Genomic DNA, 57,352 nt, shown 5'->3' on the forward strand with positions numbered 1-57,352 from the left:
CGGTCCACGCGGCGTCTCCCGCCCCCGCCCACATGTCGGCTTCGTCGGCCGTCAACCGGCCGGCCGCGCGCGGGTCGCCGTGACTCGGAATCGCGAACATCCCACTGTCCGCTATGAGAGCGACGTTGCTCGGCTCGGTGAGTTCGACATAGGTGTTCAGGCCCATCGCGCGATCTGCCGCCACATCCGCAGCGGTCTGCGTGTTCGTGAACCAGACCCCGATCGGAAAGAAGTCCTCCCCCGTGGGGAGCGAGTTCCTGAACGCACCGTAATACCCTGTGCCGCCGTCAATTGGACGCAGCGTGGGTCCGGTCGGCCTGAACAGCACGTCGACGAAGTAGTTCACCCCGGCGCTCGGACGATTCGGAAACCCGCTTCCGCGGGCGTAGGCACCTCCTCGAGCGGTCAACCAACCGCTGGTCACGGTGCGACCCGAGGCGAACGTATGGCTGTCGGTGGGATAACCGCCGTGCGGGGCGTTGTACGAGATCACATAGTCCTCGTTGGCCTTCACCTGCACGGGCTTGTCGAACGGAACCTCCCGCCATCCGGCCGGGCCCTCGGGAACCGACACCGTCGCCAGCGCGGTCCCCTGCGACGTCCACAGGGTCGCACTGTCGACTTTCATGTCCTCGCTGCCCTGATAGAAACGCGCCGCGGATATTTCACCTCGACTCGCCGGTGAGAACTCTGTCCCCACCGCCGCCGAACCGGTGTCCGGGTCGGCGGGGACGGCGGGAACGACCTCGTCCGACCAGAGTGTGGTGCCCGCGTGGTTGGCGACGTCGCCGGAAGGACTCGTCGACACGCACGACGCGCAGACCATCGCCATTGTCGCGGCCGCCACCGTGATCACGTGTCGGCGTGGGTTCCGGCGTTGCCGGGGGCTAACGACGGCCGGCATCACGACGCCAGGAGGACCACATCAGACCGAACAGCACGAAGTACACGAAAGTCGCCTGCTGGTAGGTGAACAGATCGAAGGTGAAGCTCGAGGCGATGATTCCGACCAGTGCTGCTCCGATCGCGTATGCCTGGTCACGTTCGCGCGACGACCTCGCGGTCCGCAGTCCCGCGGTCAGCCCTGCCACGGTGCCGCCTACGACGACCAGCATGGCCGCGAAACCGACGATCCCTCCCTGCACGATCGACTGCAGCCACTCGTTGTCGAGGAATCCGTACACGGTCGGCGGATTTCCGCCGAGACCGAGTCCGAACCACGGATGGTCGTGGAACGTCCGCGCCACGGTGCTGTAGTCGGCCAGGCGGCTGAGTACACTCCCATCCTCATTCGCTTTGACCACCGTGAGCCACAGAGCGTAGGCGGAGGCGGGGGCGGCTACGACATAAACCAAACCGGCACCGATCCCGACCAGGATCCCGTTGGCGATCTGACGCAGAGTGAACGCGAACATGTACGTGAGGAGGGCCGCAGCGAGGGCAACCACCCCGGCCCGGGAACCCCCCGCAGGCATTGCGAACACGGCGATCAGACAGCCCACGGCCGCACACTGCCGATACAGCGGCTTCGTGGCATACCGCGCAAGATGGAGCGTCAACGGAACCGCCACCGCGGCCAACACCGCGAACTCGATCGCGTGGTGCGATGTGCCGACGACACGGAATGCCCCGTTCCGCTCGGTGAAACCGGTCTCCTCCAGATTGAGCACGAACCCAGGCGGCTGGAACAGAAACCTCAGGTCGATCCCGGTGAAACTCTGCAGCAGTCCGACCACACACTCGAATGTGAGTCCGATGGAGAGCATCCCCAACACGATCGATCGCTGTCGAACCGTCTGCACCGTGTGCAGTACGTACAGCGCCACACCCGCATTCGCGAACAGCCCGATCGCCATCCGCGTCTTCGTCGCCTCGACGACGGACCCGTCCAGGTGCAAGACCCCGACCCCGTAGATCAGGAGCTGGAGAAGGAAGTAGACAACGATGACGACCGCGCCCGGGTTCACCACCCGGTCACCACCTCTGCGCCTCGCCATGACGAACCCCGTCGCGGCGATCACGAAAAACGCGATGGCGATCATTCGCGCAGGCGAGCCGTTGCTTCTCAGCGGGCCTGGGAACACGGAAATCGTCGGGAGCGCGGGAACGAGTAGACAGAAGAACCCCAGCAACCACGGCGTCGACTCGCGAACAGGCGGGCTCGTGGCCGACGCTTCGGTCCTGATCTGCGCGGTCGCCGGAGCCGGAGCAGTCATCAGCCGCCCGAATCCGCGCCGCGAACCGTCATTCCCACTCGGCCGTCCGACCCGGGCGGGTGTGGCCCGGCGCCGTCGGATTCAGCCGCTCTCTCCGCACGCAGGCGCTTCCTCTCCCGACGTCGCACCACCACGAGGTCGACGAGGACCGCGGCAACCACGGCAAATCCCGTACCTGCGATGAAGATGGCACCCGTGGAGCGGACGCGGCTGGGCATCCCCGCGACGGGAACACTGGGCGCCTGCACCGGAAACAGCGCGACCATCCGATCCTCGGGCACCCCGGCATTGCGCTGCAGAGTCCGTAGCGTCACGTCTCCCTGTGCCGCGACCAATTCGAGTGTCTTCGTGACAGCGGCAGGGTCCGGGTTGGTGACCTCGACCATGACGAGGGGCAACTGACCGATCGGGGGTGGGAGTTCCATCACCTTGGAGGTGTACACGGGTAACCCGCCGGCAGCGACGACCTGCTGAACCACCGCGGGATCTCTCAGACCGATGGCCAACAGGTTGGCGATCAGTGGCGCCCCTCCGGCGTCCACCAGGCCGTTGCGCCGCACCTCACCGACGTCGGGGGGCAGCACACTCGGAGGCGCGAAACCGATCGCGACACTCGCATAGTAGGTGGGCTTCACGCCCGAATACACGGTGTAGCTGATCCACCCTACGATCAGCATCAGCGGGACGAAGACGTACCAGCGTCGGGCACAGGATCGTCCGACGTCGAACAGGTCCACGTCAACTCCCACTCGCCGTCGAATCGGCGGAGAGCCTCCGCCGATTCGAATTGAATCCGTTTCTCACTCTTGTTGACCGGCGCGCGAATCGAGTGCGTTCCATGGTACCAACTTCGCCCTTCATTGCACCCCCCAACTCGTTTCCGATGAACCGATGTGTCCGCGTCCGGCGAGCGGCTTCAGCGGCGACGAGGGACGCGGTAGCCTGGAGGCACCGAGGGACCGGAGAGTTCCGACAGCACTGTCAATTCCATTCCCTGCACGGCATTGCACGGACTTTGGCGATGGTCGAGTGGTGCTGGAACGATGTCGGCGAAGCCGGAGGCACCGTGACAGTGACGGGCGAGCGTCGGATCCGCGCCCGACGATGGGCGGCTGCGATCTGCCTGCTGATCGCAGCGACAACGGCCGGCGGCGTCCCCGCCTATGTACGCCCGCAGGTCGATCCGCTGCGACCGGCCGACGTTGTGGTCGTCCTCGGTGGTGCGGACTGGAGCCGATACCCGTACGGCATCGAGCTCGCACAGAACGGGTGGGCACCGCAGGTGGTCTTTTCGAATCCCGCTGGAACAAGGGATGACTGGATGACACAGGTGTGTGCAGCACCGCACCCGGATTTCGAGCTGCACTGCTTCGTTCCCGATCCGCCGACGACCCGAGGCGAGGCGCAGGAACTGAGCCGCTTGGCCAAGCAGTTCCACTGGCACCACCTCATCGTCGTGACGTTCACACCACACATTTCGCGCGCTCGGTACATTCTCGAGCGCTGCTTCGACGGTGAGCTGACAATGGTGGCGAGCTCGGGCGAAGTGTCTGCTCCCCGATGGGTTTACGAGTACGCATACCAAACCGTGGGCTTTGTGAAAGCCGTCCTGCAACCGGGTTGTTGACAGCTGATCGCACATGGCGACGGTGCTATATTCGACCCACCACGGAATTGGACGTTCGCCGCGGTCATGCCCAAGTGTTTGATCGGGGTGCAGTAGGAGTACACCGACGATGTCACATCCGTCCCTCCCACCAACTGCTCTGGGCCTGCGCGTGGGCGACCTGGTACAGGTCCGCAGCGCCGAGGAGATCCTCGCCAGTCTCGACGAACGCGGCGAGTTCGAGAATCTCCCCTTCATGCCTGAGATGCTGGCGTACTGCGGCCGGCGGCTCACGGTCCACAAGGTGGCACACAAACTCTGTGACACCATCGGCGGCAGCGGGATGCACCGAATGGACAACACCGTGCACCTGACCGGCTCGCGCTGTGACGGTGCGTCACACGGAGGCTGCCAGACCGCGTGTTCGCTCTACTGGAAGGAAGCCTGGCTCGAGCGTGTCGAGACCGGGACGGCACCCGCGCCGACCACCGGGAAGGTCGATCTTCCGCTGTTGGAGGTCAACACACGCAAGAAGCCGGGGCCGGACGGCGCGCCGAGATACTCCTGCCAGGCGACCGAGTTGCTGCGGGCCGCACCGACATGCCTGCCATTTCGCGACCTTCGTCAGTTCAAGACGGATGTCAAGAGCGGCAACGTGACGCCGGTCCAGTCGCTCGCGGCGTTCGGCGTCGCCCTGTTCAATCGTCTGCAGGACGTCAGCACGCGAACACTTCCACGCCGGCTGCGGTTCCGGGGTGGCCGGCGCTGGGGATTCGTCTCCGGCAGGCTCGTGGGCAGGACTCCGACCGAACACCTCGATCTGCAGCCGGGCGAGATGGTCCGGATCAAGACCAAGGAACAGATCATGGCCACCCTCAACGAAGACCGACTCAATCGAGGTATGGGCTTCGACGAGGAGATGTCCCGGTACTGCGGCCGGACCGCGCGGGTCCAGTCGCGCGTAACCAGATGCCTGGACGAGAAGACCGGCCGGCTCCTCGTCATGAAGAATCCTTGTATCGTCCTGGAGGGCATCGTCTGCGCCGGCGTGTACAACGCCAGCTGCCCGCGCGAGTTCGTGTCGTTCTGGCGTGAGATCTGGCTCGAGCGCATCTGACCAATTCGGCTGCGCCGCAACGACGCACCCGACCACCCTCAGGGTTCGGAGACGACACATCCGACCGCAAGCGCCGCACGACGGCGCTGTGTAGCATGTGAGCCGTGCAGCCAGGATCGTCGGCCACACCAGGAGCGGACGTCGTCTTCACCTTCGGAATGGAGATGTTCGACGACGCGGTCGGTCGGGAGTTCTGCCGGCCGACGGACCAGACTCTGCTCGCGCTGGCCGGCAACGACCGCGTCGGGCGCTTGTTGATCGCCGACGCGTGGCGCTCCTACATCGCCTCCGCCGTGCGCCGTCGGCCTGTCCGCCTGGACGATCCGATAGTGGTCGCAGGGCGGGACGCGGTCCGGGTCCGGCCACATCGAATCAGGACGGTGGAATCGACCAGGCTCCACACGGTCGAACGCTCCTACCGACGCTACGGCGCTCTGCTCGGTCGGGTGCTGGCCCGGGCCCGCGGCGAACGTACAGCCCAGCCGGGGTCCGCCTCGTTGGTCACCTACCATCCGTTCGTCGCCGCGTTCTGCGATGCACCCTGGATCAGCAACATCGTCTACGTCGGACAGGACGATTGGGCGACGGGCGATGTCCTGGCTCCGTGGTGGGACCTGTTCCACGTGGCCTATCAACGCATCGACGAGCGCGCAGCGGCGATCTTCGCGGTGTCCGAGGAGCTGGCACGGCGAGTGTCCCCGCGCACCACCGTCGTTCCCAACGGCGTCATCGGAGAAGTCTGGCGCAGGCGTCTCCCCGAGCCGGATCGTATTGCGCTCCTGCCCAGGCCGCGCGCCGTGTACACGGGCACCATCGACGACCGCCTCGAGCCGGCGCTCGTGGAAGCGACCGCGGACCGGGTCGGCTCCCTGGTGATGATCGGTTACCCGGGCGACTCCAGCACGATCGAGTGGCTGCGCTCGCTGAACAACGTGCATCTGTTCGGCCCCGTGGGCCAGCGTGAGCTCGCCGCAACGGTGCAGGCGTGCGACATCGGGGTCATCCCGCACCGGGACCACGCCTGTATCCGCGCGATGTCCCCGCTCAAGTTGTACGAGTTCCTCGCGGCCGGGCTCCCTGTGCTGTCCGTCGACCTGCCGCCGATCCACGGCGTCGACGACGAGCGCGTGCACATCAGCCAACGACCGGATTGGGCCGACGGACTGGCCCGGGTCCTCGCCATGGGGCCCGCCCCCGAAGCACGGAGACTGACGTTCGTCGACGAGGTCTCCTGGGAGCGACGCATGCAACCGGTGGTGCTGGCCGCGACCCGTGAACCCAGGTAGCTCAGGCGCGTGTGGTGGGGGCTTCCGAGTGGTACTCGTTGCGCTCGCCCCTCCCCAGGATGCGCTTGATCATGTACGCCAGCTCAACGAGTAGGGCCCGGTGGACCAGTCGCAGGACTGCAATGCCTGCCGCGACCCCCGCCAACCCGCCGAGCAGCAGCACCACCAGCTCGCGCCCCGGGATGACGACCGCGACCACCAGGTAGGCCGCAGCGACCCAGACTGCCACGTGGGCGCCGGGCGCCAGGGACGCGAGCTGGCTGCGCAGCGTCATGCGGAGCAGGCTGCCGCGGATGAACCACTCGACCGGGAGCAACATGCCGGTGGCCACGCTGTAGCCGATCGCAACTCCGAGGGGGCTGAAGGGCAGACCGGACACGATGCCCACCGTGGTGACGATCGTGGTGAGCCAGGCATACCGAAGATTGAGCCTGGCATGCCCCAGCCCCAGTACCAGGGGCATCGTCGACGGTTGATAGATCGCCTGCACGGCACCAGCCATCGCGAGGACCTGAACGATCGGGATGGCCGGCGCCCACTGGTTTCCGAACAGCAGCAGCACCAGCTGCGGCGCCGCCGCAGCAACCAGCGCCATGACGGGCAGCGCCAGCACCGCGAGCGCCCGCGTCGCCCGGGTCATGTCGATGCGCAGAGCCGCGAGATTGTCCGCGAGACGAGAGAACGCCGGAAACAGCACTGTTCCCACCGTCGTGGTGGCCAACTGGACCGGCAGGAGCAGCAGCCGATAGGCCAGGCCGTAGTACGCCAGAGCCTGAGGCCCCTGGAACCGCCCGACCAACAGGTTGTCGATGTTGCGAGACACCGAGTTGATCAGGAGTCCTGCCGCGAAGGCACGCCAGGAGAACGATGCGATCTCTCGCAGCCGCCGCCACCGCAGGTTCGGCCGCCGGCCGGCTCCGACGGCCAGCAAAATGACCAACAGCACCACATCGGTGCAGACGACCTGGACGACCAGCGCCCAGTAGCTCGCACCCGCGAGCGCCACCGCCACCCCGAGCGCACCGCCGGTCATCGCCGCCACGACGTCTGCAATTCCGATCGCGCGAAACTCCATGCGACGCTGCAGCAACGCCCGAGGAGTGATCGATGCGGCCCGGACGAGCAGACTCGGCGAGAGTGCGACGAGGACGAGCGCCAGTTCCGGCGTGGACATGAAGGCCGCCCAGGCCGGCGCGATCGCGATGGTGAAGACCGTCAGGGACGCCCCGACGGCGAGGTTCACCGTGACCACGACGCCGGGCATGTCGGCCTCGACCGTGGGGCGCTGGATGAGCGCGCTCGAAAAGCCCTGGTCGAGCAGAAGAGCAACGATCCCGATGTAGACCGCACCCAGGGCGACGATCCCGAAAGCCTCGGGTCCGACCAGCCTGGCCAGAATGATCGTGAACACGGTTCGGGAGACTTCCCGACCCATCACGGAAAGACCGCTCCATCGCATTCCCGACGACAAACTGCCGTCAGCCATGATGACCCCGCGTGGTCGCTCTCACTGGCCTACCGCCCGTGCACTACTCGGAACTCACCGTCCAGCCGCGCCTTCGCCTGCGACTGGAGCCGGTGACTTCGACGTGCCCGTTGCGAAACGGCTGGCGGCTCTCGTACTCCGCCACCAACAACATTGGTGCGATTCTTCCGTCGCAGCCAACGGCCATTCGATGTTATCAGCGGCGGCGCCGGACACGGGTTCCCTTCTCCTGGGAGCCGAACTCGATGCACGTCGTCGCGATCGAGTTCGGAGCGGCGAAGACCGCGACCTGCAGTCGGAACTACCTCTACCACAACTATTTTCGAGTTGTCTCGCATCACCGGCGGCCGCGGAGCCGGCAGGCGAGACGTCGACCGCACGGAGGGGACGGTGATAGCATCGGTCGTCGACCCGATCTCTGCTACAGCCTCCTGGATGTCGGGCACGTCCTGGCGGGTGCGCTTCGATCACGCTGACTGCCCCCGCGGGGATGAACGTGGCGCACGCCGCGTCCGACAGCGAGGAGCGCTGATGGTGGGCAAGGACGACATACTCGTCTCGGTCGGACTACCGGTACGAAACGGGGCCGGGCGGATGGCCGGCGTGGTCGAATCGGTACTTGCCCAGGACCACGCGAAGCTCGAGCTGGTGATTTCCGACAACGCATCTTCCGACGGCACCGAGGATCTGTGTCGCAGTCTCGCCGCACGCGACAGCCGCGTCGTCTATCACCGCAACCCGGTGAATGTGGGAATGCTCAACAACTTCGTCAACACCCTCATGCTGGCGACAGGCACCTATTTCCGCTGGGTGGGCGACGACGATTGGCTGCACCCGCACTGCCTGTCGCGGGCTCTCGACATCTTCACGGCCGACGACCGCCTGGTCCTGGTGACCAACGAGGTCGAGTATGCGGGCGAGGACGGCGTCCCCAGGATCGCCTCGTACGACGGGGCCGCCCTCGGTTCGAGCGACCCGGTCGAACGGTTCGCCGAGTATCTTCGTCTGCTCACCGACGACACGCTGCAGATCGACCCCCTCTACGGGACGCTCCGGCGCGAGTCCGTTCTGCACATCGGACGTCGCAACATACTGCGCGAGGACGAGGTGTACGCGACGAAGCTCGCGCTCGCCGGGCCGTGGGGTCATGTGCCCGAGGTGCTCGCACGGCGAATCTGGAAGTACGAGAACATGTCCGTGCTGGCCAACCGGCTGGATGTGCCGCGCTGGCAGGCGCCTTTCGCGACACTCTTGCAGTGCAGGGAGATGCTGCACTGGTTGGCCGAGTGCGACCTCACCGGACAGCAGCGCCACAGAGCCAGGCTCGCGGTGGCGCGAATGTTCATGCGTCGTCAGCAGAACTCGGTGACTCGCCGCGGCCGCAAGGTCGCCCGCATCGCGCGGGAAGTGGCGCCGTCCTTGCACCGCGCCGCGGACGCCCACCGGGACCCCAGCGACTCGCACGGGTGAACGGTTGGATCAGCCGGCTCGATGGGCGTTCGGTGCGTGGAGGAGTTTCTTGACCGTCTGCTTCGCCAGTCCCGACGCGCTCTTGAGCGCCATCAGCCGCTGTTTGACGGACTCGTCGGGCCGAGCCTTGAAAACCGTGGAATGCGATTCGCCGTCCCAATTGGCCGGCGGTTCCAGTGTGTAGTAGTAGCCCGCGAACGAGCGACGGACGGCATCCGGGGGGCACGTCACCGCCGCGACACCGTGATAGCTGATCTCACTGGTCTCGAAGACCACGCAGCGATTGAATATCGGATCGAACGAATGGACCCGTTCGGAGACATCGCGGTTCCACAGTTCGAGTTGGCCACCCCACCCCGAAGACCACCCCTCGTTGAAATACACGAGAATGTTCAACCTGCGGTGCAGCTTTCGGTCCTCGATGTAGTTGAAGTCGATATGGACGTCGAGGCGGCCCCGGGGGCCGGTTTGATGCAGGCCGCCGCCCACCAGCTCGCTGTCCGCGAGCAGATTCGGGATCGCGAATATCGACGACACCGTCGAGAGGAACTCCGACGAAGCAAGCGCGTCGTTCAGTACCTTCAATGCCGGCGGGAACATCTCACGGTCCGTCACCTGGACCTTGTTTCTCTCGTTGATCGAGCGAAACTGCTTCCCGACCCTCGTCGCCTCCGCATAGGTCGGCCACGAGCTCAGAACGTCATGAGCAAAGTCGGGGGACAGAAAATCGTCGATCACGACGTGTGGGAACGGCGTCGCAACGAGCGCCTCCCGCCGGAGGAGATCACGATCGATCGCACGGATCACTTCATTCGAAGTGCTCATGTCTCGTCCTCGGCTCGATGGAATTACGCGAAGGAACGTTCCACGCACATGTACAGAAGCAGCCACGTCCCCAGTGCGGAGCGGGGATTCGACAAGCGCAACCGGCAACCATCGCTCAGCGGGTGACGAATTCTGCCACGCCCAGGGTACATCACCAGCACACCCTGTTACAGACGACTTTGCGCGCGATCATCGGTCCGAAATGGCAGCCGGCGGCGACTGCGAGTGGGCGAACTCCACAGTGCGCATGCCGCTGTTCGGCCGGAACAGAATCCAGGCTCCCACCGCCAGGATCAGCACTCCGACCGACACGTACGCGGTACCGACCAGCGCCACAATCGGATTGCGGCTGCCTTCGTCCCACAGCGAGTCGGCCGGATCCAGGATCGACGTCGGACGAACCGCCCCGGGCGCGCTCTCCTGCGGCCATGCCAGAAAGACGACCAGCGGCGACAGCAGAGCTCCCGCGAGCACGGGTTTCCTCGAACCGAGCCGCAGGGCGGTCGCACCCAGCCAGACCCCTACGGGCACCACCCAGATCCAGTGTTCGTGCCAGCTGACGGGCGAGATCAACAGGCCGGTGATCGCGCATGCGAGCATTCCTGCCACCGGATCGCCGCACCGATCCGCTTTCACGGCCACAGCGAGGCCTCCGATGCCGATCGCCAGGGCAAGGACGAGCCAGACCACCCCTCCGCTCTCACCGAAGAACCGGCTCGCGATCCCGTTGATCGACTGATTGGAGACGTCACCGACAGGAATGGGGCCCAACAAACGCGCGGTGTCGGCGATCATCCCGCCGAACCAATACCTCGCCGATTCCGCGGGCGCAACGAGAAACCCGAGTCCTGTCAGCGCCGAGAACGTGAGAGTCGCATTGAGCGCAGCGCGGAATCGTCGCGTCAGGAGAAGATACAGAATGAATATCGCCGGGGTGATCTTGATTGCCGTGGCAACCCCGATCAGAATCCCGGCGAGCCGCGGGAACCGAGTTCCGACGGCAAAGTCGGCCACCACCAGGAACATCAGCAGAATGTTGATCTGACCCACGTCGAGAGTGCCGTTCACGGGATGCAGCCACAGCGCGCAACCCAGAACACCGAGCGAGGCCCCGACGAGTCCGGCACCGGGACCGAAGCCGAGCATTCGGAAGGTCAGCCAGACCACCGCCCACAAGGCGACGACTCCCAGACCGAAGAGCACCCCCTCGACGACGGCGAACGGGAGAACCGAGAGCGGACCGAACACCAGGAGCGTGATCGGCGGGTAGATGAAATACGTCCCCGTGCCATGCAGTTGAACGTCGTACACGGCCAGTCCGTGCATGAAGTTGTCCCCGCCGGTCAGATACACCTCGAGGTCGTAGGAGTCGAATCCGACTGCCCGCTTGAGGAGCAGGAAGGCCCCCAGCCCGACCACGAAGAGCATGGCGCCAGGAACGATCAACGCCGATGGCAGGATCCTCGCCGGCGTGGTCGGATGCGAGTGCTGCATTCGAACAACCTCCGCGTCACCCTCGAGGGTCCGGGAGTGACTCGATCGCCACGTGGCTGCGGACCGTGACGGAGTGCGGTTCACCCCCGCCCCGGGAGTAGGCCGGGCGCACATGTCGACAGTGAGTACGTCGACCATCTGACTCCGGCTCCAAGAATACGTTCCGAGGCCCTCACCACAAACCCCCGAGTCGTGTACCCGTCCGCGAATGTCGGTTGGCGCCTGTGATGGTGATAACATCTATGGCCAGCAGCGCTCCAACGGGGTGGACTCACCGGGCAGCGGCGGAAGTACTGATGCACCAATTCTGATGCACCAATTCCGACGCGTCCGACTGATGCCGATCCGTGGATGCGATGTCAGCTGCGCACGGTCGGAGGGGTAATGCCCCACACAGTCGAACCTCATATGAATTTCGCCTCATCGCCAGCGCGCCGACGAGAACCAGCGATTCAAGCGTTGCGTGGTGTTGCGGTGCTCCTTGTCGTTGCGGGGCATGTGATCGGTGCGACGGCAACCCAGGGCCTCCTGGCACCGGACGATTCCCCGTGGCGATACGCGTATCTCGCTCTCGCCGACATCCGGTTGCCACTGTTCACCGTGATCTCGGGATACGTGTACGCGATGCGCCCGGTCGAACGATGGCAGAATTACCCGAGACTCGTCGCGGGAAAGTCGCGGCGCCTGCTGATCCCGCTGATCACCGTCGGCACGCTGCTCTACGCCGCGCTCGAGATCGTGCCGGACACCAACTCGAAGCCGAGTGTCGCACTCTGGCAGACATACCTTTTCGGATTCGAGCACCTCTGGTTCCTCCAGTCGATCTTCCTCATCTTCCTGACGGTCGGCGTCCTCGACAGCTGGGGCGCGCTCGCCTCCCGGCAATCGTGGGCCGTCGTCACGATCGCCGCTTCGATCGTCTTCGTGATCGTTCACATCCCCCCGACCCTCGACGTCTTCACCGTCAGTGGAGCGGTGCGACTGCTTCCGTTCTTCCTGCTCGGCTACGGGTTGCGTCGGCACTCACTGTTCGATCTCCGCGGCAGGCCCGCCCTGCTCGCGGTGGCGGCGTTTGCCGCCGTCTATGCCGTCCGCCTGCTCGTCGTCTTCAGGGTGTACAGCCTCGACGTGCACGCCGACCGGGCGCTCACGATCGCCGTCGGTGCAATCGCCGTGGTCCTGATCTACTCGGCTCGCAACCTGGTGAATGCCCGGGTACTGGTGTGGATCGGCGGCTTCTCGTTCGGGATCTACCTGTTCCACGTCTTCGCGACGGCGGCCTCACGCATCGCGCTCGAACATCTCGGCCTGCACGCACGGCCGGAACTGTTCGTGGTGGGACTGGTGGCGGGTATCGCCGCACCGATCGCGTTCCAGCTCGCGGTGCGCAGGTCGAGACTCCTGCACACCCTGCTGTTCGGTGAGAAGACGCAGGCCCCGGTCCGGCGCAGGCCGGCTCTCGAGGCGGCGCCGCGCACCCGGAACCCGTGGACGATCGGTCAGGCGACGATCGGTCAGGCCAGGGTGGAACTGGCGAGACTGTCCGCGTTCGTCACCAGAATCGGATCCATGCCCGAGCGTCGAGCCGCCCCGACTCGCCCCCCGTCCGTGCACTGACCTCCGTCGCCCGGATCCGCGCCGCGAACGCGAGTACCGCTTTGCGCAGCGCATCCTCGGCGTTGTCGCCGACCGCGATCCGCACCAGGCGCAGCTCGTCGGGCACCAGCTCGGGTGGCAGCCCCGCTCTCGTCGCCCGCTCGATCACCTTCTCGGCCAACGCGAGTGCCGGCTGCGCCATCGCTATGCCGTCGAGGCAGGACGCGCGCGCCTTCTCCGCGGCCTTGGCGGCCTCCCAGGCGCGCTCCTGCTCGGCCACGTCGATCGGTCCGGTGTGACCGTCCGTCAGGTGTGGGCTGCGCAGCGCGAGCTTGGTGACCAATCCCCGCGCGACGTCGTCGACCGTGAACGGGTCGGTGCCCGACTCCTGCGCGATCCGCGAATGGAACAGCACCTGCAGCAGCAGGTCGCCGAGTTCCTCCCGCAGCCCGTGCGGGTCGCCCTCCTCGATCGCGTCGAGCAGCTCGTACGTCTCCTCGAGCAGGTACCGGCGCAGCGAGTCGTGCGTCTGGGTGACCTCCCAGCCTCCGAATCCCCACAGCCGGTCCATCACGTCGACCGCCTCGACGAGACCGTCGCCGGGCACCGACGGCGCCGCGATCACCCGCTCCCCCGCGGCGATCCTCGCCTCGACCTCGGGTCGATGCCGATCGGTGGTGACGAGAACGATCCCGCCGGCAGCTCCGCCGGACAGGGTGGCACGCATCGACTCCGGCACCTCGTCGGTGAACTCGACTGCACCACCGAACAATCCGACTGCCTCGACAGGCACCACACCGGGTCGCATCGGATCCAGTACGACGACCGTCACGCCGGCACGCCCGCGGTCGGCACCGCCACGTCGACGGCCCCGGCAGCCTTGCCGTCCATCGCCAGCAGGAAGTCGGCGATGTACTGCAGCAGCGTCACGTCCCGCACTCGGTCCGAGCCGACACCGCCGATCCGCGGCAGCGGCATCTGCACCATGCCGGTGGTGGCGCGGTACTGGGCGGCCGCGTACAACCGCTTGAGCCGCATCTGCTTCGAGTCGGGCAGCTGCATCGGCGAGATCTTCAGCTGGGTGCCGGTGACGGCGACCTCCTCGATTCCGTACTCGCGGCACAACAGCCGCAGCTTCGCCACCGAGACGAGCCGCCCCACCTCCTCCGGCAGCGGACCGTACCGGTCGACGAGTTCGTCGATGACGCCGGTGATCTCGTCGTCGTTGCCTGCGGCGGCGAGCTTGCGGTACGCCTCGAGCCGCAGCCGGTCGCTGGTCACGTAGTCGGGTGGGATGTGCGCGTCCACCGGCAGGTCGATGCGGACCTCCTTCGGCGCCTCGTCGGTGGTGACCGGTTTGCCGTCCGCGATCGCGCGGTACGCCTCGACCGCCTCCCCGACCAGCCGCACGTACAGGTCGAAACCGACACCGGCGACGTGTCCGGACTGCTCTGCGCCCAGGACGTTTCCGGCGCCCCGGATCTCGAGGTCCTTCATCGCGACGGCCATGCCTGCGCCGAGATCGGAGTTCTGCGAGATCGTCGCGAGCCGGTCGTAGGCGGTCTCGGTGAGCGGCTTCTCCGGCGGGTACAGGAAGTAGGCGTACCCGCGTTCGCGGCTGCGGCCCACACGTCCCCGAAGCTGGTGCAGCTGCGACAGGCCGAGCGAGTCGGCGCGCTCGACGATCAGCGTGTTGGCATTCGAGATGTCGAGTCCGGTCTCGATGATCGTGGTGCACACCAGGACGTCGAACTCGCGTTCCCAGAATCCCTGCACGGTCTTCTCGAGGGTCTCCTCGTTCATCTGGCCGTGCGCGACCACGACCCGAGCCTCCGGCACCAGGTCACGAATCCGTTTGGCGGCCTTGTCGATCGAGCTGACCCGGTTGTGCACGTAGAACACCTGGCCGTCGCGCAGCAGTTCGCGCCGGATCGCGGCAGCGACCTGCTTGTCGGCATAGGCGCCGACGTAGGTGAGGATCGGGTGCCGCTCCTCCGGCGGGGTGAGGATCGTCGACATCTCCCGGATGCCGGCCATGCTCATCTCCAGGGTGCGCGGAATCGGGGTGGCCGACATGGTGAGCACGTCGACGTGGGTCCGCAGCGCCTTGATGTGCTCCTTGTGCTCGACACCGAACCGCTGCTCCTCGTCGACGACGACCAGGCCGAGATCCTTCCACCGCACCCCGGTCTGCAGCAGCCGGTGCGTCCCGACCACGACGTCGATCTCGCCGTCGGCGAGCTGCGCGATGATCTCCTTCGACTCACCGGGATCGGTGAACCGGGACAGCCCGCGCACCTTGACCGGGAAGCTGGCCATTCGTTCGGTGAAGGTCTGCAGGTGCTGTTGCGCGAGCAGGGTCGTCGGCACCAGCACCGCCACCTGCTTGCCGTCCTGGACGGCCTTGAACGCGGCACGGACCGCGACCTCGGTCTTTCCGTAGCCGACGTCGCCGATGACGACGCGGTCCATCGGGACCGGCTTCTCCATGTCGGCCTTGACCTCGTCGATGACGGTCAACTGGTCCTGCGTCTCGGTGAACGCGAAGGCGTCCTCCATCTCCTTCTGCCACGGGGTGTCCGCACCGAAGGCGTGACCGGGCGCGGCCTGCCGCGCGGCGTAGAGCTGGACGAGTTCCCCGGCGATCTCCCGAACCGCCTTGCGCGCCTTGCGTTTCGTGTTCGCCCAGTCGGACCCGCCGAGTTTGCTCAGGGCCGGCAACTCGCCGCCCACGTACCGCGAGAGCTGGTCCAGGGATTCCATCGGCACGAACAGCCGGTCACCGGGATGGCCGCGCTTGCTCGCCGCGTACTCGATCACGAGGTACTCGCGCCGGGCCCCGCCGACGGTGCGTTCGACCATCTCCACGAACCGGCCGATGCCGTGCTGGTCGTGCACCACCATGTCGCCGGCGGTCAGCGCCAGCGGGTCGACCTGGTTGCGCCGCTTCGGCGGCAACTTCCGTCCGTCGGCGGCCGCGGCGACGCGGTTACCGGTCAGATCCGACTCCGAGACCAGCACCAGCCCGGCGTCGGGACGCTGCGCCGGAAGAATCAGGCCGCTCTGCAGGGTGCCGCACAGCACCGACACCTGCCCACGCGCCGGGTCGGCGCCCGGCGCCAGCAGCGCCGCGGGCACCTCGGCCTCCCACAGGCGTTCGAGCACCCGCTGTGCGGTGCCCGCCCCGGCGACGACGATCGCGGCGCGGCCGCCGGTGGTGACGTGGGCCCGCAGCATCACGAACAGTTCGGCGAGCAGGTCGTCCGAGCCACGGACCTCCGGCGCGGCCTGCAGGTCCAGCACCAGTTCGGTGTCGCTACCCGATGCCAGCGGGCTGACCGTCCACCAGGGTCGCCCTTCCGCGGTCACGCTCTCGTGCACCTGGCGCAACGTGCGGTACGCGGACGCCGCCAGGTCCACTCCCGACACCCCGACACTGGACGTGTCGAGAGTGGAGGTGTCCAGCGGCGCCGCGGCACCGATCGAGGCGGCGGTCCAGGACGCCTCCAGGAACTCCTGGCCGGTGCGCACCAGATCCGTTGCGCGAGTGCGGATCTTCTCCGGATCACACAGCAGGACGTGGGATCCGGCCGGCAGGACGTCGGTCAGCAGTACCAGTTCCCCACTCTGCAGCACCGGCAGCAGCGCCTCCATGCCGTCTACCGGAATACCGGCCGAGAGCTTGTCGAGCATCTCCACCAGCGCGGCGTCGGCCTGGTTGTCACGCGCGAGGGCGGCCGCCCGGTCCCGCACCTTCTCGGTGAGCAGCAGCTCGCGGCACGGCGGCGCGATCAGCATCGGGACGGCCAGTTCGGGTATCGACCGCTGGTCGGCGACCGAGAACGGCCGCAGCTCGGTCACCTCGTCACCCCAGAACTCCACGCGCACAGGATGATCGGCGGTCGGCGAGAAGACGTCGAGGATGCCGCCGCGAACCGCGAACTCGCCCCGCTTGCCGACCATGTCGACGCGCGTGTACGCCATCTCGACGAGACGGGTGATCAGGTCCTCGAAGGGCACCTCGCTGCCGATCCGCAACGTGACCGGCTCGATCTCCCCGAGGCCCGAGGCCATCGGCTGGACCAGCGACCGCACGGTGGTGACGACGACGCGCAGCGGTGGGCCGTAGTCGGCATTGCCGGGTTGGGCGAGCCGGCGCAGGACCTCGAGTCGGCGACCGACCGTGTCCGCGCCCGGCGAGAGCCGCTCGTGCGGCAGTGTCTCCCAGGACGGGAACTGCGCCACCGCGTCCCCGAGGACCTCCCGGAGTTCGGTCGTCAGGTCGTCGGCCTCCCGGCCGGTCGCGGTGACCACCAACAGCTGACTGTGCTCCGCGATCGCCGTCGCCAGGAAGGGCCGGGCCGGATTGGGTGCCACGAGCGCGAGTTCGCCGCTACCGAGCGCGTCCCGCACGCCGTCGAACGCGGGGCCGTCGAGCGCGACCCGGGCGATGCCCGCCAATGGGAGATGAGCCTGCCCGGGTTCCGGGTTCGTGGAGGACAGCGTCGATGGCATGTGGATGTGACCGCCCCTGGATCGCCGAACGAGTACGGCCGCCGTGTCGACGACCGAGGTCGATTCTAGGCCGGGTGACCGACGGTCCCGGCCCGGAGGTTCAGCGCCTCGATCTACGCAGGGCGAACTGGCGGAAGTAGTCGACCTTCGACTGGTCGACCAGCGCCGGAAGCATGAAGTGCCAGGCCCGTTCCATTCGGGCCGGCAGCGTGTCGACCGAACCGGTGGCGGCCGCGACCACACGGGTGCCGAACAGCGACTCGAACACGAACGTTCCGACCTCCTCGGCATCGGATTCGGGATCGATGTCCCCTTCTTCCTGACCGCGCTTGACGAGCGCCACCTGGTTCTCCTGCCAGGCGGCCACGACGTTGCCCCCGGTGCCCCGGTGGTCGCCGATCTCGTGGTGGAGCCGGAACATCGCGGCGACGACCTGGTCACCCGCGGCCACGTCGGTCACCAGGTAGCTCAGCCCGATCATCACCTCGAGGGCCGGATCCCGCAGGTCGGACAGCGGCGCACAGGCCGCCGCCAACCTCCGCGCGCCCTCGTCGATCACGCCGCGCGCGAGGTCCTCCTTCGACGCGAAGTGGAAATACAGCGAACCCTTGGTGACACCGGATTTCGCAATGATGTCGCTGAGGTTCGCAGCCGCGTATCCATCGCGGGCGAACACCGCCGCAGCCGCCGAGAGGACGGCGTTCCGGGTTGCCTCGGCGCGCTCCTGCCTGACCATGACCGCCCTCGCATGTCACCACGTGCAGCCCCGCACTGCACGTCAAGTGTGTACGAAACCTAACACGTAACCGGGAATCGCCGAGGTATTCGAACCCGTGGTCGCGACACACGTGTGTCAGGAGAACTCGACGCAGGTGTCCGTGCGAGCGAGGTGAGCATCTTGGGCAACCTGCGACGGCACCACCCCGGGACGGCGGGATCCGCGGCGACGGCGCTCAGGGATGTCAGCGCCCGGCCGACCGGCCCCGTGCACTCAGCACGAACGGGCTGAAGACCTGGTGCGATCGATACCAGTGCGGCAGCGGTTGCCGTGCCCGCGTCCACGGTTCATCACGTACCGGTCGGTTTCCGTTCGAGCCGTCACTCCCCGAGCTGCGGGTCCGCCTCGAGGTTCGTCAGTCCGTTCCAGCACAGGTTGACCAGGTGCGCGGCCACGACCTCCTTCGACGGGGTGCGCTCGTCCAGCCACCACGTCGCGGTGGTCGCGACCATGCCGACGAGGGCCTGCGCGTACAGCGTGGCGAGCCCGGCGTCGAATCCGCGGCGGGAGAAGTCGCCGGCGAGGATGTGCCCGACCTGCGAGACCGCCTCGTTGAGCAGGCTCGAATACGTGCCCTCCTCCGCGGTCACCGGCGAGTCCCGAACCAGGATCCGGAAGCCCTCCGTGCGTTCCTCGACATACGTGAGCAGCGCCAGCGCCGCCCGCTCGACCCGGACCCGCGACCGGTTCTGCGCGAGAGAGCTGGTCACCATCTCCAGCAGTACCGACATCTCGCGGTCGACGACGACGGCGTAGAGACCTTCCTTGCCACCGAAGTGTTCGTAGACGACGGGCTTCGAGACGTTCGCCCGCGCGGAGATCTCCTCGATCGACGCGGCCTCGTATCCACGCTCGGCGAACACGCTGCGTCCGATCTCGATCAGCTGTTCCCGCCGCTGCGTTCCGGTCATCCGGGTCCGGGCCGGTTTGTCCGCCGAGGGCTGCGGTGGTCGCGACATGTCGCCCAGCGTATCGGCCGGGTCCAGCTACTCCGGCGAGGCGGTTAGCACCGAGCGGGGTCGTCGTGCGAGGATCGTGGCGCACAGCGGACCGCCGGAGCCGGGGTTTCGATCCCGGGTGTCCTGCGAACCCGCAGGCAATCCGCCGTAGTGTAATGGCAGCACCTCTGATTTTGGTTCAGATAGTTCAGGTTCGAGTCCTGGCGGCGGAGCGAGCGGTACCACATCGAGTTCGACTTCGAGGGAGCTTCATGCCAACCGAGACCGCCGTGATCGTCCTCGCCGCCGGAGCGGGGACCCGGATGCGGTCGAAGACCCCGAAGGTGCTGCACACGCTGTCCGGCCGGTCGATGCTCGCGCACTCCCTGCACGCGGCGGCCGAGCTGGATCCGACGCATCTGGTGGTGGTCGTCGGCCACGAGCGCGAGCTCGTCGGGGCCGCGGTCTCCGCGGCCGCCACCGCGGTGGGACGCGACATCGCCACCGCGGTCCAGGAGGAGCAGAACGGTACCGGCCATGCGGTCATGTGCGGGCTCGGCGCCCTGCCCGCGAACTTCGCCGGGACCGTCATCGTCACCTCGGCCGACGTTCCGCTGTTGGACGGCCACACCCTGCACGGCCTGCTCGAAGAGCACCTGTCGGAACCCACCCCGGCCGGGGTCACCGTGCTCACCTTCGTCCCCGCCGACCCGAACGGATACGGCCGGATCGTGCGCAATGCCGCCGGCGATGTGATCGAGATCGTCGAGCACGCCGACTCGACCGCCGAACAGGCCACGATCACCGAGGTCAACTCCGGTGTCTACGCGTTCGACGCGGCCGTGCTGCGGGACGCGTTGACCCGGCTCGACACGAGCAACGCCCAGCGCGAGTTCTATCTCACCGACGTGCTGAAGATCGCCCGTCAGGCGGGCCGCGACGTGTATGCCGCGCAGCTCGACGACCCGGCCAAGGTCGCCGGCGCCAACGACCGCGTGCAGCTGGCCGCGCTCGCACGGCACATGAACCGCCGGATCCTGGAGTCCCACATGCGCGGCGGGGTCACGATCGTGGACCCGGCCACCACGTGGATCGACGTGGACGTCACGATCGGTCAGGACGCCACGATCCGGCCGGGCGTGCAACTGCACGGCCGCACCACGATCGGCGAGGACGCGGTGGTCGGCCCGGACTGCACGCTCTCCGACGTCACGGTCGGGGCCGGCGCGACGGTGATCCGCACCCACGCCGACGACGCGGTGATCGGTGCGGGCGCGACGGTCGGCCCGTTCACCTACCTGCGCCCGGGCACCGTGCTCGGCGACTCCGGCAAGCTGGGCGCGTTCGTCGAGGTGAAGAACTCCGACATCGGCGACCACACGAAAGTCCCGCACCTGACCTACGTCGGGGACGCGGACATCGGCTCGCACAGCAACATCGGGGCGTCGAGCGTCTTCGTCAACTACGACGGTGTCTCCAAGTCCCGTACCGTGGTCGGGTCGCACGTCCGGACCGGGTCGGACACCATGTTCGTCGCCCCGGTGCGGGTCGGCGACGGGGCGTACACGGGCGCGGGCACGGTGCTGCGCGAGGACGTGCCGCCGGGGGCGCTCGCCGTCTCCGGGGGCAAGCAGCGCAATATTGACGGTTGGGTCGAACGCAATCGACCCGGCACGGCGGCCGCCAAGGCGGCTGCTCAGGCACAGCAGCAGAACGAGAACACGAACAAGGACGGCGAAGAGCAGTGACCGCGAATTGGATCGACAACCAGAAGAACCTCATGCTCTTCTCCGGTCGCGCCCATCCCGAGCTGGCCGAGCAGGTGGCCAAGGAACTCGACATCCAGATCACCCCGCAGACCGCACGCGACTTCGCCAACGGCGAGATCTTCGTGCGCTTCGAGGAGTCGGTGCGCGGCTCGGACGCGTTCGTCCTGCAGAGTCACCCCGCCCCGCTGAACCAGTGGATCATGGAGCAGTTGATCATGATCGACGCGCTCAAGCGTGGCTCCGCCAAGCGCATCACCGCGGTGCTGCCGTTCTACCCGTACGCCCGTCAGGACAAGAAGCACCGCGGCCGCGAGCCGATCTCGGCCCGTCTGATCGCGGACATGCTCAAGACGGCGGGCGCCGACCGGATCATCACCGTCGACCTGCACACCGACCAGATCCAGGGCTTCTTCGACGGCCCGGTCGACCACATGCACGCACAGGGCCAGCTCGCCCAGTACGTGCGCGAGAACTACGGAACCGACAACATCTGCGTCGTCTCCCCCGACGCCGGCCGTGTCAAGGTCGCCGAGAAGTGGGCGGACGCCCTCGACGGCGCGCCGCTGGCGTTCGTGCACAAGACCCGCGACCCGCTGGTCCCGAACCAGGTCAAGTCGAACCGTGTCGTCGGTGACGTCAAGGGCCGCACCTGTGTGCTGATCGACGACATGATCGACACCGGCGGCACCATCGCCGGCGCCGTGAAGGTGCTCGAGGACGCCGGTGCCGGCGACGTCATCATCGCCACCACCCACGGCGTCTTCTCCGACCCCGCGGCCGAGCGGCTCGCGACCTGCGGCGCCAAGGAGGTCATCGCGACCAACACGCTGCCGATCCCGGAGGAGAAGCGGTTCCCGACGCTGACCGTCCTGTCGATCGCGCCGCTGCTCGCGCGCACGATCAAGGAGGTCTTCGAGAACGGCTCGGTGACCTCTCTGTTCAACGGCAGCGCGTAGCGGTCGGCGTAGGCTGTCGGACCATGGGGCCGACAGCCTTGATCACCGGCGCCAGTCGGGGTGTGGGCGCGGCCGTCGCCCGTGAGCTCGCGCCCACACACGACCTGATCCTCGGTGCATCCAGAGCCTCCTCGCTCACCGGAATTCTCGGCGAATTGCCCGGTGCGGCGGGGTGGCCGGTGGACCTGGTCGACCATGCGGCCGTGGTTCGGATGTCCGCGCCGATCACCCGGTTGGAGGTACTGGTGCATTGCGCGGCCGTGACCGAACTGTCGAGCGTTGCCGACTCCGATCTCGGCCAGTGGCGGCGCACCCTCGACTTGAATCTCGTCGCCGTCGCCGAACTGACGAGGCTGTTGCTGCCGGCCCTCAGGGCGGCCAATGGCCATGTGGTGCTGATCAACTCCGGGGCGGGCCAGTTCGTCAACCCCGGTCGCGGCGTGTACGCGGCCAGCAAGTTCGGCCTGCGGGCCTGGGGCGACGCGCTGCGGGCGGAGGAACCGGCTCTGCGGGTCACCTCGATCTTCCCCGGGCGAATCGACACCGACATGCAGCGGAAGAACGCCGAAACCGAGGGATTCGAGTACCGGCCGGAGCTGTATCTGACCGCGCGCACCGTCGCGCGCGTTGTGCGAAATGCGGTGGATACCCCGCGCGACGGACACCCCACCGAGATCGTCCTGCGCCCGTACCCGCATCCGCGCTAGTTCTTCCGCTCGTACGCGAGCGCCACGCCCTCCGCGATCCGTTCGAGATCCCGCGCCCGCAGGAAGTCCCGCAGGGACGTACCCGTGCACTCGGAGTCGACATTGGGCGCTTCCCGCCGGTCGACCACGTCGTCGAGGTGCACCGTTCGGAAGTCGATGCTGAATCTCGTCTTTCCCGACGTGTTCGGGACGGTCGAGTGCAACTGGTTGCCGGAGAACAGCATCACGCCGCCCGGCTCGGGAACGACCCGAATCTGAGGGTCGAGTTCGATCGGCTCCTCGGGCTTGGGCTGATCGCGGGTGTCGGAGTGGACGTGCTGCGCCGCGGTCGACCGGCTCGACCGGTTCCACTCGTAGTAGTCGTATCGGCGCGATCCGTTGCGCACACCCGTGTTCCAGTACCGAGGATGGAAGGCCATCACATTTCCGGAGACCACCGGATAGATCGGAATCCACCAGTTGATCTGGCAGAAGGGCGCCGAATACCAGGTGTCCCGGTGTGGGTGGAACGCGTACGAGATCCCCGCGGTCAGGTAGTCGTCGGAGGTCGACGTGCGCAGCCGGGGCACATCGAAGTAGGTCTTGTCGAGATCACACCCGAACTCGCCGAGCAGCACCCGGATCCGTTCCTTCGACGTCGGGTGGTGGATGAACCTCGGTTTGAGCTCCGCGAGCAGTGCGGAGAACTCTTCGACCGGCATCCGATATTGGGCCGTCTCGGGATCCAGCTCGTCGAATGCGTCGGCGATCAGCGCGCGGGCGTGCTCGACCAGCGCCACCGAGCCGGGACTCGCGGGGTAGGCGAACACGTGGCCGCTGTAGAGGTGCCGACGACGGGTGTCATCGTCCATCGTCGGATTCGAGAAGACGGTAGTCATCGATCCACCTCCTGCGTCGGTCCGGGGATTACCGGAAGAACCGACCACCGTGACGACACGTCACGCGCAAGCATGCTCCGTGGTCCGATCGCTGGTCAATGCTCCGGAAGTTGCGTGTGAGCACGCGGACAGGGCAGCGAGCACGCAGGTGACCCCACCGGAAACGGTCGATTCGGCACCCGAACACCGCCCGGTGCCGACTACCCTCGACTTGTGTCCGGTCGCCGGCTCCGCGTTGTCATCCTCGGGATCAATTTCGCACCCGAGTCGACCGGAATCGGCCCTTATACGACCGGCTTGGCCACCGGGCTGGCGGCCCGCGGGCACGACGTCGAAGTGCTGACCGGCTATCCGCACTACCCGCAGTGGCGAGTCAGCGACGGCTACCACGGGTTCCGTACACACGAGGTCCACGACAGGGTGCGAGTTCGCCGGTTTCGACATCCCGTTCCGCGCCGTCACTCTGCGATCGAACGAGCAGCGATGGAGTTCGTCTTCGGTCTGCAACTGCTCAGCACTCGATGGCGGCGGCCGGACGTCGTCGTGTGTGTCAGTCCACCGCTGCTCGCCACCATGCTGGCGACGACCCGGGTCCGCCTGACCCCGAACCGGCCGGCGCTCGGCCTGGTCGTGCATGACCTGTACAGCCGGGGCGTGATCGAGACGGGGACGATGTCGGGTCTTCCGGCACGAGCCGTGCGGACCCTCGAGTCCCTCACCACACGATGCGCGGACGGTGTCGCGGTCATCCACGACGGGTTCGCGACCCACCTCGTCGACGGTCTCGGTGTCCGACGAAACCGCGTTCGGGTGATCAGGAACTGGACCCATGTTGCACCCCCCGATCCGGCTGCGGCCGTGGCATTCCGCGCCGCACGAGGCTGGGCCCCCGACGACATCGTCGTCCTGCACGCCGGCAACATGGGTGCGAAGCAGGGCCTCGAGAACGTGATCGCCGCGGCACGCCTGGTCGGCCCGGCCACGTCTCGGGTTCGGTTCGTCCTACTCGGCGACGGCCACCAGCGGACGACCCTGGAGACGGCGGGCGCCGGGGTGCCGGCCCTGGATTTCCTTCCCCCGGTCCCCGAGAGCGACTTCCCGGCCGCTCTCGGCGCCGCGGACGTGTTGCTGGTCAACGAACGTCCCGGCGTCGCGCAGATGGCCGTGCCGAGCAAGCTGACCTCGTACTTCGCCTCCGGTCGCCCGGTCCTCGCCGCGACCGATCCCGGCGGCTTCACCGCCGGCGAGATCGACGAGTCCGGCGCCGGGGTGTGCATACCCGCGGGTCGACCCGACCTGCTGCTGCGCGAAGCCCTCCGCCTCGGGCGGGACCGTGAGCTGGCGGACCGGCTGGGCGCGGCCGGCCGGCGCTACGTGGCGGACCGGCTGTCCGCGAACGTGGCACTGGATCGATACGAGTGGTGGGTCGGGGAACTCGCCGCAACCCGGCGAGCCCGGATGCCCGAGGAGGCACCCCGATGACCCGACGCGCTCTCATCACCGGGATCACCGGCCAGGACGGCTCCTACCTCGCGGAGTTCCTCCTCGACAAGGGTTACGAGGTGCACGGAATCATCCGCCGCGCATCGACTTTCAACACCGGCCGGATCGACCACCTGTACGTCGATCCGCACACACCCGGGGCCCGGCTGTTCCTGCACTACGGGGACCTCGTGGACGGATCGCGCCTGGTTGCGCTGTTGGCCGAGATCGCGCCCGACGAGGTGTACAACCTCGGAGCACAGTCGCACGTCCGCGTCAGCTTCGACGAACCCGAGCTGACGTCGGAGTCGACCGCGCTCGGCACCGTCCGACTGCTGGAGGCGATCCGGCACAGCGGCTTGAACTGCCGCTTCTATCAGGCATCGAGCTCTGAGATGTTCGGGTCCTCACCGCCCCCACAGAACGAGAACACCGCGCTGCACCCGAGGTCGCCGTATGGCACCGCAAAGCTGTTCGCGTACTGGTCGACCCGGAACTACCGGGAGGCGTACGGGCTGTTCACCGTGAATGGCATCCTGTTCAACCACGAATCGCCCCGTCGCGGAGAGACATTCGTGAGCCGCAAGATCACGCGAGCGGTCGCCCGGATCCGGGCGGGACTGGATGCTCACGTGTACCTCGGCAACATCAACGCGGTGCGGGACTGGGGGTACGCCCCCGAATACGTCGACGGCATGTGGCGGATGCTGCAGGCGGACACCCCCGACGACTACGTCCTGGCCACCGGAACCGGCCACTCGGTGCGCGATTTCCTCGCCCTGGCCTTCGACGCCGCCGGCCTCGACTGGGAACGGCACGTCCGCTTCGACGACCGCTACCTGCGACCCGCCGAGGTCGACACGGTCATCGGCGACGCAACCAAGGCGCACGCGACCCTCGGGTGGAAGCCCCAGGTTCTCCTTCCCGAACTGGTGCGGATCATGGTCGAGGCGGACATTCGGGCGCTGGAACACGGCGGTACCCCCACCGTCGACTGTCCGGCGCTACCGGGGTGGCCCACCCGCACCGAGGCACGTCACCTCCGGTAGTCGTGCTGGTGATCGAGAAACCACTCGTACATCGATTTCACGCCCGCGCTCAGCGGAATCGCGGCCTGCCACCCGAGAGCGGTGAGCCGTTGCACGTCGAGAAGCTTGCGTGGCGTACCGTCCGGCTTCGTTGCGTCCCACCGAACCTCCCCGTCGAACCCGACCACGTCGGCGACCAGACGAGCCAGGTCGGCAATCGTGACATCCACCCCGGTGCCCACATTGATCGGCAGGGCGTCGTCGTATCGGTCGAGCAGGACGTGACAGGCAGCGGCGAGGTCGTCCACGTGCAGGAACTCCCGCCGCGGTTCGCCGGTTCCCCAACAGGTCACCTCGGACACCCCGGCACGGACGGCGTCGTGGAAGCGGCGGATCATGGCCGGGAGAACATGACTGTCCCCGGCGGTGAAGTTGTCGCCCGGCCCGTACACGTTCGACGGCATTGCCGAGATGTACGGCAGTCCGTACTGACTGCGAATCGCCTTGACCTGGAGTATCCCGGCGAGCTTCGCGATCGCGTACGCCTCGTTGGTCGACTCGAGCCGACCGCCCAGCAGCGCCTCCTCCCGGATGGGCTGCTCGGCGAACTTCGGGTAGATGCAACTCGAGCCGAGGAACAGGAACCGTCGCACGCCTGCCGAGACGGCGCTGTCCAGCAGGTTGAGCTGGATCCGCAGGTTGTCCGACAGGAAGTGGGCCGGCCGCGCGTCGTTCGCGGCAATCCCCCCCACTCGCGCGGCGGCGTCGATGACGACATCCGGCCGGGTCTCGTCGAGGAACGCAGCCGTGGCACCGGAGTCGCGCAGGTCCAGGTCCTCGGACGAACGGCCGATCAGATTGACGAATCCGTGCTCGGTGAAATACCGCCACAGTCCCGCCCCGACCAGTCCACGATGGCCGGCGATGTAGATGCGGGCGTCGCGCGATATCGGCTGAGCCGCCATGGAGCCATTGTTCCAGCACGTGGCCTGTGCGCCACCCTAGAATCGGGCGATGAGCTCTGGCGGGCGGCGAGCGTTCCTGCTCCGACTGGCGCGGGTGTGGGCGACTCCGCTGTGGTGGGCGGTCGGGCACGCCGGTGCCGCCGACGAGGTGCGCGCAGATGTGGCCTGGTGGATCGAATGCATCGATGACGACGCGCTGGCCGAGCTCGACGACTACTCGAGATTTGCGTATCTGGCGGGTGCACTCGGGGAATTCCGCAGTCTCGTCCACTATCGGCTTCGTTCCACCCACCCGGGTGCGAGGGCACTGCTGCGCAGGCTGTACCGTCCGGAACCCACACTGACCCTCGAGGCCGACCGGATCGGTCCCGCGCTGTTCATCCAGCACGGTGTCGCGACGATTGTCACCGCCGAGTCCATCGGCAGCCACTGTTGGATCAATCAGCAGGTCACCATCGGTCACAACGCGCGCGGACGCCCGACGATCGGCGACCGGGTCCGGGTCGGCGCCGGCGCCGTCGTGCTGGGCCCGATCACGCTGAACGACGGCGCCACCGTGGGCGCGAACGCGACCGTCGTCCACGACGTCGCGGCCGGGGACACCGTTGTCGCGCCGCTCGCGGGACCACTACCCCGAGACCCGTGACCCATCCCCCTCCGAACCGGCCGGCCTCCGATGCACCAGCACCGGCACCCACATCAGATCCGGAACAACCTGTGCCGCACCGACACCGAGCGCCGCGGCGCACACCACCCCGACCGCTCCCCACGGCCCGGCCAGTACAGCGCCCACGCCGAGACTGATCGCGGCCATGCCCGCGACGCAGCACGCCTGCCACCGCGCCTCCCGCGGCCTGGTCAGCAGCACGCTGGTCGGCAGGTGCAGCGCCTGCGCCAGCAGCAGAATCCCGAACGACAGTGCCAGGCCGGTCGTCACGACGATGCGCCCGCCCGACAGGATCGACGCGGTCCACGGTCCCAACGTGGTGAGTCCGGCCGCGGCGACGGTCGCCGCAACGGCGAACAGCGCGGTCACCCGCCACCACATCCGTGTGGTCTCCTGTCTGGCGCCGCGCCGCTTGACGAAGACCGGCCAATACGCCATCCCGGCGGTCGAGAGCACGGCCCAGCAGGCGCCGTACATCTGCGCGACCAGCGCGTACCTCGAGAGTTCCTCCGCAGTCGACAGGTGGGAGAGCAGTATCCGTCCGGTCTGCAGCCCCACCGGAAGCCCGACCCCGACGAGGAACAGCCACAGACTGCCTTCGAGCAATCGTGTGTGGGTGCCGCGAACCCGGGCGAAGGCCGAGCTCCCGAGACCGGACAAGCGCAGCGCCGCCGTCGTGCCGAGCACGTGCCCGATCAGTACGCCGACGAGGGGTGCGAGCGCGTACCAGATGCCGTGGACTCCGAACACGGACAGCGTGAGCGTGACGCCCAGGGTGAAGGCCGCGTTGCTCATCATCACCAGGGTGGCCCAGTGATTCCGGTCCATCCCGATCAGGATTCGTAACCCCAGGCCGGCCGGAATCGTCAACGCGAAAAGCACTGCGGCGGCGGTGATCGCCCAGCGGTCGTCCGGGCCGGTCGTCATGCCGACGAGGGCACCCCAGCCGTCCATCGCCATCACCACGCACGCGACGGCGCCCAGCCCGGCGGCGACACCGAAAAGCACCCGGTACGCGCGGCGGATGACGTCGACCGCTGCGGGATCGCGGTTCGGCCCGCTCAGTCGTGCGCTCGCGCTCAATACCACCGCACCGATCCCGAGGTCCGCGAACGGGAACAGCAGAGTGACGGTGGCGACGAGCGAGACCAGTCCGTACACCGCCTCGCCGGTCTCGCGCACGACGACCGCCGTGTTCACCAGGCCCAGCACCGCCACCACGGGAGTGCCGAGAATCCGGTACACCGTCGCCCTGACCAGTGCCCGCTGTTCCTCGGGCGCCAAGCGACCGGACTCGACCGTCATGTGCGACGGACCTTCAGGATGACGATCCGAACCGCGCTCAACAGCGCGTACGCGACGGCCCACGGGCCCGGCCGTCCTTCCCGCAGCGCCGTCACGACGGCACGGCGGACTCCCCTCAGGGATCGGGCGGAGACGGCCGCACTGACCGGACTGGTGCACAGGTAGTCGCCGCGGATCCGTGGCGACTCGCCGCCGAGGTGCCGCAGCCCCCAGTCGAGGTACTCGTCGGTCCGGTCGCGGGTGCTTCGAGACAGGGACTCGCCGCCCACGTGATAGGTGCCGAGCGGCTCGGGCAGCTGAACGAGCCGTACCCCGGGCATCGCGGCCTGCACTCGCAGCAACCAACTCGGTTCGTCGTGGGGCGCGTCCCCGTCGTCGTCCCACCGCACCTCACGAGCAAGGTCGGCGGGAAAGCACAGCGTCGACGTCTGGAGCATGGCACCGCCGAATCTCAGGTCGGTGAACCGGAACAGGTACTCGGCGACGGACTGGTGACACCGCACCAGCCGTCGCGGCCAGATCCGCCGCGTGCCACCACACACCACCTCCGCGCGGGACGACGCAACCCATCGACCGTCGGCGCAGGGTCCGACCGCAGCGAGCTGCCGTTGCAGCTTGTCGGGTCGCCACTCGTCGTCGTCGTCGAGCAGTGCGATCACCGCACCGGTCGCGGCGTCGATTCCGCGCTGCCGGTGCGGCCCCGATCCCGCTCCCGGTGGGGTCCGGAGTTCGACGATCCGCTCGTCCGCGGGCAACCGCAGTGGCACTTCGGTGTCGGCCACGACGAGGATCTCGGCGACTCCGTACGTCTGATCCAGCACCGACTGCACCGCACGCCCGAGGGTCGACCGGCCGACCGTCGGGATCACGACACTGACCCGCGGCGGCCATGGCGCACCTGTTCGCCCGGTCATGGCGGCGAGTCGATGCGTGCCCGCCCGGAGAAGTGTCCGGCCAGGTAGAACAGGGCGATGCACGCGTACACCGGGAGACTGTTGTAGTTCCACGGCTCGTACGCCAGGTCCCAGATTCCCTGAACCGCCACGGTGACCACCAGAGGCATCCACCGTCCGTAGCGGTCGCAATTCCACACCAGCGCGATGCAGGCGATCAGCAGCCACACCGGCAGCAGAACCGCGAGCACACCGCCCTCCGCCCACGAGCCGAGCAGGACGGAGTGCATCGCCGAGTACTCCATCGGAGGCAGCCGCCAGTACGTGTCGAACGGGAACGTCGGCGCGAAACCCATGCGGACCGCCAGGTGCTCGGCCGCGGTGTACACCTCCGGTGTCAACCTCTGGGCGCTGCCCCAGCCGAGCAGGGGACGCTCGAGGATCGCGGTGAGCGTCATCGGCGGCTCGGTGCGTCCCGCGAGCAGGATCGGAAGTCCGGTGGACTGCTGCTCGATGGTCTTGTGCTGCAGGACCGGGCCGAACAGCCCCGTCCGGGCGGCGATCGGCATCAGATATGCGAACAACAATCCGAAGCCGGCCACCCCCGCGTACTGCCACCCCCGGGCGATTCGGGACCCGAGGACGGTCCGGGTTCCCACGACCACACCGGCCACCAGGCACACCAGCGCATGGGCACGGAAATTGAGTGCGAGACTGACCAACCCGAGGACGACGAGCAGCGCGGGCACGGCCAGACGCGGCACGGAGCGGATCTTCGTCATCGCGAACAGCAGCAGAATGGTGACCGCAGGCGCGATTCCGTACTTCCACAGGTCGAGGAAGCTTCCCGTGTGCGTCAGTTCGATACCTCGCACCAGAAAGAAGATCACGGTTCCCGTGGCGATGCCCGCCAGCGCGGCGGCAATCGCGTCCACCGCGCGCCCGGTGATCACGGTCAGACCGATGAGATAGAGCGAGAAGGCCGCGGGTGCAATCGAATTCGGCCAGAGGAAGCTGACATGGTTGACGACGCACGAGGCGATGAACGAGAGCCATCCGAGCGCGGCGAGCACCAGTGGTGTCAGGTCGGGGCCGCGATGGGTCATCAGGAGGAACGCCGGCACCAACGCCAGGCAGATCAGCGACAATCCCGTGACCGTGAAGTTTGCGATGGGCACAGCGGTACTCGCGCCCGACGCGAACACCGCGATCTGCGTCAGGCTCGCTCGGTGGGACCGCTGCTGCTCCGCGTAGGTCCGGTGCCCGGCACTGCCCATAACCTCACCCCTTCACGACGCCTCGGGCTGACCACGAGTGAGCGGGGCTGACCTCACACGATAGCGGCTCTTGACACACCCGGGGCCGGATCTCGTAGCGTTGACTGCTGAACCGGCCGCTCGCGGCGGGGGGAGGTGCGCATGACCGACGTGCGATCGACGAGATCGTTGGCTGCCCTGCGCGGACGTTCCTACGACAAGGGTCGAGGAATCCTCTCCCAGGTGCTCTGGGTCGCGACCTCCACGCTGTTGTTCACCCAGGTGTGGTGCCCGAATCGGGTGCGGTGCGTCCTGCTGCGCGGGTTCGGCGCCGACATCGGAACCGGGGTGCTGATCAAGCACCGGGTGAATGTGCAATGGCCGTGGAAGCTCTCGATCGGACACGACTCGTGGATCGGGACCGGAGTGGACCTCTACGACGTCGATCGGATCGTGATCGGTTCGAACGTGTGCATCTCGCCGCATGCCTACCTCTGCACCGGCAGCCACGACCGCCGGTCACCGGTGTTCGAGTACGACAATGCACCGATCGTGATCGAGGACGGCGCCTGGCTGTGCGCCAGGTCCGTCGTCCTGCGAGGTGTCACGGTGGGCGCCAATTCGGTGATCGGCGCGACCTCAGTGGTGTCGACGGACATCCCAGCCGACAGCGTGGTCCGACCGCCGCGAGCGAGTGTCACCCCGGGCTGAGTGCCGTGCGGATCCTGCAGGTGGTAACCCTGGTCAGCCCCGACGGCGCGTACGGCGGACCGGCCCGGGTGGCGCTGAACCAGTGCACGGGACTGCGGCAGGCCGGATCCGAGGCGCTGGTCGCGGCCGCGACCCGCGGCTATCCGACGGTTCCGTCCGAGGTCGACGGCGTCCCGGTCCGGCTCTTCCGATCCCGGACGCTGGTGCCCGGGACCGGATTCGCCGGCCTCGGCGCGCCCGGTCTGTACCGTTGGTTCCGCAGCCACCACGGCGATTTCGACGTCGTCCACATCCACTTCGGACGCGATCTCGTCGTGCTCCCGGTCGCCGCGGCGGCGCGGCGACATCACGTCCCCTACTTCCTCCAGACCCACGGCATGGTCGCGCCCAGCGACCACCCGCTCGCACGACCCCTGGACTCGGTGTGGACCCGCAAGGTGCTCCGGGACGCGGGCGCGGTCTTCTACCTGACACCCGACGAACGCGACCAACTCGTCGCGGTCGGTGGCGATCGACTCCACCTCGTCCCCCTGCACAACGGCGTCCCGTGCCATCCGCGCGGAACCGTCGGCACTGGTGCGACCGAGGTGCTGTTCGCCGCGCGCCTGCACGCGCGGAAGTGCCCGACCACGTTCGTGCGAATGGCCCGGCTGCTACTGGACGAGGGCTGGCAGGCACATTTCACCCTGGTGGGCCCCGACGAGGGCGAGGGCCCCGCGGTACGAGAGGCGATCGGGAGCGAGCATCGGATCGTCTGGGAAGGAGCCCTCGACTCCTCCGACGTTCCACGGCGGATGGCGGCGGCGAGCGTGTTCGTCCTGCCGTCCGTGCGAGAGCCCTACCCGATGGCCGCACTCGAAGCGATGTCGGTCGGACTCCCGGTCGTCGTGTCGAACGACTGCGGCCTCGCCGCGACGGTCCACCGCGCCGCGTGCGGGATCGTCACGGCCCCGACCGTCGGCGCGATGGCCGACGCGGTCCGTCACCTGCTCGCGGACCGACCCCGCGCCCGGGAGATGGGCGAGCGCGGGCGATCGATCGCACGCTCGGAATTCGGCATGGACGGCGTGGTGGCGCAACTGTCGGCGACCTACACGGATCTGATCGGGGCTCGGTCGTGACGGCGCGCGTGTCGCGGGCCATCGCGGCGACGGCGACGGCGACGGTCCTCGTCCTCGTCACCGCCTTCGTGACGGCGTCGATTGTCGCGGGCCGCGACGGCGCGGCGGCAGTCCCACATCGCCTGCGGGTCGCGGTGGTCGGCGACAACTACACGGCGGGTGTTCAGAACCGGGCGGTCTGGCCGACGTTGATGGCCCAGCGCACCGGATGGGAGGTGTCGAACTTCGCCCTACCCGGCACCGGATACGTGGCCGACGGCGCGGGCGGGCAGGCGTTCACCTACCAGGTGGACCGCGCGAGGGCCGCCGCACCCGACGTGATCCTGGTGTTCGGGGGGTTGGAGGACACCGGCCTGCCCGAGACCGGGTCCGTCAGCGTCGGAGCCACCGATGCGATCAACAAGATCGTGCTCGGCGGCGAACGGGCTCTGATCATCGGCCCGCCGTGGTACCAGGCCCCCGCACCGGCCGCGGTGACCGGGGTGTCCGATGCCGTCGGCGAGGTCGCTCGGGCGGCCGGCGCGCCGTACCTGGACGCGGCCCATCCGCCACTGCTCACCACCGACCTGATGCAAGCCGATCTGAGCTGGCCTTCCGATGCGGGACAGGCCGTGCTGGCAGACCGGATCGCGGACTGGATCCGATCGATGGTGATCCGATGATGCGCTGGCGGGATCTTGCTCTGGGGGCGGCCGCCCTGACCACACTCGTCGGCGCCGCGGTTGTCCTCGGCCCGGACGTCGCCACGCCCGGCCACACACCGAACGAGGCGGCCGGGCCGACCACCGACTCGGTGACGTCCGACACCGCTACGCCGATGTCCGCGCTGTTCATCGGGGATTCCTACACCGTGAGCAGCAACTTCACCGAGCTGTCCTATGTGTGCCGAGCCGCGGTCCAGATGAGATGGAAGTGCGACGTGTCGGCCATTCCCGGATCCGGCTACATCAGCGGCGGTGAGGCGAATCGGTTCCCACTCGCCGGCGAGCCCGGGTCCTCGACCTCGATCCCCGAACGAGTCCCGTCCCTGGCCGCGGAATACTCGCCCGACGTGGTCGTCCTGGACGGCGGACGGAACGACCTCTTCCCACCTGCCGAGGACGTGGGCAAGGCCATGGCCTACACACTCGGCGAGGCCCGCCGCGCCTGGCCGCACGCCACACTCGTCTTCCTCCGCCCTCGCTACCTCGTGAACCCGGGTGACAACCTGGGGTTCGACGACGACTTCATGACGCGACTCGAAGCCGACCCCGCCGCCGCCGGCGTGGTGTTTCTCGATCCGATCGCCGACCCCGAACTCGCCGGCCGGGACACGTCCGACCTGCTTGGACCGGACCACCAGCACCCGAACTCACTCGGTGAGCAGCGTCTCGCCGACGCGTTGGTGGCCGCGCTGCGGGCACACGGTGTCGGGGTGTCGCCGTGACCGCCACCCTGCGCGCGTACGCGCGCATCCTGCGTGATCGGTGGCGGCTGGTGGCCGCGACCACGGTCGCGACCGCCGCCGCCGCCGTGGTGGTCCTGCTGCTGGTTCCCCCGCTCTATCGGTCCGGGTTCACCGTCTTCGTTCGAACCCCCGGTGAGGTCAGCCATGTGGAGGACGGCGGCGACAGTTACGCCCAGAGCCGTGCACAGTCGTACGCGGCGTTGGCGCACAGCCCCGGTCTCGCCGGTCGCGTGCTGGAGAACCTCGGAATCGACACCAGCCCTGAACAGTTCGCCCGCCACGTCACCGCGACGACCCGTCCGGGAACCGTGTTGATCGACGTCAGCGTTGCCGCCGCGAACGCCCAGGACGCGCACCTCGCGGCGGCGGCGTTCGTCACCGAGTACGCGGCAACCGTCAAGTCACTCGAATCGGTGCCCGGATCGGTGCTGCCTCGCGCCGAGCTCGTCGTGGTCGATCCGCCCGGGGCGCCCACCCCGGTGACGGTGTGGGGCCCGCGGGCATCGGTTCTGCTGGTCGGTGCACTGGTCGTCGGAGCATTGCTCGGCGCACTCGCAGCAGTGCTGCGTTCGCTGTTCGACCGTTCGATCCGCGATCCACGTGATGCGGCGTCCGTGACCGGACTCCCGGTCCTGGGGACGGCCGGAGCGTCGGCGGCCGGCTCGGCCGGTCCGGACGTGCGGCTGATCTGGCAGCGGCTGCGCGCGCTGCTCGACGAGCCCGACCACGGCGTGGTCGCGGTGACCGACGCGGGCCGCGGGAGATGTGCCGCAGCAACGGCTCTCGATCTCGCTGGCGCAGCACACGCGAGGGGCGACGTCCCGATCGTCGTCGACATCGACCTCGCGTCCCCGGATCCGACGCTCCTCGGCGGCGCTGACCGGCCCGGTGTGGCCGACATCCTGCTCGGCCATGCCACGGTGTCCACCGCGATGACGGAGGGCCCGCAGGGATCGACGCTGGCCGCGGGGCGGGAATCTGCACGGCATCCCGGCCTTCTTCGGCGCTCCGATCTGTCCGTGCTGCTCGAGGAGCTGCGCACGGGCCATCAGTGGGTGATCCTGGTCTGCCCGCCGCTGCTGTCCGGCGCTGTCGCGACCGACGTCCTGGGCGACTGCGATGCGATCGTCCTGACCGTTGGACACGGGATCACCACCGAAGCGGAGTTGCGCGAGACGACGCAACTGCTGCCGACCCGGCCCGCGGCCGGTGTCGTGATGTGTGGAGGGCCGCGCTCGCGCGACGTGACCGAATCCGGTGACGAGGACCTCCGGGAGAGGACGGGTGCGAGGTGAATGCGACAACGTTTGTCGGCGCGGTCCGGCGCCACTGGATCCTGTTCACGACGGTCGTCGTGGCGTGCGTCGGCCTCGGCGTCGGCGCGTCTCTTCTCGCGCCGACGAGGTACGTCTCGACCACCCAGCTGCTGGTGTCGTCCCATTCCGGCATCACCGCGACGACCTACGACGATTCCTCCGTGGTGTCGGGTCGGGTCAATTCCTATGTCGCGTTGCTGACCAGCGACGCCGTCAACCAGCGGGTGGTCGACGCACTGAAGCTGCCGGAGTCCGCGAAGGACCTCGCCGCCAACGTGAACGCCACGATCGTTCCGCCCCGTACGGCGGTGATCGACGTCTCGGTGTCCGACACCTCTCCGGACCGAGCCCGCCTGGTGGCCGACACGCTGGCCCGCGAGTTCGTCTCCTACACCGAAGCGCTGGAGGCCCCGGCCGGGGTGGACGGGCAGCGCATTCAGACCACGATCGTGTCGACCGCGAGCGACCCGCGCGCGAGCGTGCCGGGACCCTGGGTGTTCGCGCTCCTGGGCCTGGCGACCGGCGTGGTTCTCGGGTCGGTCGCCGTGTGGATCCGAACCGCGACGGACCCGATCGTCCGCAGTCCGGAGCGGGCAGCAGGCGTGTCCGGCCTGCCCGTGATCGGAACGGTTGCCGCGCTGCCCACCACCCGGCAGGACGGCGAGGGGTACCTCCGGTTGCGGACACGGTTGCGCTCGGTGTCCGGCGATCGCGCCGATTCTCGCGACGAGGCCCGCGTGTGGTTGATTTCGAGTGCCGCGGGAGAGGCGACCGAAGCGTCCGATGTGGCGTCGAACCTGGGGAGTGCTCTCGCGCGATGCGGAGACCGCGTCCTGCTCGTCCGGGCAGCGAACACGGGCCGCGACGACACCGATCCGGGACTGTCCGACGTCCTGACCGGCTCGGCGGCGATCGACCGAACGATTCGTGTCGGGGCCGACGACCGTCCGGACGTGTTGCCGGCCGGGACCGAGACCGAGGCGTACGAGCTCCTCGTCGGGGCCGACATGCACGGCCTCGTCGCCGGGCTGCGCGACCGGTACCGCCACCTCGTCGTCGAGACCGGGCCGGTGTTGTCGACGCCGGCCGCCGAGGCGCTGAGCGAGTACGCCGACGGCGCGCTCCTGGTGGTGGTCACCGGCACCACCCGCCGTCGCGACCTCGCCGCGGCCGTCGACCGGCTCCGCTCGGTCGACGCCGTCCTGACCGGGATCGTGATGTGTACCGCGGCGCCGGTTGCTCGTGCACCCGAGGCGGACCTGCCCGACGAGACCGGCCCCGTCCCCGAGACCGCAAATACACTGCGTTCATGACCGTGTTCTCCGGGATACCCGTCGCCGCGCTCGACTTCTACGAGGACCTCGAGGCGGACAACAGCAAGAGTTTCTGGACCGCGCACAAGACGGTCTACGACGAGTCGGTGCGGGCACCGATGGCCGCTCTGATGGAGGAACTGGAACCGGATTTCGGCCGCGGAAAGATGTTTCGGCCGTACCGTGACGTCCGGTTCGCGAAGGACAAGTCCCCGTACAAGACGCATCAGGGCGGGTTCGTCGAGACCTGCCCGGGCGCCGGCTACTACGTGCAGGTCGACGCGCGCGGCCTGTTCGTGGCCGGCGGCTGGTACGCGGCCGCCCCGGCGCAGCTCGCCCGCTACCGCGACGCGATCGACACCGAACTGCGCGGCGGCCAACTCGAGAAGATCACCGCCGACCTGGCGGCCGCGGGCTTCGAGATCGGGGGCGAGACCCTCAAGACCGCGCCGCGCGGATTCACCGCGGACCACCCCCGGATCGACCTGCTGCGGCACAAGTCGCTGACCGCGGGCTTGCTGTTCGCCTCACCCGAGTGGATCGACAGCCGTCGCACACTGACGGAGGTCCGCACCCGGTGGGACGCGATGCGACCGCTCGTCGAGTGGGTCACCGACGTGCTGGGGACGTAAACCGCGACGAAGAGCGGACCGAGCTGACACCATCGACGGATGGCCACCATTCGCCGCGTCGGTGTGTTGGCAGTGCTCGTCGGTCTCGTGGCGTCGTGCGCCGGGGCGGACCGCTCGGCGCCACCGGATCCGGCGGAACAGGCTCAGACCGACGCGGTGGTGCAGGTGGTACGGGACACGATGGCCGACGCGCACCTGAAGTCGGTGATCGTCAGTGTGTCGGTGGACGGCCGCGACGTCGTCACCCGGGCGTTCGGCGACTCGATGACCGGAGTGCCCGCGACCACCGACATGCACTTCCGCAACGGTGCCGTCGCAATCTCCTACCTCTCCACGCTGCTGCTGCAGTTGGTGGACGAGCAGAAGGTGACCCTGGACGACAAGGTGTCCACCTGGCTGCCGGAGATCCCGCACGCCGACCGGGTGACGCTCGGCCAGCTCGCCCAGATGACGTCCGGCTACGTGGACTACGTGATCGGGAACGAGCCGTTCCAGGCCGAGTTGTACGCCGATCCGTTCCGGCAGTGGAACCCACAGGATCTGATCGCGTTCAGCACCTCGCAGCCGCTGCTGTACGAGCCGGGCACGAACTGGAACTACTCGCACACCAACTACGTGATCCTCGGGATGGCACTGGAGAAGATCACCGGGAAGCCGATGACCGAGTTGATGCGGGACAAGGTCCTCGACCCGCTCGGTTTGACGAACACCACCGATCCGGGGACGCCGGCGATCACGGAACCCGCGCTGCACGCGTTCAGCTCGGAGCGCCGCGAGGCGTTGAAGATCCCGGCCGGCGTCTCGTTCTACGAGGAGTCGACCTTCTGGAATCCGTCGTGGACGCTCGCCCGCGGCGCGATCCAGACCACCGACATCCACGACCTGCTCGCCAGCGCGGTCGCGATCGGCAGCGGCACGCTGCTGTCGCCGGAGTCGTACCGGAAGATGACGTCGCGGGACCTGTACGGCAAGACCACCGCGCTCCCGGGGTGCACGACGTGCGCGCCGATGTCGAACGCGTACACGTACGGGCTCGGTCTGGTGATCAGCGGCAACTGGCTGTTGCAGAACCCGCTGTTCGCCGGGGAGGCCGCCGTCCAGGCATATCTGCCGTCGAAGAAGGCGGCGATCGCGGTCGCGGTCACCTACGACCAGGCGGCGTTCGACCCGGCGGGCAACTACACGAACCAGGCCGACACGCTGTTCCGCAAGATCGGTGCGGTCATCGCCCCGGACGACGCCCCGCCGATGCCGACCAGGTAGTCGGATCTGGTTGTGCGACAAGAGGTTGCCTGCTCACGACACCTCACCGAACGCAAGCGAACATGAGATTGATCACGGCGGGAGGCAGAATCCCAGGTGGGGGTGGAGCCGGTGCAAGGAGGCATGACGGTCTGCTTTATTCTCATGCGTCGTGATTGACGCGCAGACTCTCGATGTCCCGGCCGAAACCACGAAGATGCAGACGGGCCGGCCCACATCGCGAGGTACCTGGGTTCCCGGAGCGTGCGTCTGGTGCGGCGACGATGATGCGGTCGAGATGTACCGCAACGAGCCGCGGTGCGGCACCTGCCGCGAGAAGGAAGAAGTCATCGAGGGCGCGCGCCGGTTCCTCGGCATGTACGGTCTGCGTCCGCTCGGCGGCACCCTGCAGTCCGACGACGAGGAAGAGCGCGAGTGGCGCGTCAACGCCCGCGACGCCCGTCAGGTGCTGAACCAGATCAAGCTCGCGACGCCGCCGGACCCGGCGCTGGTCCGCAAGGCACTGCGTCCGCGTGCCGCCGCCGTCGTCGCCGAGTCCGCCGGTGCCGCACCCCGACCCACGACGTCGAGCGGTTCCGCGTCCGCGGCGCGCAGCACCCGCCCGGCAACCACGCCTGCGCCCGCGCCGGTCCGCTCCGATGCCGTGGATCTCGAGGAGATCCAGTCCCGGGCGCTGGCGCTGCTGGACCAGATGGCATCGATCGACACCCAGCTGGCGCAGGTCTCCGAGCAGTCCGGGCTCGCCGCGCGGGCCCGCCGCAGCGACCTCGAGAAGCAGAAAGCGACGATCATGCGCACCCTGGGCGCGCTCGAGAAGGCGCGCCTGAGCGCCCAACGCTGAGGCACGATGGAGCGGTGACCATCGAGATCCGCGACGCCCGCGAAGACGACCTGCCCGGAATCCTCGACATCCACAACGAGGCGGTCCGCAACACCACCGCCATCTGGGACGAGGAGACCGTCGACGTCGACGACCGCCGTTCCTGGCTCGCGGAACGGCGACGGCAGGGCTTCCCGGTGCTCGTCGCGGTGTCGGCGGGCAAGGTCGCGGGATACGCGTCGTACGGGGTGTGGCGGGCCAAGAGCGGATACCGCCACACCGTCGAGAATTCGGTGTACGTCCATCCCGACCACCACCGCCGCGGCGTCGCGTCCGCACTGATGACCGAGCTGATCTCCCGGGCGCGCGCGGGCCGGGTACACGTGATGGTCGCGAGCATCGAGTCCGGCAACGCGGTGTCGATCGCCCTCCACGAACGGTTCGGGTTCGAGGTGGTCGGGGTGATGCCCGAGGTGGGGATCAAGTTCGGGCGCTGGCTCGACATGACCTACATGCAGCTGATCCTCTGATCCCCTACCAGACCTCGGACGGATCGACTCCCAACCGCTGCGCGTAGCGGTTGTTGAGGTCGTCCCAGCCGTAGTCGCGCGCCCGGACACCGACGATCGGGCCGAACGGTGTCCCCGCGAGCAGGGCCTCGAGCACGTCGAAGCAGAGGTGCCATCCCGCTGCGAGTGCGGACGCCATGCCCTCCGCGCGGGAGCGCTGCGTCAGCACGACCCGCGTACCGCCCTCGGTCGGGGTCAGCTCCCACGCCAGTTCGTCGGGGCCCCACTCATGTTCGAGCCGTCGATCCGTTTCGGCGACCCGGACGACGACGGGCAGCGTCATCTCCGGGTCGCCGTCCTCGGTGAGCATCGTGATGACCGCCGCGCCGGTGCTGCCGAGGTCACGGTCGGCGGTGTAGGGGGTCCAGCGCGCCAGCATCGCCGGATCGGTGATCGCGAACCACGCCTGTTCCACCGAACACGGCAACACCCGCGGGAAGACGACAACGGTGTCGTCACCGTCGGCACTCACCCGAACGTCGGACAGGGGGCCGGGTCGGTACGGCGACTCGCTCATGCCTCGATCTCATCAAGGCGAGCTCGTCCGGGCAACCGGCCCGCAGGCCCGGCGGGCGGTCCACGGCGCGCCGGTCGGGGGCGTGCGGGTCGGCCGGCGGGGTCGCCTCCGCCGGCCGACGGGCACCTGCCTCAGCGACGTGGGCGGCCCCGGTCGAACTCGGTGCCGCCCCATACCCCGGACTGCCTCGTGACGACGGCGAAATGGGCGCACTGCAATCGGATCGGGCACTGCCCGCAGACGGCGCGGGCGTGCGTGAAGTCGTCGGCCGGGTACGGGAACCAGCTCTCGGGGTTCGGGTCGGCACGGCAGGCGGCGTCTCGCCGGCGGGTGGGGTCGTCGAGGTGGAGCGCGGTGGTCACGGTTCTGTTTCTCCTTCCTACAGTGCGGCCAGGCGACGCCAGATGCGCTGTTGCGCCTTGTCGATGTGGCCCGGCACCTTGGGTTCCCACAGCAGGGTCATGCCGGCCTCCTCTGGGGTGCGGTCGGCCTTGCGCTGGTTGCAGGTCCGGCAGCACGCGACGAGGTTCGACCAACTGTTGGTGCCGCCCCGGCTTCGCGGGAGGACGTGGTCGATGGTGGTCGCGACCGGGCTGGCGCAGTAGGCGCAGCTGTTGCGGTCCCGGCGGAACACCCCGGCGTAGCCGGCGCGGCTGCAGTCGGTGACGGTGCGCGCGTAGGGCACGTAGACGTACTCGAGCAGTCGAACCGTCACCGGAAGCGGGATCACGGTGCGCTGGGAGCGGATCGGGACCGTCGGGTCGTGGTCGGCGACGGACTCGGCGGCGCCGATCGCGAGGAGGGTGACCGCCCGTTCGGCGGGCACCTCGCACAGCGCCTGGTAGGTGAGGTTGAGCACGAGGACTCGGGTGCGGTGCCAGGTGCGGGCGTCGACGGTGGCCGGAAGGGGTCGGGTGTGCATGGAACTCTCGTCACTGGTTCGCGGGCGGGTGCGGCACCGGGAACCAGCGGGTTCACGGGCACGTCAGGGGGTGGGCGACTGCTCCAGGCAGGTGCCGGAGCGATACGACATCGGCTGTCGAATCAGTGGTGACCACAACGGCATTGCGGGATGCTTCGGCGGCACACGCATGTCCGGCTCCTTTCGGTGACGAGTGCGGGCGGTGCGGGATCGCCATGGTGGCACGCGACGCCGCCGGGACGCATCCGAATATTCGCCGATGCGCCCGGCACGTCGCAGTTCGTCTGCCACGCGATCGACCTGGCGGGTGTCGTGGATCGTGACGGCGGCGAGGGCGGTCGTCCACGCGGGAGGCGCGGGCGAATGTCCAGGATGCGCCGGAGGTCGACGCTGTCTAGACGACGGGGTCGGCGTAGCGCCGGAGAACACTGTCCGGCAACAGGTCCCGGTGAGTGGGAAAGGCCCTACAAGGCCGCACGCGCCTCGAATATCAATTACTCGTGCACCTGAGACGTGCATCACAACCCCCCCCACTCACAAGGAGAACTTCAATGGGCTCTTCCCAGGACACCCTCGGCACCCTCAAGACCATCCAGCCGTACCTCGGCGTTGCCACCGGCCTGATGAGCGGCGTCGGCGCACTGGTCGGCCTGACGCTCCTCGCCTCCACGGCCTCCGCCGCCTGATCCCCACCGGGCCGGCTCCGCTCGCACGAGCGGAGCCGGCGACCGGTTCGGCCCGAACAGACGGAGACCCGCCGCACGCCCGGAACGGGCAAAACGGCCGATCACAAGGTGTCCAGTCGGCGAATCACAAGTGTCTCCGTCGTTACCTGTTACAGAACATTGATATCTATGACCAGGATTTTCCCATATAGTGATACACATCGTTATTGAGATGTTTCGTTTGTGGTACCAATGAAGTCGACGCATGAGACGTGTGTCACCCCCACCCTCGAAACAACAGGAGTACGACAATGGGTTCTTCCGCCAACAAGACCGACCTCGCCACCTACCGCAACCTGATCGGCATCGGTGCTGGCGTCCTCAGCGGCCTTGGCGCTGTGATCGGCGTCATGTCGCTCTCCGCCTGATTCAGACTTCGATTCGGCCGGATCCGTCTACGCCCCCCTCATGCCGACGGATCCGGCCGTTCGCGTCATCTCACCCGGTCCGCGAGCACGAGCGCGAAGCGCTCGCGCCGATCGGTCCACACCCGGTCGCTGCCGAACCCCGCGGCGTCGAGCTCCTTGCAGATGCCCTCGACGCGGAACTTCGCGGAGATCTCCGTCCGCATCTGCTCCCCTTCCGCGAACGACACCTCCAGGTCGATCGCAGGCACCGTGACCGTCATCGGTTCGGTTGCCTCCAAACGCATCTCAATCCACTCGTTGCGCTCGTCCCACAGTGCCACGTGCCGGAACCGCGACGGGTCGAAGTTCGCTCCCAACCGGTCGTTGAGCACCGAGAGCACATTCAGGTTGAACTGCGCCGTCACCCCGGCCGCGTCGTCGTAGGCCGGCACCATGACCGCCGGATCGGTCACCAACCCGACACCGAGCAGCAACTGCTCCCCCTCGTCGAGCACCTCGGCGACGGACCCGAGGAACTCGGCACGCTCGTCGGGCACCAGGTTCCCGAGTGTCCCCCCGAGGAACGCGATCATCCGTCTCCCGCCCCGTGGCAGGTTGTGCAGGGTGTCGGTGAAGTCGCTGACGATGCCGTGCACCTGCAGCGACGGGAACTCCCGTGCCAGCTGGTGCACCGCCGAGTCCAGCGCCGCCACCGACACGTCCTGCGGCACGTACCTTTCCAGCGTGCCGTGCTCGGTGAGCGCGCCGAGCAGCAGCCGCGTCTTCTCCGACGAACCCGACCCGAGCTCGACGAGGATCTGCGCGGAGGCCGCCTCCGCGACGTGTGTGGCGCTGTCCCGCAACAGCTCCCGCTCGGTTCGAGTCGGATAGTACTCGGGTAGCCGGGTGATCCGGTCGAACAGCTCGCTGCCACGGGCATCGTAGAACCACTTGGGCGGCAGCGATTTCGCCGCCGCCGACAGGCCCGCGCGGGCATCGGACCGCAGGTTCTCGTCCAACTGGCCCTGCGACAGGTGCACCTCGACAGTCGGTTCGATCACGACGACTCCTCCCCATACGACACCGGCAACTCGGTGATCTCCAGATGACCGGGCCACGCCTCGACGGCGTGCCCGTCGGGTACCGCGAGCCAGCCGTCGCGGTCGTCGACCGGCTCAGACGCGACCAGTGCGCTCACGTCGTCGACACGCACCGCCAGCGAGTGATCCACCGCGGTGGCCCAGACCCCGGTCCCGTCGCCGAGCAGCAGGTTCAGCCGGGACCGCGGCGCCGCCGCGATCGCCTCCCCGACAACGGCACGCAGTGCCTCTCCCGGTGTCGACGCGCCGAGGCGACGACGCACCAGGGTCCACAGCAGGGCCGAGTCGGTCAGCGCAGGCATCCGGAGCAACTCCACCGCGGGCAGCCACTCCGCGAGCCCGGCCACCGAATCCGGCCACCCGTCGATCCTGCCGTTGTGGCTGAACGCCCACCGGCCGTCGACGAACGGCGCACACGCGTCGCGGCCCAGCGGCATGCCCTCGGTCGCCGACCGGACCGCGGCCACCACCGCAGTGGACCGGACCTGGGTCAGCACCCCGGTCACCGCCGGATCCGACCAGATCGGACGCTCGTCGTGGTACCCGACCGCATCAGCGCCGTCGCCCTCGCCGGGCCACCACGCCACCCCGAACCCGTCGGCGTTGATCGTGCCGCCGCCGCGCATGTCCCGCGGCGCCCACGACTGCCGGAACACGCTGTGCGTCCCGCCGGTGAGCACCTCGGAGACCGTCCGCGACGGACCGAGGTACGCCAGGTGCCTACACATCTGCCTCGCCCGGGGCCACGTCTCTCGCGCACCGGAACCCGGCGAAGATCTGCCTGCGGACCGGGTGGTCCCAGTTCCGGAAGGTGCCGCGGCAGGCCACCGGGTCCGTCCCGAAGGAACCGCCCCGCAGCACCTTGTAGTCGCCACCGAAGAAGACCTCGGAGTACTCCCGGTACGGGAAGAACGAGAATCCCGGATACGGAAGGAAATCCGACGACGTCCACTCCCACACGTCGCCGATCAGGTGGTGCACCCCGAGCGGTGACGCACCGTCAGGATAGGCACCGACCTCGGCCGGTTCGAGGTGTCGCTGTCCCAGGTTCGCGTGCGCGGCGGTGGGTTCGGCGTCTCCCCACGGAAATCGACGCGACCGCCCGGAGGCCGGATCCCAGCGCGCCGCCCGTTCCCACTCGGCCTCGGTCGGTAGTCGCTTGCCCGCCCAGCGCGCGTAGGCCTGCGCCTCGAAGTAGCAGACGTGCACCACCGGCTGATTCGGGTGCAGCGGGACGACCCTGCCGAAGACCCGGCGCCACCACGATCCCGAGCCGTCCCGCTGCCAGAACTGCGGTGCGTCCAGGTCCGCCGACCGGCGGTGCGCCCACCCCCGTTCGCTCCACAACTCGGGGCGGTCGTAACCTCCGTCGCCCAGGAACTCGAGGTACTCACCGTTCGTGACCGGTGCTGCGTCGATCACGAACGCCGGCAGCAACACCCGGTGCGAGGGGCGCTCGTTGTCGAGCGCCCACGGATCGGTCGACGTCCCCATCTCGAACTCTCCACCGGGCACGATCACCTCCGCCGGCAGCGCGGTTCGCGCCGCCGGCGCCGCCGGCGCGTCCAACACCGCCGGGCCGGTGCGCAGCTGGTGGGTGGCGAGCATCGTCTCGTCGTGCTGCTGCTCGTGCTGGGCGATCATCGCGAACGCGAATCCGTCGCGTTCGAGCCGCCGACCCTGCAGCGGCGACCGGTCGAGAACGTCCCACGCCTTGTCCCGCACCTGCGTCACGTAGCGGCGCGCCTCGTCCGGATTCAACAGCGGCAGTGCAGGCCTCGTGGATCGTGGGTGCGCGAACGCGTCGTACAGCTCGTCGATGTCGCGGCGCACCGCCTCACGGCCACCGACATCGCGGACCAGCCACAGCTCCTCCTGGTTGCCGATGTGCGCGAGATCCCACACCAGTGGGCTCATCAACGGCGAGTGCTGGGCGACGAGGTCGCCGTCGTCGACGCAGTCCGTCAGTGCACGGCTACGGTCGCGGGCCCTGGCGAGATCCGTTGCGAGTCGCTCGCGAACCACCTCCGGTGCGGTCATCGATCCGCCTCCTCCGTCACGGTCCGGCCGCGTCGACATCGGCCGGCCGCCCCCGCCAGTTCCTCCGCGAAGGAACGCGAGACCGACGCCGCCAGATCCAGCAACTCCGTTGCTGCAGTGCGTAGTTCGGCATCACGCAAGCCGCACTCGGCGGCGTCGCGCCAGCGACCGGTGGTGCCCGCGGCGAGCGCCGTCGCCTCGCTCACCGTGCCGGGGTCACCCAGCAGTGCCGCGAGGGCCGCGATCGGGACGTGCCACCGACTCCGCGGCTGCGCGTCGAGGTAGCGCACCTCGAGGTGCCCGGCGGCACGGACCGGCGGAAACAAGGTGGTCAGGTGGTAGTCGAGGTCGGCACGACAGGGTCTGCGTCCGATCACCGAATCGAGGTCGCCGGCAAGCCAATCCGAGAACCGGACCTCCACCGGGAGCGACCAGTCGTCCGAGTCTCGACCGCACCCGCCACGCACACACAGCAGGGGCGCGTCGAGCGCCCACCGCGCGTAGTCTCCGATCGGATCGGTCAGCGGTGGCGGTTCGGTGCGCCCACGGTCGAGTTCGAACCAGGCCCGCATCCGCTGGGATGCCCAGTCGCCGAGGGGGATTCCCCGCAGCCGCGGCGAGCAGGCGAATGCCGCCAGCAGAGCGGGGCCGACCGCGTACAGGGCGGTCCACCGGGCGGCGACCTCGGCCGCGTCGGCCCCGGCGTCGACGCTGACCTGGGTGGCGGTCGTGTTGCACATCATCAGCCGCCCGAACGGGCCGATCCGGTCGAACCACTGCTGCATCGCGCGGTATCGCGGCGCCGGAAGAATTCGTTCGGCCGGCCGGCCGGCGTCCGCGGCGGCGTCACTGGTCCCGATCCCGGCCCGGTCCAGCAGCGACCTGAGTCGCCGGGAGTCGGCGTCGAGCGCGGCGCACAGCTCCTCGGCCGAGGCCAGCGGACGACTGGAGAGTTCGATCTGCCCACCCGGTTCGAGGGTGACGGTGCTCCCCGACGGCAGCGGATGGGCGGGGGAATCGGGATCGACGGAGGTGGGTGCATGTGGACCGAGTGCGGCCGCGAGGTCCGCGGGCCGGGGACGTCCCCCGTCGCGGGTGGTGGTCAACCATTCCAGTTCGGCGCCGATCAGCCGCGGCGGCCCCAGCTTGAAACAGACCCCGCCGACGTACGCCTCCGCCGCGGCCCGGGTCGTGAGCCGCGCGGATCTCATCTGCGTTGCCATGGCCATCGCCGTGCTCCGATCGTAGGACGGCACTTCTACGGCTGGTACGGATCACATGCTGCACGCTGGCACCGACAGTAAACCGAGACCGCCGACCCTGTCACGCGGACGGGCAGCGCGCCCCGTGTCACGTCGACCGGCGCAGCGCCCGGGTCACGTCGACGGCGTAGCGTCGAGCGCGCACGTACCGACCGCGACCGGGAGGCACAATGCTCGATCAGGATCGCGTCCGCGCCGACACGCCCGGATGCGCCGGCCAGGTGTTCCTGGACAGCGCCGGGTCCTCGCTCCCGCCGACGGTGGTCGTCGAGGAGGTCGTCGCCCACCTGCGCCGGGAGGCCGAGATCGGGGGCTACCGGGCGGCCGCCGAACGCGCCGACGACCTCGCCGACGTCAAGGTCGCGCTCGCGCAGCTGCTCGGCGCCCGGGCCGACGACCTGGCGCTGGTCGAGAGCGCGACCCGGGCCTGGTCCGACTTCTTCTACGCGGTGCCGCTGACGGCGGGCGACCGGATCCTGATCAGCGAGGTCGAGTACGCCAGCAACGCGATCGCCGCGCTGCAACGCGCCCGGACCACCGGCGCGACCGTCGAGGTGGTGCCGTCCACCCCGACCGGCGAGATCGACGTCGAGGCGCTGCACCGGATGCTCGACGAACGGGTACGGGTGGTGTCGCTGGTGCACGCCCCGACCAACGGCGGCCTGCTCAACCCCGTCCGGGAGGTGGTCGAGCTCGCGCACGGCGTCGGGGCGCTGGTGCTGCTCGACGCGTGCCAGTCCGTCGGACAGGTCCGCGTCGACGTCCACGACCTCGGGGTCGACGCCCTCTCGGCGACCGGACGCAAATGGCTGCGCGGCCCCCGCGGCACCGGGTTCCTCTACCTGCGCCCGGAGCTGGCGCAGACGATGGAACCGGCCGCCCTCGACCTGCACGGCGCGCAGTGGGCGGAGCGGTCCGGCTACCGGCTCGCCCCCGACGCCTCGCGGTTCGAGTTCTGGGAGTGCTCGGTCGCGGGCCGGCTCGGCCTCGGCGCCGCGGCGCGCTACCTCCTCCGCCTCGGCATCGACGAGGTCGAGGCCGCGGTGTCGGCGCGGGCCGAGTTCGCCCGTACCGAACTCGCGGCCCTGCCCCACGTGACGATCCGCGACCTGGGCGGCCACCGCAGCGGCATCGTGTCCTTCACCGTCGCCGGGGTCGACCCCGGCGAGGCCCGGGAAGCCCTGGCCGACAACAAGATCACCGTCACCGTCAGCGGCCGCGGTTCCACCTACGTGGACATGACCCGACGCGGCCTCGACGGCGTGCTGCGGGCATCCCCGCACTACTTCAACACGTTCGACGACCTCGAACGCCTGGTCGCGGCTGTCGCGGGACTGGCAGGCACGTGATCGACGCGGGAAGAAGTTTCCTTAGCGCAAAGGTTCGGTGAAATCAAGTGTTGACTGACACGGTGTGCGTGAGATTACATCTGAGCTATCAATCTTTAAGGGCTTAAATAAATGCCCTCCGCACCTCGTGAGGAACACCATGACCCTGGTAGCACCCATGGCTAGTACCGCCGAGATGATCAGTGCCCGCCTCGAACGCCTGCCGATGAGCCGGTGGCACATCAAGGCGCGCGTCATCGTCGGCGCGGTGACCTTCTTCGACGGCTTCGACCAACTGATGATCGCCTACTCGCTGCCCGTGTTGATCCCGAAGTGGAACCTGACCCCCGCCGCGGTGGCCTGGGTCATCGCGATCGGCGGCATCGGGATGCTCGTCGGCGCCCTCGGCGGCGGCTGGCTCGCCGACCGTGTCGGCCGCCTGAACGTCATCATCGGCTCGCTCGCGCTGTACGGGGCGATGAGCCTGGGCATGGCGTTCACCCATTCGCTCGCCCTGTTCCTCGTCTTCCGGTTCGTCCAGGGCATCGGGCTCGGCGCCGAGGTACCGGTCGCCGCGACGTACATCGGCGAGATCACCAGGGCACACAAGCGCGGCCGCTTCGTGCTGATGTACGAGGTGATCTTCCCGATCGGCCTGGTCGCGTCCGCTGTCGTCTCCGCGTGGATCGTGCCCCGCTACGGCCACCAGGTCCTGTTCGCCCTCGGCGCCCTTCCGGTACTGCTGCTCCCCGCACTGTTCCGCCTGCCCGAATCGCCCCGCTGGCTGGCCGCCCGGGGCCGGCCCGACGAGGCGAACGCGGCGATGACTCGGATCGAAACCGAGATCACCGAGCGCCACGGCAAGACCCTTCCCACCCCGCAGCCCCTCGCCGCCGCCGTCACCGACACCAGCCGTGGCCGATTCGTCGAGGCATTCCAGGGCGTCTACCTGCGCCGGACCCTGATGCTCGCGGCGATCTGGGCCAGCGCCTACTTCGTCAACTACGGCATCGCGTCGTGGCTGCCGACGCTGTACACGAAGGTCTTCTCGCTGAGCGTCGACAGCGCGCTGCACTACAGCATCCTCACCACCGTCGCCGGCCTCGTAGGCTGCGTCGTCGTCGCCCTGCTGATCGACAACCTGGGCCGGCGCATCTGCATCACCGCGTCGATGGTGCTGTGCTCGGCGACGCTGTTCCTGCTCGCCGCGACCGGGACCGGCTCGGCCGTCACCGTGCTGCTGTGGTCCGCCGGGGCCGCGCTGTTCGTCTTCGCCGTCAACATGGCGCTGTACGTCTACACCGCCGAGCTGTACCCGACCCGGATGCGCGCCATCGGCTGCGCGATCGGCGGCGCCGCCGGCCGCATCGGCATCATCGTCGGGCCGCTCGTGGTCGGCCGGATCCTCGGGGTCGGCGGCTCGCTGGCCACCGTGTTCGCGGTGTTCGGCGCGGTCGCGCTGATCGGCGCCGTGATCGTCGGCGTCTTCGCCGTCGAGACCCGAGAGAAGACCCTCGAGGAGATTTCCCAGTGACCACCGTCGACACCACCACCCGCACGGACCTGGCGTTCGTCCCCGTGACCGACGAGATCCTCGTCGGCGGAACCTGGCGCCGGGGCACCGGCCCGGCCTTCACCGTCACCGACCCCGCCACCGGCGACGCCCTGCAGGTCGTGCACCAGGCCACCGCCGACGACGTCGACACCGCTGTCGCCGAAGGCCACCGTGCCGCCACCGATCCGTCCTGGCGCGGGCTCCTCCCCCACGAACGAGCCCGGTACCTGCACCGCATCGCCGACGCGATCGAGGCGAACTCGGCGCGACTGGCCCTGCTGCAGAGCTACAACACCGGCAAGACCGTCACCGAGACCACGGCCCTGGTCGGCAGCGCCGCCGGCACCTTCCGCTACTTCGCGGCCGTGCTCGAGACCGCGGACGAGGGCCTGACCACGCCGCGCGGCAACTACCTGACGATGAGCGTGTACGAACCGATCGGGGTGGTCGGTGCGATCGCCCCGTGGAACTCCCCGGTGGCCAGCGACGCGCAGAAGATCGCACCGGCGCTGGCCGCCGGCAACGCCGTCGTGCTCAAGCCGGCCGAGTGGACGCCGCTGGTCTCGCTCGAGCTGGCCCGGCTGATCCACGAGACCGGCCTGCCCGCCGGGCTGCTGTCGGCGCTGCCCGGCAAGGGGTCGGTGGTCGGCGACGCGATCGTGACCCACCCGAACGTCGGCAAGGTCACCTTCACCGGCGGTACCACGACCGGTCGACGGATCGCGCATGCCGCCGCCGAGAAGCTGATGCCGGTTTCCCTGGAGCTGGGCGGCAAGTCGCCGACGATCGTGCTCGACGACGCGGACATCGAGGCCGCGGTCGCGGGCGTGATGTTCGGGATCTTCTCGTCCACCGGGCAGAGCTGCATCGCCGGCTCCCGGTTGTTCGTCGACCGCGCCGTCCACGACCGGTTCGTGGCGCGCCTCGTCGAGCGGACACGGCAGTTGCGACTGGGCCCGGGCCGCGACCCGCGAACCCAGGTCGGGCCGATGGTCCATCGCGCACACCGGGATTCGGTCGCCGCCTACGTCGAGCGGGCTCGTGTCGAGGGCGGCCGCGTGCTGTGCGGCGGCGCGAGCCCCGACGGCGAGCTGCGCGGCGGTGCCTACTACCTGCCGACCGTGATCGACGGCCTGCCCAACTCCGCACGCACCTGCCAGGACGAGATCTTCGGCCCGGTGCTCGTGGTGCTGCCGTTCGACGACGAGGCCGACCTGATCGAGCAGGCCAACGACTCGGTGTTCGGCCTGGCCGCCGGGATCTGGACCCGCGACTACCGCCGGGCGTGGCGGCTCGCGCGCCGGCTCGCGGCGGGCACGGTGTGGATCAACACCTACAAGAGGTTCTCCATTTCCACTCCGTTCGGCGGAGTCAAGGAGAGCGGGCTCGGGGTGGAGAAGGGTCGCGACGGCATCCGTGCGTACTCGCGTCAGAAGAGCGTGTACCTCGGACTCGACGACGGCCCGGACACCTGGGCCGACTGAGCGCGAGGAACCGCCCTTCCTTTCGGCCCGCGGGTCTTCACACCCACATATTTGAGCGCTAAGATATTGAGATATAAGTCACCTGAGGAGTCCGACATGACCCAACCCATAGCCCGGCTGCGGCGCCTGCGCTCGGTGGAACTCCGCACCCACGCCAGCGCGGCCTCGACCGACTTCTACTCCGAGGTGTGGGGCCTGCAGGTCGTCGAGCGCGGCACCGAGGGGGCCTGGCTGCGCGGCACCGGCGACCAGCACCACGCGCTGCAGCTCACCCAGGCCGAGCGCAACGGCCTGGGCCGCATCAGCTTCGCGCTCGCCACGCCCGCCGAGGTCGACGAGGCCGCGCGCCGCGCCGACGCCCTCGACATCCCGGTGATCAGCGGTCCCGGCCCCGTCGACGACGCCGGCGGCGGCTACGGTGTGCGGATCGTCGACCCCGAGGGCCGCGTCCTCGAGCTCGTCGCCGACACCCTCGCCGTCCCCGCGCTCGGCCGCGACGACGCCGTCCCCGTCGGGGTCACTCACGTCGTGCTCAACACCGTCGACATCGACGCGGCCGTCACGTTCTACTGCGGCGTGCTCGGCATGCGGGTGTCCGACTGGTCCGAACACCAGATGGCGTTCCTGCGCTGCAACTCCGACCACCACTCCATCGCGTTCAACCAGGCCCAGTGGACGTCGGTCAACCACGTCGCGTACGAGATGCCCACGGTCGACCACTTCATGCGCGGTATCGGCCGCCTGCGCCACCACGGGGTGCTGCCGTTGTGGGGGCCCGGCAAGCACGGCCCCGGCGACAACACCTTCTCCTACTTCGCCGATCCCGGCGGACTGGTGTGCGAGTACACCTCCGGCATCGCGCAGGTCGACGAGGACCGCTGGCTGTGCCGGGTGTGGCGGCGCGTCCCCGAACTGTCCGATCTGTGGGGCACCGCCGGTCCACCGTCGAAGCAGGTGCGCGAACACATGGCCGGCGTCCCCGACCCCGGATTCTCCGCGCTCGCGGAGCCGGCGTCATGACCCGCGTCGTCGAGGCCGGGTCCGGACCGGCGCTGCTCATGCTGCACGGAATCGGCGGCAGCTCGGACAGTTTCGCCCCGCAGTTCGGCGGACTGGGCAGCGCGTTGCGGCTGCTGGCCTGGGATGCCCCCGGTTACGCCGGAAGTCCCGACCCCGACCGCGAACAGGATCTCGACGACTATGCCGACACGGCGGCGGCGATCATCCGCGACCGGTGCGGCGACGCCGGCGCCCATGTCCTCGGCATGTCCTGGGGCGGGGTGGTCGCCACCCGGCTCGCGCTGCGCCACCCCGGCCTGGTGCGCAGCCTCATTCTCGGATCGTCGACCGTCGGATCCGGGGCGAGCGCCGACGGTGCCGCGAAGATGCGTTCCCGCGCAGCCGATCTCACCGAGTCGGGCGCCGAGGACTTCGCGACCCGGCGCGCGCCGCGGCTGCTGTCCGACCAGGCGCCCGCGCAACTGGTGCACCGTGCCACGACGATCATGGCGGCGGCGGTGCGGCAACCCGGATACGGCTACGCCGCCGAATCCATGGCCACCACCGACCACAGCGGGAACCTGCCCGAGATCGACGTGCCGACGCTGGTGTTGTGCGGCGACGCCGACACCGTCACCGGTGTCCCCGCGAGCCAGGTGCTCGCCGGCGGCATCCCCGGCGCAGTGTTCGTCACCATCCGCGGTGCGGGACACCTCGCCAATCAGGAACGGCCCGAGGCGTTCAACGCCTGGACCGAATCCTTCGTCCAGATCACCGAACGACTTCGCAACCACTGACCCTGACGAGCAAGGAGCACCACCATGACACTCGAGTACGCCACCGCGGATCTGAAGGACTTCACCGACTCCCTGATCCTCACCAAGGACAGCCGGCACGAGGACTGGGACACCCTCGGGTTCCAGGCCAAGGCCGGCGACCAGTTCCGCCGCGCACAGATCCGCTACGTCGGCTCCGGCGCCACCGGCAACCACGACAACGACCGGCGCACCATCGCCTCCCGCGGCTTCACCTTCTCGAACATGCTGCTGCCGCCCGGCGCCGAGGGCCCCGAGCACACCCACCACGATGCCGAGGAAGCGTTCTTCGTCCTCGAGGGCGAGATCGAGGTCGGCGTCCACCGCGACGGCGTCGTCGAGACGCGCACGCTCGGCTACCGCGACATGATCGTCGTTCCCGCCGGGGTGCCGCGCAGCCTGAAGAACAACGGCACCACCGACGCCCTGTTCTGCGTCATCATCGGCGCGCAGAAGCCCCAGGTCCCGACCTACCCGGAGACGTCGGCGATGCACGGCGTCACGCGGGACTGACCCGATGACCGCGCGCACGATCGTCGTCACCGGCGCGGGGCGGGGCCTCGGCCTCGCCATCGCCCGGCGGCTCGGGGCCGACGGCACGGCCCTGTGGCTCGCGGACGTCCGCGCCGACTGGGGCGAGGACGCCGCGGCGGCGCTGCGGGCCGACGGCGTCACCGCCCGGTACGTGCACGTCGACCTCGCCGACGCCGACTCGGTCGCCGAGATGGCCGAGACCGTCACCGCCGACGGCCCCCTCTACGGCCTGGTCAACAATGCCGCCCTGGCGGACGGCGTGGGCGGCAGGGCGATCCACGAACTGGAGATCGCGGAGTGGGACCGGGTGCTGAACGTGAACCTGCGCGGCACCTTCCTGGTCAGCCGGGCCCTGGTGCCGTCGATCATCACGCACGCCGAGACCCACGGCACGGGCCGCATCGTCACCATCGGATCCGATGCGGCGCTCTACGGTTCGCCGCGACTGTCGCACTACATCGCCTCCAAGGGCGGGGTCGCGGCCCTGTCCCGGACGATGGCCCGGGACCTCGGCCCGTACGGCATCACCGTCAACACGGTGTCCCCCGGACTGACCGAAAGCGAATCGGCACAGTTCGTTCCGGAGCACCGCCACGACCTGTACCGGATCAACCGGGCACTGACCCGCCCGCAGCGGCCCGCCGACCTGGTCGGTGCCGTCGCCTTCCTGATGGGCGACGAGGCGTCCTACCTCACCGGGCAGCAGCTCGTCGTCAACGGCGGATTCGTTCTGCACTAGAACAGCATTGGAGGACCAGGTCGTGGACCTGCAACTGAAGGACCGTACCTACCTGGTGACCGGGGGCAGCTCCGGCGTCGGCCTCGCCACCGTGGCGATGCTCCTGGCGGAGGGCGCCAACGTCGTCACCTGCGCCCGGGACGTGGACCGGCTGCGCGCCGCGCTGACCCCGTTGCCGGGCAGCGACCGGGCGCTCGGGTTGGCCTGCGACGTCCGCGACCCCGACGCGGTCGCGGCGCTCGTCGAGGCGGGCCGACAGCGGTTCGGCGGGCTCGACGGTCTGGTCAACAATGCCGGCAACTCGCGGATGAAGCCGCGCGCCGAGGCCACCCTCGACGACTGGCGCGACGAGTTCGACCTGAAGTTCTCCAGCGTGCTGAACTCGGTGGACGCCGCCCTGCCGCTGCTGCGCAAGTCCGACGCGGCCGCGATCGTGAACATCTCGGCGGTCCTCGCCCGCCAGCCCGAGACCCGCCTGGTCACCACGAGCGCCGCACGCGCGGGCCTGCTCAACCTCAGCAAGTCGCTCTCGATCGAACTGGCCGGCGAGGGCATCCGGGTGAACTCGGTGGCACTGGGTCTGGTCGACACCGGTCAGTGGCGGCGCCGCTACGAGGCGTCCGGCCACGGCGGCAGTTTCGCCGAGTGGGAGGCCGAGATCGCCGCCGACCGCGGCATCGGGCTCGGCCGGTTCGGCCACGCCGACGAGGTCGCGTTCGTCATCACGACCCTGCTCTCCCCCCGCTCGTCGTACGTGACGGGCACCAGTATCGACGTGTGCGGCGGTGTCGCCCGTTATGTCTGAAAGGAACACCATGACCACTCGGGGCAACGGCGGGGACCTGCTGGTCCAGGTGCTGCGCGAGGCCGGCGTCGACACCGTCTTCGGCATCGTGAGCGTGCACAACCAGCCGCTCGTGCAGGCCGTCGGCAAGCACCTGCGGTTCGTGCCGGTCCGGCACGAGGCGACCGCCGTCAACGCCGCCGACGGATACGCCCGGGCCACCGGCGGACTCGGCTGCGCGCTCACCAGCACCGGCACCGGTGCCGGCAACGCCGCCGGCTCGCTGATCGAATCCCTCAGCGCGGGGACGTCGGTGTTGCACGTCACCGGCCAGGTCGAGTCCCGCTACCTCGGCTCCGGCCGCGGGTTCATCCACGAGACGAAGGACCAGCTGGGCATGCTCGAGGCGGTCTCGGCGCACGCCGCGACGATCCGCGACACCGACAGCGCAGGAAAGGCGCTGCGTGAGGCGGTCGCCCACGCACTCGCGACACCGGGCGGCCCGGCGAGCATCGAGTGGCCGATCGACCTGCAGTACGCCGAGCACGACCTCACGCCGGCCACTGCGGCGGAGCAGGAGTCGCACCCGGCCGACGAGAATCAGCTGGCCGCCGCGCTCGCCGCGCTGGCGCGGGCCCGTCGTCCGGTGATCTGGGCGGGCGGCGGCGTCGCCCGCGCCGGCGACGCACTCGCCGAACTCGTCGAGCGCTGGGGTGTGCCGTTGCTGACCAGCAACTCCGGCCGCGGCGCCGTGCCCGAGGACCACCCGCTGTGTATCGGTAACTACGGCTCCTCACCGAAGGGGCGCGCGCTGCTCGCCGACGCCGATCTGCTGCTCTCGCTCGGCACCCACTTCCGTTCCAACGAGACCGGCGACTACTCGATCCCCGTGCCCAGCACGCACGTTCAGGTCGACGTCGACGCCGCCGCCCCCGGACGGGTGTTCCCCGCGGACCTGCCGGTGGTCGGCGAGGTCGGAGAGTTCCTCACGGCCGCACTGACTGTCGAGGGGCTCGGGTCCGCGGTGGAGAGCGAGTGGACACACCGCGCCCGCGAGACCCGCGAGCAGGTGCGGGCCGCCCAGCGCACCGGCCTCGGCGACCACGCGGTGCTGTGCGACGCGGTGCGAGCGGCGCTGCCGCGCGACGCCGTGGTCGCCCGCGACGTGACCATTGCGTCGAGTTCGTGGGGCAACCGCCTGCTCCCGATGTACGACCCGCGCAGCAACGTCTTCCCCCGCGGCGGCGGCATCGGGCAGGGCCTGGGCATGGCGATCGGCGCGGCCGTCGCCGACGAGACGCGGCCGACGCTCGGACTGGTCGGCGACGGCGGGTTGGCCGTGCACTTCGGTGAACTGCTGACGATGGCGCAGGAGAAGCCGTGGCTGGTGCTCCTGGTCTGCAACGACGGCGGGTACGGCGTGCTGCGCAACATGCAGGCCGGGGCAGGCGACCGCCCGTACGCGGTGGACCTGGCGACCCCGGACTTCGCGCTGCTCGCGCAATCGATCGGGGTCGCGTACCGCCGGATCGGCGCCGCCGGGGAGGCGCACGCGACGCTGGCGGAGGCGGCCTCGCTGCACGAACCGGTGATCGTCGAGGTGGACCTCGCGTCGTACGGCGAGATGCCGGCGCCGTTCACCCCGCCGGTGACCGTTCCCGGGCGCTGACCTCGACACCCGACGCCGAACGGACCATGCGATGCATGGTCCGTTCGGCGTTTCCGGGATCCGTAATAGGGTGTGGCGTGGATAACATCTTAGTGCTAAAGTATTGA

Annotated in this window: 53 protein-coding genes and 1 tRNA gene (1 of these 54 running past the window's edge); 32 read left to right on the forward strand and 22 right to left on the reverse strand. The window is 68.8% G+C overall.

All coding sequences use genetic code 11. The features are described 5' to 3' along the window. The 3 genes from ABD951_RS00585 to ABD951_RS00595 all read right to left on the reverse strand — a co-directional run. Positions 1-904, reverse strand: partial view of a DUF4082 domain-containing protein gene (locus ABD951_RS00585; protein ID WP_345340989.1) — the 5' portion only. It extends 887 nt beyond the left edge of the window; the window shows 904 of its 1,791 coding nt (coding positions 1-904); the start codon lies at positions 902-904; its stop codon lies off the left edge, out of view. Then, entirely contained in the window at positions 888-1,997 is a 1,110-nt protein-coding gene (locus ABD951_RS00590) for an O-antigen ligase family protein (RefSeq protein ID WP_345340991.1), read from the reverse strand. The genes ABD951_RS00585 and ABD951_RS00590 overlap by 17 nt, the downstream gene beginning before the upstream one ends. 218 nt (positions 1,998-2,215) lie before the next feature. Continuing rightward, on the reverse strand, positions 2,216-2,953 hold the full coding sequence (locus ABD951_RS00595) for a hypothetical protein (RefSeq protein WP_345340993.1): 738 nt from the start codon (positions 2,951-2,953) through the stop codon (positions 2,216-2,218). 284 nt (positions 2,954-3,237) lie between these two features. On the opposite strand from ABD951_RS00595, the gene ABD951_RS00600 reads away from it, so the two are divergent. The 3 genes from ABD951_RS00600 to ABD951_RS00610 all read left to right on the forward strand — a co-directional run bounded on the left by ABD951_RS00600 (position 3,238) and on the right by ABD951_RS00610 (position 6,225). After that, positions 3,238-3,843, forward strand: coding sequence for a YdcF family protein (locus ABD951_RS00600; protein WP_345340995.1), 606 nt, complete (start codon positions 3,238-3,240; stop codon positions 3,841-3,843). A gap of 109 nt (positions 3,844-3,952) precedes the next feature. Next, positions 3,953-4,939: a hypothetical protein gene (locus tag ABD951_RS00605; protein WP_345340997.1), complete on the forward strand. Its 987-nt coding sequence runs from the start codon at positions 3,953-3,955 to the stop codon at positions 4,937-4,939. 104 nt (positions 4,940-5,043) lie between these two features. Further along, complete coding sequence (locus tag ABD951_RS00610) at positions 5,044-6,225, forward strand: glycosyltransferase (RefSeq protein WP_345340999.1); 1,182 nt, start codon at positions 5,044-5,046, stop codon at positions 6,223-6,225. Position 6,226: 1 nt separating this feature from the next. On the opposite strand, the gene ABD951_RS00615 is transcribed toward ABD951_RS00610, so the two are convergent. Continuing rightward, entirely contained in the window at positions 6,227-7,711 is a 1,485-nt protein-coding gene (locus ABD951_RS00615; RefSeq protein WP_345341001.1) for a lipopolysaccharide biosynthesis protein, read from the reverse strand. Positions 7,712-8,242: 531 nt separating this feature from the next. Here ABD951_RS00615 and ABD951_RS00620 point away from each other — a divergent pair. Continuing rightward, positions 8,243-9,181 (forward strand): glycosyltransferase family 2 protein, encoded by a 939-nt coding sequence (locus tag ABD951_RS00620; RefSeq protein WP_345341003.1) that lies wholly within the window; start codon positions 8,243-8,245, stop codon positions 9,179-9,181. Positions 9,182-9,190: 9 nt separating this feature from the next. Here ABD951_RS00620 and ABD951_RS00625 read toward each other — a convergent pair whose 3' ends face one another. Together ABD951_RS00625 and ABD951_RS00630 are read right to left on the reverse strand one after the other, a co-directional pair. Further along, a complete protein-coding gene (locus ABD951_RS00625) occupies positions 9,191-10,006 on the reverse strand; it encodes a 2OG-Fe(II) oxygenase (protein ID WP_345341005.1) in 816 nt (271 codons plus the stop codon). Positions 10,007-10,195: 189 nt separating this feature from the next. Further along, positions 10,196-11,500, reverse strand: a complete 1,305-nt coding sequence (locus ABD951_RS00630; RefSeq protein WP_345341006.1) for a glycosyltransferase 87 family protein — start codon at positions 11,498-11,500, stop codon at positions 10,196-10,198. Between the two features lie 408 nt (positions 11,501-11,908). Here ABD951_RS00630 and ABD951_RS00635 point away from each other — a divergent pair, with 408 nt between their 5' ends. Further along, positions 11,909-13,117 carry an acyltransferase family protein gene (locus ABD951_RS00635; RefSeq protein WP_345341008.1) on the forward strand — a complete coding sequence of 403 codons (1,209 nt, stop codon included), beginning with the start codon at positions 11,909-11,911 and terminating at the stop codon, positions 13,115-13,117. Here ABD951_RS00635 and ABD951_RS00640 read toward each other — a convergent pair. The 4 genes from ABD951_RS00640 to ABD951_RS00655 form a co-directional block, all read right to left on the reverse strand. Beyond that, on the reverse strand, positions 13,053-13,928 hold the full coding sequence (locus ABD951_RS00640) for a nucleoside triphosphate pyrophosphohydrolase (protein ID WP_345341010.1): 876 nt from the start codon (positions 13,926-13,928) through the stop codon (positions 13,053-13,055). The two genes, ABD951_RS00635 and ABD951_RS00640, sit on opposite strands and share 65 nt — an antisense overlap. Then, positions 13,925-17,611: a transcription-repair coupling factor gene (gene mfd, locus ABD951_RS00645; RefSeq protein WP_345341012.1), complete on the reverse strand. Its 3,687-nt coding sequence runs from the start codon at positions 17,609-17,611 to the stop codon at positions 13,925-13,927. Before mfd ends, ABD951_RS00640 begins: the two co-directional genes overlap by 4 nt. Before the next feature lie 100 nt (positions 17,612-17,711). Then, positions 17,712-18,347, reverse strand: a complete 636-nt coding sequence (locus ABD951_RS00650; RefSeq protein ID WP_345341014.1) for a ScbR family autoregulator-binding transcription factor — start codon at positions 18,345-18,347, stop codon at positions 17,712-17,714. A 362-nt stretch (positions 18,348-18,709) separates the two neighbouring features. Continuing rightward, entirely contained in the window at positions 18,710-19,300 is a 591-nt protein-coding gene (locus tag ABD951_RS00655) for a TetR/AcrR family transcriptional regulator (RefSeq protein WP_345341208.1), read from the reverse strand. 189 nt (positions 19,301-19,489) lie between these two features. On the opposite strand from ABD951_RS00655, the gene ABD951_RS00660 reads away from it, so the two are divergent. The 4 genes from ABD951_RS00660 (at position 19,490) to ABD951_RS00675 (ending at position 22,759) form a co-directional block, all read left to right on the forward strand. Further along, positions 19,490-19,560 (forward strand) — tRNA-Gln (locus tag ABD951_RS00660). 39 nt (positions 19,561-19,599) lie between these two features. Further along, positions 19,600-21,075, forward strand: a complete 1,476-nt coding sequence (gene glmU, locus ABD951_RS00665) for a bifunctional UDP-N-acetylglucosamine diphosphorylase/glucosamine-1-phosphate N-acetyltransferase GlmU (RefSeq protein ID WP_345341016.1) — start codon at positions 19,600-19,602, stop codon at positions 21,073-21,075. Beyond that, positions 21,072-22,052, forward strand: a complete 981-nt coding sequence (locus ABD951_RS00670) for a ribose-phosphate diphosphokinase (RefSeq protein ID WP_345341018.1) — start codon at positions 21,072-21,074, stop codon at positions 22,050-22,052. The genes glmU and ABD951_RS00670 overlap by 4 nt, the downstream gene beginning before the upstream one ends. Positions 22,053-22,075: 23 nt before the next feature. Beyond that, entirely contained in the window at positions 22,076-22,759 is a 684-nt protein-coding gene (locus tag ABD951_RS00675; RefSeq protein WP_345341020.1) for an SDR family oxidoreductase, read from the forward strand. Here ABD951_RS00675 and ABD951_RS00680 read toward each other — a convergent pair. Beyond that, positions 22,756-23,637, reverse strand: a complete 882-nt coding sequence (locus ABD951_RS00680) for a phytanoyl-CoA dioxygenase family protein (protein ID WP_345341022.1) — start codon at positions 23,635-23,637, stop codon at positions 22,756-22,758. The two genes, ABD951_RS00675 and ABD951_RS00680, sit on opposite strands and share 4 nt — an antisense overlap. 213 nt (positions 23,638-23,850) lie before the next feature. Between ABD951_RS00680 and ABD951_RS00685 the strand changes: the two genes are divergently transcribed. Together ABD951_RS00685 and gmd are read left to right on the forward strand one after the other, a co-directional pair. Continuing rightward, positions 23,851-25,119 (forward strand): glycosyltransferase family 4 protein, encoded by a 1,269-nt coding sequence (locus tag ABD951_RS00685; RefSeq protein ID WP_345341024.1) that lies wholly within the window; start codon positions 23,851-23,853, stop codon positions 25,117-25,119. Next, complete coding sequence (gene gmd / locus ABD951_RS00690; protein ID WP_345341026.1) at positions 25,116-26,168, forward strand: GDP-mannose 4,6-dehydratase; 1,053 nt, start codon at positions 25,116-25,118, stop codon at positions 26,166-26,168. Before ABD951_RS00685 ends, gmd begins: the two co-directional genes overlap by 4 nt. Here gmd and ABD951_RS00695 read toward each other — a convergent pair. Beyond that, complete coding sequence (locus tag ABD951_RS00695; protein WP_345341028.1) at positions 26,156-27,112, reverse strand: GDP-L-fucose synthase family protein; 957 nt, start codon at positions 27,110-27,112, stop codon at positions 26,156-26,158. The genes gmd and ABD951_RS00695 overlap by 13 nt on opposite strands. Positions 27,113-27,161: 49 nt before the next feature. Between ABD951_RS00695 and ABD951_RS00700 the strand changes: the two genes are divergently transcribed. Further along, complete coding sequence (locus ABD951_RS00700; RefSeq protein ID WP_345341030.1) at positions 27,162-27,758, forward strand: LbetaH domain-containing protein; 597 nt, start codon at positions 27,162-27,164, stop codon at positions 27,756-27,758. Here the strand turns inward: ABD951_RS00700 and ABD951_RS00705 are convergent. Genes ABD951_RS00705 through ABD951_RS00715 form a run of 3 tightly spaced genes read right to left on the reverse strand, consistent with a single transcriptional unit; the run spans position 27,741 to position 31,155 of the window. Beyond that, the gene (locus ABD951_RS00705) at positions 27,741-29,084 is read right to left on the reverse strand and encodes a lipopolysaccharide biosynthesis protein (protein ID WP_345341032.1); all 1,344 of its coding nucleotides are present in this window, start codon (positions 29,082-29,084) and stop codon (positions 27,741-27,743) included. The genes ABD951_RS00700 and ABD951_RS00705 overlap by 18 nt on opposite strands. After that, positions 29,081-29,998: a glycosyltransferase family 2 protein gene (locus ABD951_RS00710; protein ID WP_345341034.1), complete on the reverse strand. Its 918-nt coding sequence runs from the start codon at positions 29,996-29,998 to the stop codon at positions 29,081-29,083. Before ABD951_RS00710 ends, ABD951_RS00705 begins: the two co-directional genes overlap by 4 nt. Continuing rightward, positions 29,995-31,155: a hypothetical protein gene (locus ABD951_RS00715; RefSeq protein WP_345341036.1), complete on the reverse strand. Its 1,161-nt coding sequence runs from the start codon at positions 31,153-31,155 to the stop codon at positions 29,995-29,997. The genes ABD951_RS00710 and ABD951_RS00715 overlap by 4 nt, the downstream gene beginning before the upstream one ends. Positions 31,156-31,395: 240 nt before the next feature. Here ABD951_RS00715 and ABD951_RS00720 point away from each other — a divergent pair, with 240 nt between their 5' ends. The 10 genes from ABD951_RS00720 to ABD951_RS00765 all read left to right on the forward strand — a co-directional run bounded on the left by ABD951_RS00720 (position 31,396) and on the right by ABD951_RS00765 (position 40,386). Continuing rightward, positions 31,396-31,944: an LbetaH domain-containing protein gene (locus tag ABD951_RS00720; protein ID WP_345341038.1), complete on the forward strand. Its 549-nt coding sequence runs from the start codon at positions 31,396-31,398 to the stop codon at positions 31,942-31,944. 20 nt (positions 31,945-31,964) lie between these two features. Next, complete coding sequence (locus ABD951_RS00725; protein WP_345341041.1) at positions 31,965-33,065, forward strand: glycosyltransferase; 1,101 nt, start codon at positions 31,965-31,967, stop codon at positions 33,063-33,065. After that, positions 33,062-33,727: an SGNH/GDSL hydrolase family protein gene (locus tag ABD951_RS00730; protein ID WP_345341043.1), complete on the forward strand. Its 666-nt coding sequence runs from the start codon at positions 33,062-33,064 to the stop codon at positions 33,725-33,727. Before ABD951_RS00725 ends, ABD951_RS00730 begins: the two co-directional genes overlap by 4 nt. Further along, the gene (locus ABD951_RS00735) at positions 33,724-34,491 is read left to right on the forward strand and encodes an SGNH/GDSL hydrolase family protein (protein ID WP_345341045.1); all 768 of its coding nucleotides are present in this window, start codon (positions 33,724-33,726) and stop codon (positions 34,489-34,491) included. The genes ABD951_RS00730 and ABD951_RS00735 overlap by 4 nt, the downstream gene beginning before the upstream one ends. After that, positions 34,488-35,807, forward strand: coding sequence for a Wzz/FepE/Etk N-terminal domain-containing protein (locus tag ABD951_RS00740; protein ID WP_345341047.1), 1,320 nt, complete (start codon positions 34,488-34,490; stop codon positions 35,805-35,807). Before ABD951_RS00735 ends, ABD951_RS00740 begins: the two co-directional genes overlap by 4 nt. Then, positions 35,804-37,141 carry a Wzz/FepE/Etk N-terminal domain-containing protein gene (locus tag ABD951_RS00745; RefSeq protein WP_345341049.1) on the forward strand — a complete coding sequence of 446 codons (1,338 nt, stop codon included), beginning with the start codon at positions 35,804-35,806 and terminating at the stop codon, positions 37,139-37,141. The genes ABD951_RS00740 and ABD951_RS00745 overlap by 4 nt, the downstream gene beginning before the upstream one ends. Before the next feature lie 2 nt (positions 37,142-37,143). Further along, positions 37,144-37,773, forward strand: coding sequence for a DUF2461 domain-containing protein (locus ABD951_RS00750; protein ID WP_345341210.1), 630 nt, complete (start codon positions 37,144-37,146; stop codon positions 37,771-37,773). A gap of 39 nt (positions 37,774-37,812) precedes the next feature. Next, positions 37,813-39,036 (forward strand): serine hydrolase domain-containing protein, encoded by a 1,224-nt coding sequence (locus tag ABD951_RS00755; RefSeq protein WP_345341052.1) that lies wholly within the window; start codon positions 37,813-37,815, stop codon positions 39,034-39,036. Between the two features lie 151 nt (positions 39,037-39,187). Next, positions 39,188-39,877 carry a hypothetical protein gene (locus tag ABD951_RS00760; protein WP_345341054.1) on the forward strand — a complete coding sequence of 230 codons (690 nt, stop codon included), beginning with the start codon at positions 39,188-39,190 and terminating at the stop codon, positions 39,875-39,877. Between the two features lie 20 nt (positions 39,878-39,897). Then, the gene (locus ABD951_RS00765; protein ID WP_345341212.1) at positions 39,898-40,386 is read left to right on the forward strand and encodes a GNAT family N-acetyltransferase; all 489 of its coding nucleotides are present in this window, start codon (positions 39,898-39,900) and stop codon (positions 40,384-40,386) included. Between the two features lie 4 nt (positions 40,387-40,390). Here ABD951_RS00765 and ABD951_RS00770 read toward each other — a convergent pair whose 3' ends face one another. The 3 genes from ABD951_RS00770 to ABD951_RS00780 all read right to left on the reverse strand — a co-directional run bounded on the left by ABD951_RS00770 (position 40,391) and on the right by ABD951_RS00780 (position 41,864). After that, positions 40,391-40,942: an SRPBCC domain-containing protein gene (locus ABD951_RS00770; protein ID WP_345341056.1), complete on the reverse strand. Its 552-nt coding sequence runs from the start codon at positions 40,940-40,942 to the stop codon at positions 40,391-40,393. Between the two features lie 131 nt (positions 40,943-41,073). Then, complete coding sequence (locus ABD951_RS00775) at positions 41,074-41,304, reverse strand: WhiB family transcriptional regulator (protein ID WP_345341058.1); 231 nt, start codon at positions 41,302-41,304, stop codon at positions 41,074-41,076. A 17-nt stretch (positions 41,305-41,321) separates the two neighbouring features. Next, positions 41,322-41,864, reverse strand: coding sequence for an HNH endonuclease (locus ABD951_RS00780; protein ID WP_345341060.1), 543 nt, complete (start codon positions 41,862-41,864; stop codon positions 41,322-41,324). A 551-nt stretch (positions 41,865-42,415) separates the two neighbouring features. On the opposite strand from ABD951_RS00780, the gene ABD951_RS00785 reads away from it, so the two are divergent. Further along, positions 42,416-42,550, forward strand: a complete 135-nt coding sequence (locus tag ABD951_RS00785; protein WP_345341062.1) for a hypothetical protein — start codon at positions 42,416-42,418, stop codon at positions 42,548-42,550. 472 nt (positions 42,551-43,022) lie between these two features. On the opposite strand, the gene egtD is transcribed toward ABD951_RS00785, so the two are convergent. Genes egtD through egtA form a run of 4 tightly spaced genes read right to left on the reverse strand, consistent with a single transcriptional unit; the run spans position 43,023 to position 47,299 of the window. Further along, a complete protein-coding gene (gene egtD, locus ABD951_RS00790; protein ID WP_345341064.1) occupies positions 43,023-43,997 on the reverse strand; it encodes an L-histidine N(alpha)-methyltransferase in 975 nt (324 codons plus the stop codon). Further along, positions 43,994-44,764 (reverse strand): ergothioneine biosynthesis protein EgtC, encoded by a 771-nt coding sequence (egtC, locus tag ABD951_RS00795; protein ID WP_345341066.1) that lies wholly within the window; start codon positions 44,762-44,764, stop codon positions 43,994-43,996. The genes egtD and egtC overlap by 4 nt, the downstream gene beginning before the upstream one ends. Next, entirely contained in the window at positions 44,757-46,076 is a 1,320-nt protein-coding gene (egtB, locus tag ABD951_RS00800; protein ID WP_345341068.1) for an ergothioneine biosynthesis protein EgtB, read from the reverse strand. The genes egtC and egtB overlap by 8 nt, the downstream gene beginning before the upstream one ends. Next, positions 46,073-47,299: an ergothioneine biosynthesis glutamate--cysteine ligase EgtA gene (gene egtA, locus ABD951_RS00805; RefSeq protein WP_345341214.1), complete on the reverse strand. Its 1,227-nt coding sequence runs from the start codon at positions 47,297-47,299 to the stop codon at positions 46,073-46,075. Before egtA ends, egtB begins: the two co-directional genes overlap by 4 nt. Positions 47,300-47,508: 209 nt before the next feature. On the opposite strand from egtA, the gene ABD951_RS00810 reads away from it, so the two are divergent. The 9 genes from ABD951_RS00810 to ABD951_RS00850 all read left to right on the forward strand — a co-directional run bounded on the left by ABD951_RS00810 (position 47,509) and on the right by ABD951_RS00850 (position 57,245). Further along, positions 47,509-48,687, forward strand: coding sequence for an aminotransferase class V-fold PLP-dependent enzyme (locus ABD951_RS00810; RefSeq protein WP_345341070.1), 1,179 nt, complete (start codon positions 47,509-47,511; stop codon positions 48,685-48,687). Positions 48,688-48,826: 139 nt separating this feature from the next. Beyond that, positions 48,827-50,200: an MFS transporter gene (locus tag ABD951_RS00815; RefSeq protein WP_345341072.1), complete on the forward strand. Its 1,374-nt coding sequence runs from the start codon at positions 48,827-48,829 to the stop codon at positions 50,198-50,200. Next, positions 50,197-51,705: an aldehyde dehydrogenase gene (locus tag ABD951_RS00820; protein WP_345341074.1), complete on the forward strand. Its 1,509-nt coding sequence runs from the start codon at positions 50,197-50,199 to the stop codon at positions 51,703-51,705. The genes ABD951_RS00815 and ABD951_RS00820 overlap by 4 nt, the downstream gene beginning before the upstream one ends. Before the next feature lie 96 nt (positions 51,706-51,801). Continuing rightward, positions 51,802-52,725, forward strand: a complete 924-nt coding sequence (locus tag ABD951_RS00825) for a VOC family protein (protein WP_345341076.1) — start codon at positions 51,802-51,804, stop codon at positions 52,723-52,725. Beyond that, positions 52,722-53,501: an alpha/beta fold hydrolase gene (locus ABD951_RS00830; protein ID WP_345341078.1), complete on the forward strand. Its 780-nt coding sequence runs from the start codon at positions 52,722-52,724 to the stop codon at positions 53,499-53,501. The genes ABD951_RS00825 and ABD951_RS00830 overlap by 4 nt, the downstream gene beginning before the upstream one ends. Positions 53,502-53,525: 24 nt before the next feature. After that, complete coding sequence (locus ABD951_RS00835) at positions 53,526-54,032, forward strand: cupin domain-containing protein (protein ID WP_345341080.1); 507 nt, start codon at positions 53,526-53,528, stop codon at positions 54,030-54,032. 4 nt (positions 54,033-54,036) lie between these two features. Then, on the forward strand, positions 54,037-54,792 hold the full coding sequence (locus ABD951_RS00840; RefSeq protein WP_345341082.1) for a 3-oxoacyl-ACP reductase family protein: 756 nt from the start codon (positions 54,037-54,039) through the stop codon (positions 54,790-54,792). A 22-nt stretch (positions 54,793-54,814) separates the two neighbouring features. Then, positions 54,815-55,597 (forward strand): SDR family oxidoreductase, encoded by a 783-nt coding sequence (locus ABD951_RS00845; protein WP_345341085.1) that lies wholly within the window; start codon positions 54,815-54,817, stop codon positions 55,595-55,597. Next, on the forward strand, positions 55,590-57,245 hold the full coding sequence (locus tag ABD951_RS00850) for a thiamine pyrophosphate-binding protein (protein ID WP_345341088.1): 1,656 nt from the start codon (positions 55,590-55,592) through the stop codon (positions 57,243-57,245). The genes ABD951_RS00845 and ABD951_RS00850 overlap by 8 nt, the downstream gene beginning before the upstream one ends. The last annotated feature ends 107 nt before the right edge of the window (positions 57,246-57,352 follow it).

The organism is Rhodococcus olei (assembly GCF_039540555.1).
Lineage (GTDB): Bacteria > Actinomycetota > Actinomycetes > Mycobacteriales > Mycobacteriaceae > Rhodococcus_G > Rhodococcus_G olei.

Coding starts and splice junctions, on each gene's coding strand:
- ABD951_RS00590 (WP_345340991.1), bottom strand. CDS start 1,997: ATGGCGAGGCGCAGAGGTGGTGACCGGGTGGTGAACCCGGGCGCGGTC.
- ABD951_RS00600 (WP_345340995.1), top strand. CDS start 3,238: ATGGTCGAGTGGTGCTGGAACGATGTCGGCGAAGCCGGAGGCACCGTG.
- ABD951_RS00605 (WP_345340997.1), top strand. CDS start 3,953: ATGTCACATCCGTCCCTCCCACCAACTGCTCTGGGCCTGCGCGTGGGC.
- ABD951_RS00615 (WP_345341001.1), bottom strand. CDS start 7,711: ATGGCTGACGGCAGTTTGTCGTCGGGAATGCGATGGAGCGGTCTTTCC.
- ABD951_RS00620 (WP_345341003.1), top strand. CDS start 8,243: ATGGTGGGCAAGGACGACATACTCGTCTCGGTCGGACTACCGGTACGA.
- ABD951_RS00625 (WP_345341005.1), bottom strand. CDS start 10,006: ATGAGCACTTCGAATGAAGTGATCCGTGCGATCGATCGTGATCTCCTC.
- ABD951_RS00630 (WP_345341006.1), bottom strand. CDS start 11,500: ATGCAGCACTCGCATCCGACCACGCCGGCGAGGATCCTGCCATCGGCG.
- ABD951_RS00635 (WP_345341008.1), top strand. CDS start 11,909: ATGAATTTCGCCTCATCGCCAGCGCGCCGACGAGAACCAGCGATTCAA.
- mfd (WP_345341012.1), bottom strand. CDS start 17,611: ATGCCATCGACGCTGTCCTCCACGAACCCGGAACCCGGGCAGGCTCAT.
- ABD951_RS00650 (WP_345341014.1), bottom strand. CDS start 18,347: ATGGTCAGGCAGGAGCGCGCCGAGGCAACCCGGAACGCCGTCCTCTCG.
- ABD951_RS00655 (WP_345341208.1), bottom strand. CDS start 19,300: ATGACCGGAACGCAGCGGCGGGAACAGCTGATCGAGATCGGACGCAGC.
- glmU (WP_345341016.1), top strand. CDS start 19,600: ATGCCAACCGAGACCGCCGTGATCGTCCTCGCCGCCGGAGCGGGGACC.
- ABD951_RS00675 (WP_345341020.1), top strand. CDS start 22,076: ATGGGGCCGACAGCCTTGATCACCGGCGCCAGTCGGGGTGTGGGCGCG.
- ABD951_RS00680 (WP_345341022.1), bottom strand. CDS start 23,637: ATGACTACCGTCTTCTCGAATCCGACGATGGACGATGACACCCGTCGT.
- gmd (WP_345341026.1), top strand. CDS start 25,116: ATGACCCGACGCGCTCTCATCACCGGGATCACCGGCCAGGACGGCTCC.
- ABD951_RS00695 (WP_345341028.1), bottom strand. CDS start 27,112: ATGGCGGCTCAGCCGATATCGCGCGACGCCCGCATCTACATCGCCGGC.
- ABD951_RS00700 (WP_345341030.1), top strand. CDS start 27,162: ATGAGCTCTGGCGGGCGGCGAGCGTTCCTGCTCCGACTGGCGCGGGTG.
- ABD951_RS00705 (WP_345341032.1), bottom strand. CDS start 29,084: ATGACGGTCGAGTCCGGTCGCTTGGCGCCCGAGGAACAGCGGGCACTG.
- ABD951_RS00710 (WP_345341034.1), bottom strand. CDS start 29,998: ATGACCGGGCGAACAGGTGCGCCATGGCCGCCGCGGGTCAGTGTCGTG.
- ABD951_RS00720 (WP_345341038.1), top strand. CDS start 31,396: ATGACCGACGTGCGATCGACGAGATCGTTGGCTGCCCTGCGCGGACGT.
- ABD951_RS00735 (WP_345341045.1), top strand. CDS start 33,724: ATGATGCGCTGGCGGGATCTTGCTCTGGGGGCGGCCGCCCTGACCACA.
- ABD951_RS00755 (WP_345341052.1), top strand. CDS start 37,813: ATGGCCACCATTCGCCGCGTCGGTGTGTTGGCAGTGCTCGTCGGTCTC.
- ABD951_RS00770 (WP_345341056.1), bottom strand. CDS start 40,942: ATGAGCGAGTCGCCGTACCGACCCGGCCCCCTGTCCGACGTTCGGGTG.
- ABD951_RS00780 (WP_345341060.1), bottom strand. CDS start 41,864: ATGCACACCCGACCCCTTCCGGCCACCGTCGACGCCCGCACCTGGCAC.
- ABD951_RS00785 (WP_345341062.1), top strand. CDS start 42,416: ATGGGCTCTTCCCAGGACACCCTCGGCACCCTCAAGACCATCCAGCCG.
- egtC (WP_345341066.1), bottom strand. CDS start 44,764: ATGTGTAGGCACCTGGCGTACCTCGGTCCGTCGCGGACGGTCTCCGAG.
- egtB (WP_345341068.1), bottom strand. CDS start 46,076: ATGACCGCACCGGAGGTGGTTCGCGAGCGACTCGCAACGGATCTCGCC.
- egtA (WP_345341214.1), bottom strand. CDS start 47,299: ATGGCAACGCAGATGAGATCCGCGCGGCTCACGACCCGGGCCGCGGCG.
- ABD951_RS00810 (WP_345341070.1), top strand. CDS start 47,509: ATGCTCGATCAGGATCGCGTCCGCGCCGACACGCCCGGATGCGCCGGC.
- ABD951_RS00815 (WP_345341072.1), top strand. CDS start 48,827: ATGACCCTGGTAGCACCCATGGCTAGTACCGCCGAGATGATCAGTGCC.
- ABD951_RS00825 (WP_345341076.1), top strand. CDS start 51,802: ATGACCCAACCCATAGCCCGGCTGCGGCGCCTGCGCTCGGTGGAACTC.
- ABD951_RS00830 (WP_345341078.1), top strand. CDS start 52,722: ATGACCCGCGTCGTCGAGGCCGGGTCCGGACCGGCGCTGCTCATGCTG.
- ABD951_RS00835 (WP_345341080.1), top strand. CDS start 53,526: ATGACACTCGAGTACGCCACCGCGGATCTGAAGGACTTCACCGACTCC.
- ABD951_RS00840 (WP_345341082.1), top strand. CDS start 54,037: ATGACCGCGCGCACGATCGTCGTCACCGGCGCGGGGCGGGGCCTCGGC.
- ABD951_RS00850 (WP_345341088.1), top strand. CDS start 55,590: ATGTCTGAAAGGAACACCATGACCACTCGGGGCAACGGCGGGGACCTG.